This is a genomic window from Lactococcus cremoris subsp. cremoris NBRC 100676, assembly GCF_001591705.1.
In the GTDB taxonomy this organism is placed as follows: Bacteria; Bacillota; Bacilli; order Lactobacillales; family Streptococcaceae; genus Lactococcus; species Lactococcus cremoris.
The window spans coordinates 1-55417 of record NZ_BCVK01000007.1; the positions used below are offsets into that span (position 1 = coordinate 1).

The following is a 55417-nucleotide window of genomic DNA, read 5'->3' on the forward strand; positions in this document are numbered from 1 at the left end:
AATTCCTCCTTTATAATATAATAATAAATAACTTTCAAAAAAACTTTTTGAACATAATTAAGGTCTGTCAGTACTGACAGAATTGAAACCTCATCATTTATTTACTTTCGATGAGTTTAAATGAACTCCATGGTTTTAGGAAATCAAGCAGGAATAATTCATCATCAGCAATGCGCCCGACCACATTCACCCGGCCATCATTTTCCATTTCACGCAAAGCAATCTGAGTTTCACCTTTATATTGACCATAGCCTTCGTTGTCGATAATGATATCACCACGTTGGATTTTATCAGTATCATGAGCTGGGAAGTCAAGGTCTTTATAAGTGATTCTTGTCATTGTTGAGCGGAGCATATAAGCTGATTTATCACCACGATAGCTATGTGTCGCTTCAAAAAGACATTTTCGTTCATTCTCAGTAATTGTTTCACGTGGAACGACTTTGACTTCTGGCATGCTTGCATTAAATGCTTGACTCATCGCTTTAAGTTCTTCTTCGCTCGCATAAGCATTAGCAATGGTAATATCATCAATTCCACCAAGAAGCTTATAATGCTTCACTTGAGTTGCGATTTCAAGTGCTCTGTGGTCTTCAAGAGTACAAAGGCCATCTTGAGTTGGCCAAGGACCAAAAGTAGCAGCGTGTGAATTGACAAAGGCCATGGTGTTTAAGTTATAACCTTTGAATTTTTCTGTACATTTAAGATAATGGTTAAATTCCAATCCTGTATAACGATGAGGATAGAAGTTATGGCTACCTAAGAGTTTTTCTGTATCTGGAGAATAGTCCATTATCGAATCAACATAAGTCGTTCCTTGACTCATATTGATTTCAATTTTAATTCCGTAAGGATTGCGAGTCATTCGGGCTTCTTCGGCTCCTGTGAAGCCAATGTCAAGTCGAACACCGTCTGCTCCCATTTTATGGAAAAAGCTCAGGTCATCATAGCTGATATTAAGCTGTGTAAAGAGACCTGGATTGATATCCACCATCACTTCCATTCCTAATTGATTGGCATAATTTACAACTTTTTTAAAAGCTGCAAGTACTCCTTCTTTATCCCCATCAATTTCAAGCAAGGAAGTAAACACACGTTTGAATCCGTATTGATGCGCCAAATCAAGATATGTTTTATCCGCCTCAAAGTTTGAACGTTCTGGATAGATAGATACTCCTAATTTTCCCATTTATTTCTCTCCTTTTTCTAATTTTTATACTTCATTTTTGATTTCTGAAATATAGCTTAACTCTATGATAAGGCTTTCAAAAGATTTTTGCAAGCGTTATCCCTCTAAAAAAACATGTTTCTCAAATTGAAACAATAACGACAAATTCTTATTTTTAGATAGGTTTAGCGCTTTCTTTAAATTAAATCTTTAAAATAAGCAAAAGTGAGCTATACCAATTTTCTTAGTAATATTAGTGTAATAAATATATTATCTCTTCCACACTCTTCTAATTTTTTTACCGCGGTTCATTATGCCCTTTTTATTTTTGCACAAAAAAAGTTACTGACAAAGCTGTCAGTAACTTTTTAAAAGTATTCACGAAGTATGGCTTGATTTTCTTTTAAAATTTTAGTCGTAAATTGACCAATTGTCATTTTTTCTGCTTTTCCTTCGCCAATTGTCATATTATTTTCAGCAATAATATCATCAGTAATTTGGACTGAAAAATTCGGCTGACCATTTACTTTTAAAAATTCTTTTAGATTAACGATGCGAGCTTGCATATAAGGCACAAGTTTAATTTCTGCTCGCTGAGGTTCAATCATTTCTTCTTCTAGTAGTGTATCCGCAGGAGCCTGCCAAGCGATTTCTGAAAAAGAACCTGCATGACTTGAAATGAAGCGATAAAGGGCTTGTTTGGCCTCATCAGTTAATGTAATAAGCTCTCTAATCACAAATGTCATTTCTGAAAATTCATAGAGTAAATATCCAAGAGCCTTGCCATTTTCACGGTAGATTGCTACATGAGGTTGTGATTTATGGATGAAAAAATATGACCAAAGTTCCTCTGAACGAACAAGCGAGCCTTGGTTGTAAGCCTTCTGATGAATGTCTGTCAGCACTTTAAAAATCTCACTACTTTTACTGACAGTTTTTTCGTTTGACATTTCAGCTTCAAATTCAAACTTTTCACGGCTAATTTCTCCCTTTGTTCTTTGACCTTTTGGAAAATTCTGAGCAGGGATTTTATAATGCTTTTGATTGAAAGCATAGTGGTAACCAAATTTTTCGTAAAAGCCATACGAAAATGGTGCCAAATATGAAAAAATTGTCCCCTCTTCATAATCTTCTCGCAGGCTCTCGGTCATCAACTGGCGAATAGCTCCATTTCCTCGATACTCAGGATAGCTTGCAACATAACCAATACCAGAAATTTTCACATTTTTATCTCCCCAATAGCCCCTGAAATGTGAATCAATCAGCATTGAAGTTAATTTCTCATTTTCATAATGACCATATGCTTTTGAAAATTCCAGAAGTTTATCAAAAGCTCTTGCACGTTCTAATGTTTTTGGCTTATGAAAGGCATATGTTGCTAAATTTAAATATTCTTTTTTATCCTTTGTATTCGTATTCATAAATTCATTTTAACACAAAACTGTAGAAATAAGAAAACATTTTTGTTAGCGTTTACTTTCTAAAATTATTCTCGAAAAATAAAAATAACAGCCTACAAAAGGCTGCTATTTCAAATGGTAATTTCGATTTCATTTTCTTCGGGGTCTAAGATTACGGCTTCATAATACCCATCTCCCGTGGTTCTTGGCCCAGATTTGACTTCAAAACCATCTGCCAAAAATCGCTGACAGAGTTCATCCACTTTTTCTTTGGAACCAACAGAAATAGCTAAATGAGCATAACCTGTCCAAACAGATTTGTCAGCACTTTTCAAGTTCTCTTTAGTCCCAATTTCAAGTCGCGCTCCATCAGAAAAAGTTAAAAAGTAAGATTGAAAAGTCGTTTTAGGATTATGATATTTTTGACCCGCCTGTCCTTCAAAATAATGCTCATAAAAGTGACGCATTCCTCCCAAATCTTGAACCATTAGGCCAACATGTTCAATTTTCATCACATTTCTCTCTTCTTTGATTAGTGCGCTCTACCTCCGTTGTAGGCACGATTAACATTATCCAATATGGCAACCATTTGACGTTTCTTGAAACGACCAAGAAAAAAACCAACGGCTTTGTCATTGACCATTTGAATAAAACCATTTGAGCTTTGATTTTCTTCAATAATGACCTGAGTGCTGCGGTCATCAATTTTATGCAATTCCCAGCGTGTGCTAAAGGTATTACGATTTGTTTTAGTCGTGAAAGCATAAATGCTTGGTTCTGTCAGCTCGGTAATTTTAATGGTTCCTCTTTGATTTTTACCAAAGCTTTTATTATATTCATAGCCATTAAGACTTCTGACTTTAGGCCGTTTTCCTGTATTTTTTTCGATATCAAATAAACACGAATCAACTATTTTTTCAAAGATAAATTCTCTTGGGGCATCAACTATTTTATCAATTCTCATCTTTTTCTCCCTTATCAAGTTTTTTTAACTAAGTTTATTCTAGCAAGATTAAAGATTCTTTGCAAGCACTTTCATGTTTTCAATAGCAAAACAAATTTCTATTTAAAAAATGGTAAGCCAATAAAAAGAAAGAACAAAATGATAAAGGCGCCAATTGCAAATACTCGATATTGTTTTGGAATGGAGGGTACAAAAGCCTTTGGAGGAAGAATGGCTGACAACAAAATTCCTCCAATTGCTCCCCCGATATGCGCCCAAATACTTACATTTCCTAAAGAAAAGAGGTTCATCACTAAGTTGGCAACAATTAATACTGTAAACATTCTACCGATTTGTTGTAAAAATGGATGTTTTGTAAAATAGGCTAATCCAACAACTGCCGCGAACAGTCCAAATAGAGAAGTCGAAGCACCTGCAGAAACCACTTGAGGCGTCAATAGAAATACCATCGCATTTCCAAAAATACCTGACAAAAGGTAAATCAGCGTAAAACGTAGCCAACCAAAAACATTTTCAATTTGTCGCCCAATGAAAAAGAGCGTTGCCACATTTAATAATACATGCGCCCAACCAATATGGATAAAGTTCGCCGTAAGTAAACGCCACATTTGGCTTGGGTCAAAGACCATTACTTGACCGAGTATGGCTCCGCTTTTAAAAAGATTAAATGCTGAGGTCGCTGATGTTCCATAAGTGAAAAATTGCCATAACCATACTAAAAGAGTGATTATTGATAAAACATAAGTGGCTTTGTAACGTGTAAAATCTCGTTTAATTTCATTAAAATTCATTATTTTTTCTCCCTATAAAAAGTTTTTTTACTGCAATATCATGTGCTTCAGCAGCGAAATCCATTTTTTGAAAATCATAAAGAACTGAAGCAGTCATGCCTTCAAAATTAGCTAGATAACGGTCATAATAGCCGCCACCAAATCCAATTCGATGACCTTCATCATTCCAAATTAAACCGGGAACTAAGATAAAATCTGGTTCAATTGCTAAATCTGATTTTGGCTCGAGTAAGCCAAATTTTGAGCGAACAAGATTTTCCTTGTCATATTTAGCAAAGATCATTTGACGCTGAGGTAGACATTTGGGAATCAAAATTTCTTTGTCGTCAGATTGGTCAAAAAGTTCTGTCAAATTAAATTCAATTGGCATTGACATATAAAGCGCTATTTTTTTTGCAGATTTCCAATCTGAGGAAGCGGTTAACTGCTCTAAAACTTCCTTGTTCTGACGCCCTTTCTCGTAGTCTGAAAATTTTTTTAACATTTGTAATATTTTTTTGCGATTTTCTACTTTACTTTCCATATTAACTATGATAACATGAAAGTGTAAGTTTTTGTTTTACGATTAGTTCTGTGCTTTTGGGTTCATTCCTATTCAAGAAATTAGATTTACAAATTTATAAAATAAGGAAGTACCAAAAATGGCACAAGGAACTGTTAAATGGTTTAACGCAACTAAAGGCTTCGGCTTTATCACTACTGAAGAAGGAAACGACGTTTTCGCACACTTCTCAGCTATCCAAACTGATGGATTCAAAACACTTGACGAAGGTCAAAAAGTTACTTTTGACGTTGAAGAAGGCCCTCGTGGACCTCAAGCTGTTAACATCCAAAAATAATTAAAGCTTTGAGAGTCACTGACAAATTTGTCAGTGACTTTTTTTTGCGCCATTTTTTTTTACTGACAAACTTTTTATATGAAAGCCTTAACAAAAAAATGCTTTTTTTAAAGAAATAGCCTTGTAAAAACAAGTAAAATGGGCTAAAATAAAGGAATCAATTTAGTTTATTTAGGGAAAAAATGAAAGATCTAACAAAAGGAAATATCTTAACAGGACTCATTGCGTTCACTTTACCTTTACTCATGGGTAACTTTTTTCAAGTCCTCTATAACACGGCAGATACACTCATTGTCGGACAGACATTAGGAAAAGATGCGCTAGCTTCTGTTGGGGCGACTGGCTCCATCAACTTTTTAATTGTCGGTTTTGCTCAAGGAATGACAGCGGGCCTAACCATTTTAACGGCTCAGCGTTTTGGGGCGAAAGATAAATTGGCCATCAAAAAATCATATGTGACCGGTCTTTATTTTACCGTTGCCGTTTCTATCATACTTAGCATTTTATCACTTATATTTGTTGGACCTCTTTTGCAAGCTATGCAAACGCCAAGCCAAATTTTTGAGGGTGCCAAAACTTTCCTAAGCATCATGTTGGGTGGGATGATTGCCACTAATCTCTATGCTTACCTCTCTAATGCTCTTCGGGCTTTAGGCGATTCAAAAACACCTTTATATGCCTTAATTGCTGCCTCAATTTTAAATATTGCTTTTGAATATTTTGCGATATTAGTTTTGAAATTAGGAATCGCAGGAGCAAGTGGAGCGACAATCTTAGCCCAAATGATTTCTGTTTTATTCCTTTTTTGGCACATTAGAAGAAAAGTTCCTGAATTTCAAATCAGTAAAAATTTATGGCGGTTGGACCGGGCAGAAATTGCTCACCATGCTAGACTCGGAATTCCAATGGGATTTCAATCAAGCATCATTGCAATTGGCTCTATCACGCTACAAGTTGCCTTAAATAAAATGGGAACCAGTGCGGTGGCTACACAAGCAATTGTTTCAAAAATTGACCAATTTGCTATGCTTCCGATGATTTCAATCGGGCTTGCCATGGCTACTTTCGGCGCACAAAACTATGGAGCCAAACAATACAAACGAATTAATCAGGGCTTGATGCGCGCCCTTGCCATTGCGGTTGGTTGGTCCATTGTCTTTGCAATTATCTTGAATCTGGCGCATTTCTATTTCACAACGGCCTTTATCTCAAGTAGCCAAACGGCTGTTATCGAGATGTCCAGTCATTATTATCTGGTCAATGGTAGTTTTTATTGGCTCTTAGCAATTTTATTTGTCACACGCTCAACCATTCAAGGTCTTGGAAATGCGAAAATCCCAACACTTTGTGGCTTTGCTGAGCTATTTATGCGGGCCGGTGTCGCAATTATCGGGGTACTTTTGCTGAACTATACGGTAATCATTTCAAGTAATCCTGCCGCTTGGCTTGGCTCGACATCCATTTTAATTCCAACCACCATTCGTATGATTAAACGTTTTAGACAAAACCAAGATTTAGCATAAAACCGTCTCTAAGACGGTTTTTTATTTTACTGACAGTTTTTTAGCAAATAAGCCATCAGTAATTTTTACTGATAGAATTTTGGCAAAATAAACTGATCAGCATTTTCAAATTCTTTAGCTACTTTTAGTAATTCAATTTCAGAATTTTTAGGTCCCCAGAGTTGAATCCCCAATGGAAGATTTGTTTCTTTATTGACATAAATCGGTAGTGAAAGAGCTGGTTGTCCCGTCAAATTACTGATGAAATTATAGGGTGTAAAGGCCAATGAACGCTCAAAAGCCGCCTCAATAATTGCTATTTGTTGTTCAAAATCATATTGACTGATTTCTGACATTTTGGTCAATATTTCCTCTGTCATTAATTCTTCACCAATTTTAGGCGCTGTTTTTGCCGTAGTTGGGGTCAAAAATAAATCATAATCAGCATAAATCTTGTCAGCAAAGGTTTCGGCTGCCTGATCCCATTGAGCCAAAGCATTAATATAAGTAGTGACGGGCGCTTTTCGTCCAGCTTCTAAAAGGGCATAAGTCAAAAGTTCAACATCTTGACTTGTCAATTGGCGACCCGCTGATTTTTCCCAAGGTTCAAGCATAGCCACCGTTTCCGCTGCATTCATCTGATAATAAGATTGAATTAAAGGACGGGCATTCAATGGAAAATCAATTTCCACAAGTTCATGTCCCTGTCCTTTTAAGAATTCAACAGCTTTTTTGACCGCTTTTAGAGCATCATCAGAAAGTTCAATTCCAGAAATCGGACTTTGCAAAGAATAAGCAATTTTTAATTTTACTGACAAATTTTTACTGACAAAACTGTCAGTAGATTCACAGACTTCTAAAAGTTCTTTTTCATCTAACAAGCGAGCCTGATAAGGCGCTGCCTCTTGCAAAGTTTGCATTTCCAAAATAAATCTTGCCGTATCTCGCACCGATACTGTTAATGCCCCTGAAATAGATGCACCTTGCCAACCTCGATAAGAGCCCGGCCCTTGTGGCATTCGTCCACGCGTCATCTTTAGACCAATCAAACCTGAAAATGAGACTGGAATCCGAATTGACCCTCCGCCATCAGAAGCTCCAGCAATCGCAAACATCCCAGAAGCCACGGCTGAAGCCGCACCACCAGATGACCCACCCGAATAATAATCAGAATTCCAAACATTTCGTGTATCACCGTAGAGTTTTGAATCCGAAATATTTTTAAAACCAAACTCTGGCGAATTCGTCTGCCCATAAGGCGTCAATCCTGCCCTTATCAGCGCTTTAACATAATTATCATCCTCAGATGCCACATTCTCTGAAAAGAGCTGAGAGCTAGCTGTATCAGGCAATCCTTTATGCGTTTGCCCCAACATTTTCAACGCAAATGGCAGTCCTGCAAAAAAACCTTGACCTGTCAAAGCTAAATCTTCTTTTGCGACCGCTAAATCCTCTGCCACAATCGCATTGTAGAGTGGATTGAGCTGGTCAATTTTTTGCTTTGTCATTTCTAATAATTCTTTGGCAGAAAGATTTCTTGATTTCAATTGCTCCGCCCAATAAGTTGCATCTTTAATTTCAAGCATGATTCTCCTTTAAAAGTTGAGTTTTATATCTTTGCTGACAAACTCATTCTGCCAACATTTTACCATACTTATCAAGCATAATAAAAAATATCCGTTCCAAATTAGGACGGATATTTATATTTATTAAAAATTATCTAATTCTTGATACAAAAGTTTTTGAGCGACTGTTGGATTAGCTTGCCCTTTAGTTGCTTTCATCAATTGACCAACCAAAGCTTTGGCTGCATTTTGTTTCCCACCGCGATAATCGGCCACAGATTGTTCATTCTTAGCAAAGACCTCATGAATGATTGGCAAAAGAAGGTCAGGATCAGAAATTTGGACCAAACCAGCTTTCTTGACAAATTCTTCTGCAGAACCACCATTTTTCGCTAATTCAATAAAGACTTTTTTAGCAATTTTTGAAGAAATTGTTCCATCTGAAATCAAACGAATCATCTCTGTCAGATTTTCTGGGGTCAATCCAATCTCATGAAGTTCTTTTTTCTCGCTATTCAAATATTGAGCGACCTCGCCTTGCAACCAGTTTGAAACCAATTTAGGGTCAGTATCAAATTTAATCGCTTGATCAAAGAAATCTGAAACTTCTTTAGTTGCGGTCAATTGACGCGCATCATAGTCAGATAAGCCCAAATCATTAATATAATGTGCACGTCTTGCAGTTGCTGTCATTGGAAGGCTCTCGCGCATTTGTTCAATCCATTCGTCAGAAATCTCAAAACGAGGAACATCTGGCTCTGGGAAGTAACGATAATCAGACGCCCCTTCTTTGACACGCATCAAAATTGTTTCACCGGTTTTGTCATTAAAACGACGCGTTTCTTGACGGATTTCGCCACCCGCACGCAAAATTTTAGCTTGACGTGCCACTTCAAAGTCCAAAGCTTTTTTGACATTGCTAAAAGAGTTCATATTTTTAACTTCTGTCTTCACACCGAAAGCTTCTTGCCCATAAGGACGAAGCGAAACATTGGCGTCACAACGCATTGAACCTTCTTCCATCTTCACATCAGAAATTCCTGTGTAAAGAATAGCTTCTTTGAGCGCTGTCAAATAAGCATAAGCTTCTTCTGGAGTGCGCATATCAGCTTCTGAAACAATCTCAATCAATGGCACACCTTGACGATTCAAGTCAACATAAGAGTAACCATCTGTTCCGTGAGTATTTTTCCCAGCATCTTCTTCCAAGTGAGCACGCTCAATACGAATCGTTGCTTTATGACCATCTTCAAGTTCAATCTCGATTGAACCATTGTAACCAATTGGCTCATCAAATTGTGAAATTTGGTAAGCTTTGGGATTATCAGGATAGAAATAATTTTTGCGGTCAAAGTGCATTGATTTGTGAATATCCATATTCAAAGCAAGAGCCGCTTTAATCCCGCTATCAATCACACCTTTATTCATGACTGGTAAAACACCAGGAAGTGACCAGTCAATCACATTTGTATTGCTATTAGGGTCGCCACCAAATTTTGTAGAGGCGGGACTGAAAATTTTTGAGTTTGTACTTAACTCAACGTGGACTTCAAGCCCAATTACTGTTTCAAAGTTCATTATTTTCTCCGATACTTTCCATTTTTATTTTCCAAAAATAATCGGTTGTTTTTTGTGGAAATCAGTCGTTGCTTCAAAAGCAGCCGCTACTTGATAAATCGTTTCTTCATCGTAACGTTTACCAATCAATTGCATTCCCACAGGTAGTCCATCGGCAAAACCAGCAGGAATCGAAATTCCTGGAAGACCAGCTAAGTTGACTGGAATAGTCAATAAATCTGCCAAATACATTGAGATTGGGTCATCAACACGTGCTCCTAAATCCCAAGCTGCTGTTGGAGTTGTTGGTCCTAAAATCAAATCATATTTTTCAAAAACTTTAGCAAAATCATTGATGATTAAAGTACGAACTTGTCCTGCTTTTTTGAAATGTTTATCATAAGAACCGGCTGACAGACTGAAAGTTCCCAACATAATTCGACGTTGAACCTCAGGTCCGAATCCTTCAGAACGTGATTTCACATACAAATCTTCAAGGTTTTTGATGTCTTGTGCGCGATAACCATAACGAATTCCATCGAAACGTTGGAGGTTCGAGCTAGCTTCAGAAGAGGCGATAATATAATAAACTGCGACACCATATTTACTATGAGGAAGACTGACTTCTTCAACGATGGCACCTAGTTTTTCTAAATGTTTAGCTGCTGCCAAAATTTGTTCTTTGACTTTTTCATCAATTCCTTCACCAAAATATTCTTTAGGTAAAGCAATTTTCATTCCTTTAATGTCTTGACCAATTTTACTTGTAAAGTCAGGAACCGCAACATTTGATGACGTACTATCATTTTTATCAAAGCCAGAAATGACATTTAAAAGTTGAGCATTTTCTTCAACTGTTGGTGTCAATGGACCGATTTGGTCTAATGATGAAGCAAAAGCAATCAAGCCAAAACGGCTGACACGACCATAAGTTGGTTTTAAACCAACAATTCCATTGAAAGCAGCTGGCTGACGGATTGAGCCACCAGTATCTGAACCGAGTGATAAACGAACCTCACCAGAAGCAACTGAAGCTGCGGAACCTGATGAAGAGCCACCAGGTACTTTTGTTTGGTCCCAGGCGTTTTTGGTTGGCTTAATCGAAGAATTTTCACCAGACCCACCCATGGCGAATTCATCCATGTTGAGTTTACCAATTGTAATTAACCCAGATTGGCTCAATTTATTAGCAACTGTTGCATTATAAGGAGGAATCCAACCACCAAGAATCTTAGAAGCTGCTGTTGTTTCGATACCTTCTGTAACAATATTATCTTTGACACCAATCGAAATTCCATCAGTCACAACATCTGGATTAATTCCACGAGCATCAATTGCTGCGGCTTCTTTCAAAGCTTTTTCTTCTGTGACTTTCAAAAAAGCGTCAATTTGTGGTTCACGTGCTTGAATGTCAGAAAGCGTCGCCTTTGTCAATTCAAGAGCCGAAATTTCTTTATTTACAAGAAGCTCATGTAGTTCTTTGATTGATTTATTATTGTATGACATTAGGCATCTCCTCCATCAGAAAGCATTGCTGGAACTTTGATAAAGCCGTCTTCTTTTTCAGGAACAGCCGCCATGAGTTTTTCACGATCAAGTCCTTTTTCCGCCACATCTTCACGCATAAAGTTGAGGTTATCTGCCACATTCATAGTAAATGGTACACCATCAGTATCGACTTCATCCAACATTTCAACCATATCAATGATTTTTCCGAAAGTGTCGGTGAATGATTTTACTTCATTTTCCGAGAATTCAAGCTTTGACAAAAGTGCCACGTGCTTGACTTGCTCCTCTGTAATTTGACTCATATTTTCAATCTCCATTTTTTAGAGTGTATTCTTGTTAATTATAACAAAATATCAGCATTTTCGCAGTCTGTCAGCAATTTTAAAAGGCTTCTTAACATATTTTTTAATGATTGCTCTTAGCTTAAAATAAAACTTACTGACAGAAGCAATTAAAACACGAGAACCTCCCATCAGCGATAGGAGGTTCTTGTGAAGTCGAAAGCTAAACGCAATCTAGCTGTCCATTTATCTACCTGCAAAAACAAATGATAAAAGAACAAGCGTTAAGCTCTGACTTTTAGAAATTACGTCCAGCAAGTTTATCAAACAAACCAGTATTAAGAACTTTAAGATAAGTTCCTTTCATACCAAGTGAACGTGATTCAATAATACCAGCAGATTCCAGTTTACGTAAAGCATTAACAATCACTGAACGTGTAATACCAATCTTGTCAGCAATGACAGAGGCAATAACATGCCCTTCTTCACCATCAAGTTCTTCAATAATTGCTTTGACAGCTTTCATTTCTGAGTAAGAAAGTGTATTAACAGCCATTGTTGCCATAGTGTCTTTACGGATATTTTCTTCCATTTGTTCAAGTTTAAGGTTTGAGAGTTGTACACCGATTACTGTTGTTGCAAGCTCAACCAAAACAAGATCGTCATCTGTAAATTCACCATCTTCGCGCCACATAATAAATGTTCCAAGACGCATTCCAGAACCATAGATAGGCGCTAAAGTTGTTACACCTTTTGGAAAATCGCTAAGACTTTCTTCTGGGAAAATTGCTAAAGGACGATCAACAGGAACGTTTGCCATTGTATCGTAAATACGTACTGCTGCACGAACGTATTCGTCAGGCAATTTACGATCGTAGAAAAATTGGTCAACGCGATCATTGTTTGTATTGTAAGGCAATGAGTAACCAAGCAACTCGCCCTTCGTATTAATCACGCAGGCGTTGCAATCAATGACGTTTGCCAAGCGTTCAGTCATACTGTTGTATGGCAACTCTTGTTGCAAATCGGTCACTCCATCTTGCAAAATCGCGGTGATTTTACGTGTTTTTTCAAGTAATGTAGCCACTTTGTTCTCCTATTTTTTTATATTCTTGTTTTTATACAAAATTTTTCATAATCAGTATAACATAAAAAAGCATGAAAAACAATAAAAATTGTCAGAAAATTACTCTCAACAAAAAAAGATGTACGAATTATTCATACATCTTTTTCTATTTATTATTTACGATACTGCCATAAAAAGCGTTCCATTTTTTCCTGTATTTCCGCCAGTTCATCTACACGAGGCAGATAGACAATCCGAAAATGATCAGGATCTTTCCAATTGAATCCTCGACCATGAACAAGAAGTATCTTTTCCTGTTTTAAAAAGTCTAAAACAAATTGTTCATCATTATCAATTTTATACATTTCTCTGTCAATTTTAGGGAAAATATAGAAAGCAGCTTGTGGCTTCACGGCAGACAATCCTGGAATATCATTAATGGCTTTATAAATGAATTCTCTTTGTTCATAAACTCGTCCCCCTGGCAAAAGCAGCTTATCAACAGATTGAGTCCCACCAAGTGAGGTTTGCACAACAGACTGAGCTAAAACATTTGAACAAAGTCTCATTGAAGCGAGCATGTTCAAGCCTTCGATATAGCCTTTGACATGCGATTTCTCACCTGACAGAACCATCCAGCCCACACGAAATCCAGCAATACGATGTGACTTAGAAAGTCCATTCATTGTGACCACAAAAAGGTCAGGTGCTAAGCTGGCAATCGGAACATGAACAGCGCCGTCCATGACCAAACGGTCATAAATCTCATCCGAAAAGATAATTAAATTATTTTCTCTAGCCACTTGGACAATTTCAAGTAATAAATCTTTAGAATACAGCGCACCCGTTGGATTATTAGGATTAATTAAAACAATGGCTTTAGTATTACTAGTAATTTTTGAGCGAATATCATCAATATCCGGAAACCATCCAGCTTGTTCATCGCAGAGATAGTGAACCGCTGTTCCCCCAGCTAAGCTGACAGAAGCCGTCCAGAGCGGATAATCAGGCATAGGGATCAAAACCTCATCACCCGTATCCAAAAGGCCTTGCATAGCCATAACGATTAATTCAGAAACACCGTTACCAGTGAAAATGTCATTGATATCCAGATTAGGGAAGCCTTTAAGTTGACAGTATTGCATAATCGCCTTACGAGCCGAGAAAATACCTTTAGAATCTGAATAACCTTCGCTATCCACAGCATGCTGAATCAAATCGCTAATCACTTCGTCTGGGGCAAGAAAACCAAATTCCGCTGGATTTCCTGTATTCAACCGAAGAATTTTTTCACCATTGGCTCGCATACGCTGTGCTTCATCAAGCACTGGACCACGAATATCATAGCTGACATTATCAAGTTTATGCGATTTTTCAAACTTTCTCATAATTGACCTCCGTAAGTGTTATGAAGTTTAGCATTCAAAACTCAGCAGCAGACTTAGTAATTTAGCCTGCTCACGTAATTATAGCACCTTTACTCTTTGGTTTTTCTTTCCTTGTGCTTAACAATTTTTTTATTTCTTTTGATAGACTTGGAAATACTTACCAGAATAATTGCTTACTTTATAATCTTTATCCAAAACTTTTTTCAAACTAGCAGGAACTTCTTGAGCAGCTTGCAAAACAACATACTTATCTGTTAATTTTCCAACTTTCAAATCATAGTTTTGTGTAAATTTAACTGGATAATTTGCTGGTACATTGTCCAAAGTCGAAATTGTTTTTGTTAAATTATTAATATTTTTACCGTCTGAAACCACATAAACTCGGTCAGAACTTTTAGCATTAGCTTGAATGTATTGTGCAACATTTTGCTCTTCTGAAGCAATTGTCCGATTCATAAAATGGTAGCTAATTGGAGTGAAAATAACGAAAAGAATTGCTAGAATAGGGGCAAATAAGCGATTTTGTAAATACTTCAGAAGGATTTGATCACTATCTTTAAGACTCAGCCCAGCAAAGACCACTGTAAATGGTAGAACTGCTAAAAGATTAGAACTATCAAAAGTTTGCGCAAAAACAACTATTGTTGTTACGCCAACAATCCCAATGAGTAGCATCACATACCAAATTCTGGCTGATCCACCTTTTTTTAATTGCACAAGTCCTTGGACAAATCCTGCAACAATCCCAAAGATAAGAGTTAGTACTAGTGCCTTCGCTAAGGTGACTAATAAATCTCCGCTCGGTCCAAAATGAGTAAATGGAATTAAAACAGATTGTTCAATAGAAGTATAGACGGTTTGTGCTTCAAGAGAGTAGTAGGCCACCGAGTAACCAACTAACAAAACTCCCAAAATTGAAGCAAGCATTTGATAAAAACCATGCCCAATTCTGCGAATGCTAATATTATAAATCACCAAGGCCAAAGCTGACAAACTGAAGAAAATAGACATCACTGGAGAAATGACCAGAGCAAAAGCCGCGGCCATTCCAAATCGGATAAATCCTCTATCCGTTGAGGAATCTTGGAAATATTGACTCAAAAATTGAGCGCCCCAAAGAGCAAAAGGAAGAGCAAAGAGTGTTGGACTATCGCCTCCTCTAGCTAAACCAGCAATAATAACCAATATAAGTACCGATACAGTCAATGATGCCGTGTGATTTCTAGTTTGTTGACTTATCAAACGATAAGTTAAAATTCCGCTGATTAATAAGGCGATAATTTCAAAAAGCCAAAGAAGCCAAGTGCTTCCACCGGTATTACCTAACCAGTTGATGAGATAAAAAATTGAGCCACCAGTTCCATAAAAATCATTGTAAGGAACTAAACCATGATGCATTGCAAACCCAGAATAGAGATTTTGTGACTGACTAGCTGTCGCAACAGGTTTCCACAAAGGAAAAGCATAAAAACTTAGTGCCAAAAGAATTGATAATCCTGTCAGTAATCCATAGGTTGCTAAGGGGATTCTGAGCGTTTTTCCATGTGTCAATTTTTGTCTTGAAGTTCGTTCGGCTGTTTGATCTTCTGTTTCTTCTAAATGTTTAATCGCTTGATTTGCTGCCGCTTCCACGACATCAGAATCTTTTTTTGCCCGACGAGAGCTTCTACGCTCATGACGCGATGAGCACGATCCATATTCATTTGACATGACGTCCTCCGATGTTTCCTTAGCGGAAATCTTTTTTTATAAACAAAATGCTTGTTTTAAATACACAGTAGTAAAAGAATTATATCAAATTTTTTAAAAACACTCAATAAAATTAAAAATGATTATAAAATTATAATCAAAAAAATTACTGACGAAACTGTCAGTAATTCTATAATTATCATCATTTAAAAAGCTGCTTAATTTTTCATTTTACCAAGTACCCAAAGGACTAGGGCGACTATGACAATGAAAAACCAAAAATGTGGATTAAACAAAAGTAAGATTCCTAAAACCATCAAACGAATGACCAACAAGATGAGTAAAATCGGGAAAATATAGCGTAAAAAGACCCTTAAGGCTATGACCCCCAAAAATACCAACAATATTGACAAAAGCGCTCCAAGTACGATTATTCCTGACAAAATTCCTAAAAACATATTCACTCCTTTTAGTAGTAACGACTACGGCTGGCTCTTACAAGCCATACTATGAAAGCAATCACAAGTAATGTACCCCAGAAATGAGGGCTAAACAAAAGCATTAAACCACCGAACAAAAATTTTAAAATCATTAAGATAATCAATGCTGGTAAAACAAATTTAAAGAAACCCTTTATCAAAAGTAACATGACTAAAATTAACATGACTAATAAAAACATTCTTTTTCCTCCAGTAATTAACAACCTCTTATTATATTTGTGAAGCTGTCTTTCTATTCTCATTATAGCAAGAAAAAAAGCCTTAATTCTCAGTCTTTTGACTGATTTTTCAGGCTTTCTGTTATTGAATTAAGAATTAATTTTACTGACAGAACTGTCAGTAATTATTTAAGGTTTGACTGTATTGACTGCAGTCCCGTCAGCATAATTAATTTTAGCATTAGGAGCGACATTATCAAGAACAACAACAGTTGCTCCACCATTCCCAGACTTTTCACGTCCCCCGCCAAGTTTAATCGGCAAGCTTTGACCGTTTTTATCTATTCCAACGTAAGCCAATCGAATTTGGCGTGGCAAGAGCTCATTTCCTTTGTAAAGTGGAGTGACTTGATAATCCAAATAATAGTTAGGATGATTAGCAAGCCAGCTGTCTAACCGATTTTCATAATAAAGCATGCTGGCAGTATTTCCATCATTCGTTCCCGTGAAATTTCCACCGTTAAACCAAGCAGTTTCCGGAACTAAATTTCTTGCTTCATCATTTAAACCAGAAAATTGATAACCAACCAAATGTCCACGCGCCATCAACCACATTTTACCAATCGAACCATTGGGTTTCTTGTAATAGAAATTATAATTATGCCAGCCAACAGGATTATAAGTTAAAGGTTCCCGTTTTACTTTAGGTTCTTGCGAATCTTTAAGTTGAATGTGCGCATCAACTGCACGCCTTAAAGCATCAGTATTTGCCATGACCATTTGTTTTTGGTTTTTAAAAGGCAAAGGAGCTTGCTTAACTGATGTTGCCAAGGCTTTTGTGGAAACTTGACTACTACTAGTAGATGAATCATTTCCTTGCCCTAAATGTAAACGTCCAGAACCAAAATATCCCACAGCTAGTGCAATAATAACTGCAACCACGCTTGTTATTGTTTTTAATTGTTTCTTATTCATAGCTTAATTATAGCAAAAAAATTAAAAAGATTTTGTAATTCTAAAAAAGTTTGAACCTCCCTATAAAAAGGCTAAAATAAGGCACCAATTCCTTCAATATTGTATAATAGACTCAAAGACAAGAGGAGGAAATCTGATGTACGAATTTGAAAATCCAGAACAAGAGGTCCTGTTTGATTACCTCAAAAAAGCTAAAACGATTGCCGTTGTAGGAATTAGTGATAAAACAGACCGCTCATCTTATTTAATCGCTCAAGGATTACAAAAAAATGGGTACCGTGTCATTCCAGTTAATCCCAGACTTGCAGGAACTGAATTGTTAGGTGAAAAAGTATTTTCTACTATCAAAGATATTCCTTTTCACATTGATATTGTCGATATTTTTCGTCGAAGTGAATTTTTGGCAGATGTGGCCCGCGATTTTATTGAGACAGACGCCGACGTATTTTGGGCTCAATTGGGCCTTCAATCTCAAGAAGCTGAACAAATTCTCCGAACTGCTGGAAAAAGCAAAATCGTGATGAATCGCTGTATTAAAATCGAATATGCTTATTCAGGATTAGGAAGAAAATAAAATAAAAAAATGTGGTCTTGTATCATTAAGTTTCCCTGTCAACATTTTATTTGATTTTTTTGATACAATAATAAAGTTGAATTACGCAAACACAAAACTCTCGTCTAAAAAGCGGGAGTTTTATCTGTTTTTTAGGCGGATGTTTACGCATTCATAAGTTTTTCTCAAAGAAAGGAACTTTATGAAAGAAAAACTTTGGACAACAACTTTCGTTGTTAATATGTTACTTAATTTTATTTTTTATCTTGTTTTTTATCTCCCTACCGTTGTCATCGGGACAATGGCCATGGATCGTTATCATGCCTCTGCTAGTATTGCTGGTATTTTATCTGGTATTTTTATTGTCGGCGGATTTATCGCAAGGCTTTGGGCTGGAAATAATATGAAGCGCCTTGGTGCTAAAAAGCTTCTATATATCGGAACCTTAATTTATTTCTTACTAACCTTTGTCTACTTTATCGTTCATAGTGTTGCTCTCTTGCTCATTCTCCGTCTAGTACACGGTGTTGGTTTTGGTATCGCTGCAACAGCTTCTGGTACTCTAGCAGGAGCTATCGTGCCTTCTTCTCGTCGTGGTGAAGGAATTGGGTATTATGCCCTGTCTGTGACACTCTCGTCAGCAGTCGGGCCATTTTTATCAATGTTCCTTTATCGAACTTCTGGCTTTTACTCTTTGATCTGGCTTTCCGCTTTATTATTATTCCTTGCACTGATTGGTATTTTCTTCTTACGCGTAAACGAAAAACCTACTGACAGTTCTGCAATTACAGAAAATCATAAAAAATTTGCTTGGTCAAATTATTTTGAAAAAGAAGCTTTACCCATTTCCCTAATTGCTTTTCTCATCGGAATTTCGTATTCAAGTATTCTGTCATTTATGGATGCCTACGCTCTTAATATCCATCTCTCAGAAGCTGCTTCATTCTTCTTTTTAGTCTATGCGATTACTGTTCTTTTATCACGTCCAATCACTGGTCGTATCTTTGATGGATTTGGGGATAACTTTGTCATGTATCCCACCTATCTCTTTTTCGCTTTAGGACTTTTATTAATTGGATTAGCTCAATCAGGTTGGATGCTCCTTATCGCCGCAATCTTCATTGGTTTAGGCTATGGTTCTTTCTCTCCTTTTGGACAAGCGATTGCCATTCGTAACTCTGAAGCACACCGTCTAGGAGTAACTACTTCTACCTTCTTTGGTTTTATGGATATGGGTGTTGGTTTTGGACCCTTTATTTTAGGAATGTTTATGCCCTTATTAGGTTATCGTAATCTCTATTTTGCATCAGCAATTCTTGCGCTTCTAATTGCTGTCATTTATCATTTTGTCCACGGACGTCACGTTAAAACTGAAAATTAATTTACTGACAGGCTGTCAGTAAATAAAAAAGCTGTCAATTTACTGACAGCTTTTTTATTTACGAATATTTTCATAATAAGCAATTGAAGCCATATTGAGGTAAGGAGTTGTCCAAAATCCTGCTAATCCCCCAGAAATACCATAAAGGACATACCACCAAAAGAAACTAAATTTGAAAATGAAATAATCTCCACGTAGTCCCTTCATCATGGTCGCTGATTCGCTCAATACATTCATCACACCACTATAACGATCTTCTTCTAGCTGATCAAACAAAACGTAAGTTGACTGTGACCAACCAAGTGCCAAATAAATGCCAAATGCCCAACCAATGATTGGAATAAACATTAAAATAACAAAAATGATTCCTTTAACAATATTCAATAGAATTATTTTTCCAGCCGATCCATCATAAAATGGTCCAAAAACATTTTTGAATTGCGGATTATTACGCTCACCACGGAAAATTTTAATATAGTTAAAGATTGCTCCCACTGTCACCACTGAAACAAACAAAGCGACCACAATCATCAAAATTACAATAAGCAATGTCGCAAAACTAACTGCCATCCAGACACTACTCGATACATTATCAAAAGAACCATTGTAGTCCATTGATTGTTTCATACCATTTCCGCCACCTAGTATTCCCATGATTATTGGAATAATAAAAAGTAACATTTTCGAGCCGAAATTATCACGTAAGGCTCCCTTGGCTTGATTTTTCAATTCCCATCTTGACATAAAACACCTCCCAATCATTTATCCTACATTTACTCCATTGTACCAATAAATACGCAAAATCTCTAAGACTTTCGACTGATTTTTTAAAATCGTCTATAAAATCCATTTAATTTTTGTTATACTTATAAGTGCTTGCTTTTTAAGCCACAAGAAAGCTCAACTCGAAAATTAAAAAAAACAAGTAAATTAAAGGAATTTTATGACAGAACACGCAATAAAATACAGATTAATAAAAAAAGAAAAACACACTGGAGCAAGATTGGGAGAAATCATTACCCCTCACGGTACCTTCCCAACTCCAATGTTCATGCCAGTCGGTACCCAAGCCACTGTAAAAACAATGAACCCAGAAGAACTCAAAACTCTCGGCTCTGGAATCATTCTCTCAAATACCTACCACCTTTGGCTACGCCCTGGTGACGAACTTGTTGCTGAAGCTGGTGGTCTTCACAAATTCATGAATTGGGACCAACCCATCCTAACAGATAGTGGTGGTTTCCAAGTTTATAGTCTTGTTCAAAATAAGAAAAATATTACAGAAGAAGGCGTTAAATTTAAAAGCCATTTAGATGGACGTGAACTTTTCCTCAATCCAGAAAAAGCAATTAGTATCCAAAACAATCTTGGTTCAGATATCATGATGTCCTTTGATGAATGCCCACCTTTTTACCAACCTTACGATTACGTTAAAGCCTCTGTTGAACGAACTTCACGATGGGCTGAACGTGGGCTCAATGCTCACCGCCGTCCAAATGACCAAGGACTGTTTGGAATTGTTCAGGGAGCTGGCTTTGAAGATTTACGTCGTCAATCAGCTAGCGATTTAACTTCTATGGATTTCGCTGGTTATTCGATCGGTGGCCTTGCCGTTGGTGAATCACATAAAGAAATGAACGCTGTTCTTGACTTTACAACACCAATGCTTCCTGAAGATAAACCACGCTATCTAATGGGTGTTGGTGCTCCAGATAGCTTGATTGATGGAGTTATACGCGGGGTGGACATGTTTGACTGTGTTCTTCCTACACGAATCGCTCGTAACGGAACACTAATGACACATTTTGGTCGAGTAAATATTCGAAATGCTAAATATGAGCATGATTTCACTCCACTTGACCCAATGTGTGATTGCTACACTTGTACCAACTACACACGCGCCTATCTACGTCATTTAATTAAAGCCGATGAAACCTTTGGTTTACGCCTTTGCTCATACCATAATCTTCATTTCCTAGTAAACCTCATGAAAGATGTTCGCCAAGCAATCATGGACGATAACCTTCTAGAATTCCGTGAAGATTTTTGTGAACGTTATGGCTACAATCAACCCAATGCCAAAGATTTTTAGTTCTTGAAAAAGCAATTAAAAAGTTGTATTATAATAAAAGTGGAGAACCACTTTTATTTTGTGCCGACTTAGCTCAGTCGGTAGAGCACTTCACTCGTAACGAAGGGGTCGTAGGTTCGATTCCTATAGTCGGCACTAATTCAAAATCCTTGTCTATCGATAAGGATTTTTCTTTTAAAACATTATCCCATTCCACTTTTTCCTAAAATTATCTCTTAATCTATAAAATAAAAAACTACTGAATTATTAGTTCAGTAGTTTTTTATTTGTCCTAAGCTCAATAAACAATCAATCTTCTTTTATTCTTGATAATATCCATTTTTGACAAAGAAGATACATTTCAATTTTTTGCTTATTTGTAAGAGAAACAAATGTGTTTTCAATGCTTTCCACATTTTCAAAAGGAACTTTTCCAATCAAATAATCGGGCAGAACTTTAAAATAGTTTGCTAACTCCATCAATCTTATTCCAGAAGGCACTCCACCATTTTTATAATTTGCAAGAGCATTTCTAGTATAGCCTAATTCTCTCTCAATTTGATTAAATGACTTACCAGATTCATGAGTCAAAGCTTTCAAACGTAGATAAAATATATTTTCCATTTTTCTTATCCATCAATACACTGTTACTTGTGTACTCTTTCCCTAGTATCCCTTGAATGTTTACTTCATCATAAATGCCAGCCCAAAATATTTTCATCATTGTTCTATTTTCTATGGAGCGCTTGTCAAAGTCCATGATAAAGTCCCTTTAAACTCAGAATTTACTTTCTGAAAACTTGAAGGAACTTTTAAGGCAAAGAGACTCGGCGAAGCCTTATCAATTACTACGGTATCTCCTACTTCCCCTGCAGATTTAGAATGGACGACTTGTGGATTATTAGTGAGCACTTTCCCATCGTATGAAAGATAATTCATAAACGATATGCCTCCTGACACCGGAGTATCCACACCATTATTTATAACTTCTTGAATTGGAGAACTTTGAGAAACACTGACAGTCCAAGATGTTGCTAGATTTGGCGCTCTGGTATCTGAAACTACAACAGAATTATCTAACATTCCTTGGTAAGATTTATCAACAGGCACTACAGGATTTTTCCCAAAATCAATTTGTGATGGTACTGAACTAAAGCCAATACTTCCACTGTATATCAGATTTACTTGATAAACATTATTTTTGGAAAATGCTACTCCCCCAGCTCCTGTGACAGCACTTGATAATCCTGAGTTAACATAACTTACGAGATTAGGGTCCAAAAAGTCTTTAACTGACCATCCAGCAGCATTATTAGTTATCCAATCATTTAGCCACTTTTGTGCTTTATCAATCGATGGTCCATCAATAGGAGCACCCGTCAACAATGTAGCTATTGTGTAAGGTTGAGGTGCTGTTGGAGCACCAGAACCTGAATTTTGATCAACATTAACTTTCAATGTAACATCTTGTTCTAATGCTTTCAAAGTTATAACAAAGTTATTTGGACCAACAATAAATTTAGGATTAGCCGCTTGTGCTGCTTGAAGAGCAGTCATTCCCGGAGTAGTACTATCCGTATAGGTTTTACCGTCAGGAGCAACGACTTTGTCAATTCCATAGCCAGTCGGAATATCTGGACTTAATTTGATTGTTTCTCCAACAAGACCAGAAATTGCAGTAGTCGCAGGTAAAGTAGCTTGAAGTTTGCCTACAACTCCATTTTGTCCCGGAACATTTGAAGCCCAATTATAACTTATCGTCCCATTTTGTGTTACAGCCGAGATCGTTACTTTAAAATTATTTGATCCAGGAACAAAGTGATTGTTAGCTTGCAAAGCTTCCGCAATCGAAGAGTAAGTTACATTATTTGGACCTACAACGCTTGAGACCACATAACCAGCAGAAATGTTTGGCATTACAAAATTCAAATCAGAACCAGTTAATCCAGATAATTGAATATCATTTGGTAACGTTGGAGCTCCTGCTGGAACATTTGACTTATAAGCAAAATTTACTGTTCCCGTTTGGTTAACAGCTGATAACATGATTTGATACTGATTTTTTGAAACTGTTGCATCAAAAGTTGGATTGCCTGCTAAAAATGATTTAATCGTTGAATCTGTTGTACTCCCTGTTGAGCTTCCACCAGCTGAATTAGTGATTTTAGAAATATAGTATCCAGCAGGTACTTGAGCCGCTAAATTCTTTTGAAAATTAGGAGAAGCAGCCACGATAGTCTGATCAGTAACCCCAGAGACTGAATATAAAGGCGGTACTGTCGGAGTTCTTTGAGCCGCCGGATCATAATTAAATGTAAAGCCTGCACTTTGTGCTAGAGGTGTGTAAGAAACATTAATCTGATTAGGATTTGCTGTTCCCACTGGGAAATTCTGTACAGTAACCGCCGGAGTGAATGATTTAAAGTTATATCCCGTTGGTGCTACTGGTACAAAATAATCGTAGTTATCTGACGTCTGTACTGTATTTCCTTGAGCTACAACTCCAATTTTATCACCTACGTTTGCCGTGATAGTAGAGTTCTTCCAAGCGGTACCTTTTGGTGCTAATTGGCTCCCAGTTAAACTATTGAGATAGTTAACATTGACTGGCTGAACTCCTTTTCCTGCCGTAACTTCATTAACTGTCACAGACATCTGTGAGTAGTTCCCACCAGTTGCGGCCATAAAACCAATTGACATGCTCTTTTGAACTGTAATATCCGCTGAGCTAACGTAGTTAGTCCCCCCATTTCTAGATAGATAACTAATTGTTCCAGTTACTGTTCCATCTGAATTTAAGACAGGATTACTCCATTCCATGATAAAAAGATTTGTAGAATTATTATTTGCTGTATAATCAGAGCTGGCACTAAGTATTTTTGCTCCCGGACCATTACCTTGAGCAATTACCGTTGCAGTATTGTAGTCACTTCCGACAATAATTGATGTCTTTTTATAAGAATAATTATTTCCTATAAAGTAAGTGCCCGAACCTAGATTACCTACTCCTAAGTTCCCACCAGTTGCTCCTCCCGAGAGCTGAGATGAAGACAGGTTAGTAAGTAAAATACCATTTGCATCTCCCAGAATTTTCCCAGAACCAAAAAGGCCTTTTGAGTTAGCAAGGGTTGTCCCAACAATTCTGATTGACTGAGTCATGTCAACAGCGCCATTAAAAGGAAGCCAAGAACCTGTATTTGCTTGATTGGTTCCGAAGTCATAAGTTGACGAAGAACTCCAACCCGCACCACTGGTATTCTTTCCGACTGGAGTATAATTGTTAGCTGTCTGAAAATCTTTTAAGCCCCAAGTGTGATTCCCTGTATCAACGGCCCCGCCAGGGGCTAAAGTTGTGGATGCATTGGTTGCTGATACTATCAACTGACCTTGAAGGGCTAAACTTGGCAACAAGGTACTTACCAAAAGCAAAGCACTTGCGCCAATTTTTGTAGATTTTTTAAGTAAGTTTTTTATTTTTCCCATTGTTGTTTTCACTTTCGTTAACTGTACCGTTAAAATTATACTGTACCTTTAAAATTATAAAAAAGTTGTTTCTTCATATAAGAAGAGACAACTTTTTTATTCCTAATTAAGGCGCAGTTGTCAAATCCCATTGGAGAGTTGCTGTGTAGTTACCTGCCACGGCTGATCCTGAAGGAACGCTGAGAGAGATTGGACCTCCTGCTTCGTTACCTTGATAATCTGCAGCTTTACCATAGCTTGTCAAATATTGTCCAACTGTTCCATCTGTTGACATTACTTCTTGAGCAGTCCCAGGAGTCAATGTGTAACTAGCAGTACTTTTTGGAACATATGAACCTGAAGCATCAGCATTCACTCCAGCTCCAGAAGAAAAGCTCAAGGCTGCGCCTGTAAGACCTTTTGAACCATTTGTAAATTGAGCCAATTGAGTTACTGTTAATGTAGTTCCATTCCCAGTACCCAAACCACGAAGATCGTGCATTTGTACAAATGCTCCAACCGGTTTAGAAAATGCTTTTGAGTCTGCACTTGCATAGTAAGTAGCTTGTGAGGCTGAAATTTCATGCGTACCAAAATCCAAATCAGATGCATAGTCAATTGCAAGAGCCCCCGCAGTACCTCCAGGTCCAGGTTCTCCTGGAACTTCTGGGTTTGTAACATCAGGTGGTGTTGTTGTATTTGCTGTGAACCCAATTGTTCCTGTTGAAGTCCATTGTTCAGCCTTAACTGAATCAGCTGATGCTGTTGAAATTGCTGTGGCTCCTACTACGAGAAGGGCAAGTGTTGCTGCAGAAAGCGAAAGTGCTTTTTTCATATTAATTTCTCCTATGATTTTTTGAAATATATAATTAAATTATTTTAATTATCATGTTAAATTGTATCGGACTGATTTATTTCTTTTAATATAAATCAATCCAATAATAAGGTTAATCAATCCCACTCCTATCCACTCTATGGCTAATGAACTTTTCGCCCCTGTTTTAGGGAGCTCTTTATTCTTAGAATCGATTTGTGGATTTTTTGGGGAATTGATATCTGGCTTCTCTTTGGAAGGGAAGCTACCAGTAAAGCCAACTGTTGCCTGAGTCATGTTTGCCGCTCTTTCTTGAGCAAAGACAGAAAAGGGATAGGCAATCACTATCAAGAATCCCATAGAGATCAAAAAAGTTTTTATTACTTTATTCAAAGTTTTCTTTTCCTTTATTGGTGACTATCTTTGTTTCGTTTGCGGCTAAAGATGAGGAAGATTAATAACAGAATTATAAGGATAAGCGCAATTCCAATGATCATCAGCCAATTGATTGGTTCTTTATAATGAACCGTTGGGTCACTCTGATTAAGTTTTTGGGCTTTTTCTTCTGCAATTTCAAACTCTTTTTCAAATTCCCATTTATACTCATACTTTACAGCTTTACCATCAACTGTACTTTCGTAAGTTCCGTTCGTATTTTTCACACCATAAACTGTCATTGTTAGATGATACTTTCCAGGTTCCAAGGCTTTAGAAGTTTGATCTTTCATATTTCCTTGAATAGATACTGGAATCGCAAAGTTAAAGTTAGAATTTGGAGCCATTTTCATATCAGAATTTTCAAAGCTATATTTTATTTCTGGATTATTTACGTTTTTTACTGTCGCCTTCGCATTCATATCTTGAAGGTAGGTTGGTGACATGTTTTGTAAATTTGCTGTAAATACATTTCTAGAATTTACTTGTGTAGCTTTGGCATCGTTCATTTTAAGTTGAGGAGAAACTTTCTGAGTATCTTGTTGGATAACAAGTGCAATCACATAACGATATTCATTTGTTATCGATACACCTTTTGATGTACTTTCTTGATTTTTCGATTTCTTTTCTTTGAAAGCAAATCCTCCAGCCAAGACTCCACTGTTTGCTCCTTGAGGCATTTTAATTTTCGCAGTCACAGTCACCTGTGAATGAGCGGAAATTGTTATTTCTTTTTTAGGAATTTCAACATAATCTTCAATATTATATTGAAGAGAACTATCCTTGGTTTTTCCAGCTGAATCATAAATAGCAAGGCCATTATCATTCGTAGTCGAACGTGAGAAGGACATATCTACTGTTATAGACTTTGAAGTCGTATTATTCAGATTAAATGTCAGATTTTGTTCTGCTTCTGGATTCATCAATAAGTTAAAATAACCTAAACTCTTGTCAATTTGATTCTCTGGTGTTACTGGATTTACATTAAAATTAGAGGATGAAGCATATATATTTTTACTACAGTAGCATAAGCTAAAGACAAGTACTAAGACGAGGCCTATTTTCCCTAAAATATTATATACTGAGTTCTTTTTTTCAATCATTTTGTTTCCATTCTTGACAAATTTTATTTAGTTGCTCCTTTTGTTCCGAAGTGATAGATTGAAAAGAATCATTCACTAAATCTAGGATTTTGTTGTCTTCTAAACCAAAGAAAAATTTTCACCTATCAGAAAAATTTTCTTAATTGGAAAATGTCTCTTACTGATTACTTAATTTTTTAAACTTTCTTTGGCTCTTAGTTACATTTTCTTTTGCTTTAAAATCTTTTTTTTTCTTAAAAGCACCTCCTAAATTTCCAAATTTAATCATATCTTCAAAATATAAAATGATTCTTTTTTTCATAGTTAACTCCGCCATCCCATACTTTTAATGAGCTTAACAAAGCATCGTTTTCTCATTTTTTTACCGCTAGTATCCGAAAAATTAGTGTTTTTCGGATATATGTTTTTAGTGTACATAACTAAAAAAATAGAAGAATTTTGTACTTCTTCATCTAAGTTTTTGACCTTCTAGTAGTCAAATTTAAGGGATAAAATTATAAACTCTTAAAAATAATTTAACTATTTTTTAGAAAGCAATTAGTAATAAAAAAATTACCTCGCTAAATTTACATTTTCTCAGTTGATCGGAATAAGCGAACGTAGTTTCTTGTTTTCAAAAAGATAACTAAAACCAACAATACAGAAACATCTAGGCACCGTTAGAACAGGAAAAAGTGAAAAACAAATGTATTTTGTTTGATAATATTAATTTTATTAGTTGAAATGTAATTTCAGAGTAAATTTCCAGTCTGCTAAATTTGATTTTAAAGAGAGTTGTGTTATAATATTACTATAATTATATTTTTGTAATATTTTGCTCAGAAAATTTCACTCATATATCCGAAAAACACTAATTTTTCGGATATACGTTGTTATAAAATTCAACTTATTTGTAAAACAAAACATCACCAAGCTTCATATTGGTGATGTTTTGTTTTACAATCTTTTGTTTTATATTTTTTTGATAACGTTAAGGTTAAAAAATAGATTGTGCTCTTTTTCACTTTAACCGCCTGTTTGTTAGCGTGCTCATTTCAAATTATGTATTACTATTCTATGGTAATCTAAATATTCTTTGATATCTTTGATTCTTGCCAGTTTGCACCGAGCCTTTTATTTCTTATAAAAATTAAAAACCGCAATTACTCATTTCTAAAAAATGACTTTTGTTTTTAATTTGTTACTTTTAGTGCTTAGAAAGCTTTTTTATCTTCTATTAATTTATATTTTTAGTCTCTTCGTTGGCATTTTTTTGCTCATAACTGAGAAAGTATTGGCCATGAATTTGATTTATAAAATTTTCTAATCATTATTCGATTTTTTCTAAAAAAAAAAATAAAAGCATGAGTATAAATCATGCTTTTATTTGTCTTCTTTTCTTATTTGTTTTTCAGTTTTTGTCGTTTAAAAGTTACATAAATTCCAAAAATAAATATCGCCAGCCCACTAATAGGGAGGAATCTATTTTCTTGTTCTCCCGTTTTTGGTAATTCTGATTTTTGGCGAGGTATTATAAGTTTTCTATTAACAAATTTGCCAACTTTAACCATTTCTGGTTTATTTTCTGATTCATTAACAATTTCAAATGTTTTAGTCTCTTGGCTTAATTGATAACCAGTAGGAGCTTTTTCTTCTACAAAAGCATACTTACCTGGTTTTAAATTATTTGCCTTGATTATTCCATCTGAGTTAGATTTTAGTCCTTTTAAAACAACTTCATTTTTACTTGTATCAACAACTTTAAAGACTGCACCTGAAAGTTTTTCTCCAGATTCGCTCACCTTGACTAATTCGGCGGATCCTTGATAGTTAATAAAATTATCTGAAGCCATGACCACTTTTGGTTTATTCTTTTCTTCATCTGAGATCGTAAAGTCAGCTTTCGCTGTGTTTAGAATATAACCTGCGGGAGCCTGAGTCTCAATGAATGAGTAATTTGCCGGTACTAAATCATCAATCTTGACTTTACCATCTTTATCAGAGGTCAAGCCTTCTTTTATCATTTCTCCAGATTCATTGACAACTTTGAAGACTGCACCTGATAAAGGTTGGCCTTCACTGTCATGTTTGATTAATTCGGCGGATCCTTGGTAGTTAACAAAGTTATCAGAGGCAGTCACTACTTTTGGTTGACCTTCTTCTTTGTCAGAAATAGTGAAATCAACCTTTTCAGTATTCAAGATATAGCCAGTTGGGGCTTGCGTTTCGATGAATGAGTAGTCACCTGGCGCCAAACCATCAATTGCTACTTTACCAACTTTATCGGATGTCAGTCCTTCTTTAATCACTTTTCCAGATTCATTGACAACTTTGAAGATTGCGCCCGATAGAGGTTGACCCTTGCTATCGTGCTTGATTAATTCGGCGGATCCTTGGTAGTTAACAAAGTTATCAGAAGCCATGACAAGCTGTGGTTTTTCTTCTGATTCAGCAGAAATTGTGAAGTGAACAGGGTCTGTGTTTAATACATAACCTGTTGGAGCTTGAACTTCGATGAATGAGTAGTCACCTGGCGCTAGGCCGTTAGCAATTACTTTACCGTCTTTATCGGATGTTAAATTCGTTTGAATTGTTTTGCCTGATTTATCAACAACCTTGAAGATTGCACCTGATAATGGTTGACCTTTACTATCATGTTTGATTAATTCAGCTGAGCCTTGATAGTTAATAAAGTTGTCAGAAGCCATCACAATTTGCGGTTGGCCTTCTGCTTGATCAGCAACCGTGAAGTGAACTGGGTCTGTATTTAATACATAACCTGTTGGAGCTTGAACTTCGATAAATGAGTAGTCACCTGGCGCTAAGCCGTCAACTATTACTTTACCATCTTTATCAGATGTTAAATTCGTTTGAATTGTCTTGCCTGATTTATCAACTACCTTGAAGATTGCACCTGATAATGGTTGACCTTTACTGTCATGTTTGATTAATTCAGCTGAGCCTTGATAATTCACTTTTTCCAAGTTAACATCTGAAATTATTCCCTCTTCATTTGCTTTGAGTTCAAATTCAATTGGAGTTGGGTCTAAGATATAACCTGCTGGAGCTTTCGTTTCTACAAGTAAGTACTTGCCAGATACTAATTTTTCAATGGTAACATTTCCTGAACTATCAGAAGTAAGTTGTCCATAACCCGCAACAGTTTGACCTGAGTCATCTAAGAGTTTAAATTCTGCTCCTTGAAGTGGATTTTTTACTTCTTCTCCATTTTCAATGGTCATTCCTACTTTTTTAAGTACTACTTTTGTTGGTTCGTTCTCGACTTCTTGGATAGGAAAGTTAGCTGTTTCACCATCTTCAGCGACAGTTACTTTTTTACCTTTAACCAATTCTTCATCAAGTGTGTATCCTGCTGGAGCTTTTGTTTCAATAAGAAGATAATCACCGACACGTAAGTGTCCCAGTTTCAAATCACCATTTTGGTCGGTATCTCCTTCACGGATTAATTTATCTTTTTTACCTTCATCATTAATTGACCAAAGTTGGAGATGCGCATTTGCTAGTTTTTCTTTATCAGGACCAACTTTTTCAAAAGTAACTGACCCTTCTGAACCCTCTGCTGTCCCGTCATGATTGATTACAGGCACATCTACTTCAACATCTTTCTCAATCGTTGTTTCGTTGTCTCCACTGATATGAGCTTGATTACTTACGGTATCATTAGTTTTATCAGTAGTAATTAATGCCCGATATTCCACCATGTAGGCTGTGTTAATTTCAGCTAAGAAATCAACCGTAATTACTTGCGCTCCGGTGATGTTATCTGTAGTAATATCAACAGTATAGTCAACTCCTTGTTTGAGCACAGTGTTTTTATCTTCGGTTATATTTCCTGATTTATCAATTGTCGTTCCGTAAACAACGACATCTTCTGGAACAACATATTGATTTGAAGAAGGATTATCAACAACTTCAACGTCTTTCAAAGTTGATTGTGAAGCATTGACGGTAAGAGTCCAATCCACATAATCAGAATCTGAACTTGATTGTTCACCAGATTTTGAAACAAATTCACCCTCATGAGCCGCCGTGACGCTGGCAGTTAAATCATGAGAAATGTCATTATTAGTAAATGTAGCTGTATTTTTATATTCTTTTTGGTTGATGAGTTCACCAGCCAAACTGGTTTCAAAGATTAACACATAAGCTTTGGTACTCTTGTCAGGAAGGTTAACCTTAATATCATTTTTACCTTCGGTCACTTTAATTCCTGATGTTGAAGTAACATCAGCACCTAAAGTATAAGTCCCATCACTATTAATCGTGGCTTCATAAACTTTAGCACTTCCAGAAACATATTTTTGATCCGCTGAAATTGGGTCTACTATTGAAGCATCATTTAATTCTTGTTGATCAAAATTAGTAGCAACTGTCCATGTAATCTTTTTAGTCGTTGCATTATAGTCACCAGATTTTTGTCCATTGTATTGGAATGGTGGAAGAGGTTCAACATCTTTATGATCAGTATTTGTATGATCTCCACCTTTTTGATCATTCCAAGTCATAGAAGCATCATTTTTAAATTTGATGTCTCCTTCATGACCACTTCCATTATCAATCGCACTAGTATCAAATTTTGTCTTGTATTTAATCTGATATTTATGGTCAGTTCCTTCTTTTAAAGGAGAATTAAAGGAAACTTGGAATCCTGTTGCAGTTTTTACTAGTGTATATTCTGTCGGTAATAGAACACGATTTCCCTCATTTTTATCAATAATTTGGAAACTATCTTCTATAAATGTAAGGCCTTGAGACATTGTGTCTTCTAGCGACCAATTTTCCATCAAATAGCCTGCACTATTGATATCTATTTTCCAAGGAATTTCATCTTTGCTGTAGTCAATATCACCATCAACATTTTTTACTAATCCTTCTTGAGTTGCATTTCCTGTTGACCCATCTTTGTCCCCAGTATCTGTCTCTACTGAGTTCTCAATTGGCACATTTTCATCTACAATATCTTTAACCTTTGTTTGATATTCTGCTTTTACTGCATAATCGATATCTTTAAGAAATACAATTTTAAATTTTTGCGGGTCATTGGGGTCTGGAACGAGCTTATAATCTTCGCCCTCTTTTAATTCAGCCCCTTTTATTTCATTTCCATTTTTATCAAAAGTAATTTTATAGAGCTTAACACTGCCGTCCACGAGTTCAATAGCATCGCTCATTGTATCTTCAATATATGAGCCAGCTTTATGCTTTTGCTCATTATAATTATACTCAACATTCCAATTGTAAACTTGATCATCACCAGTTGAGTAAGGGCCATTTTTTGTAATCGGTCCTTTATATTCAGCATCAACTGAGGCACTTGCATCAGTATCTGTTTTCCCATCATTTAATGTAGCAGTATTTGTAAAGTTTACATTTCCGCCTTTTTCTGGAATAGTATCGTCATCAATAGATGTTGTATAAACAACATTAAAGGCTTGATCAGTCTTCGCATACTTACCGATGAATGTAATTTTTCCATTTGCATCTACCGTATAATCGGTTCCTTCAACTAAAGGATGAGCTTTATCTACTGATAGGATTTCTCCATTTGGCCCAACTGTTTCTGGATAAATGACTACTGACTTATAAGTAGTTCCAGCTGGCATTGGGTCAGTAAGAGTTGCATTCTCCATCGTATTTAATGGACGATTAATATTAATTTCCCAAATTACTTCACTAGGATTTGGGGTCTTGTCAAAGTGTCCTGATTTGTCTATCCCTTGATTATAGTCTGGGCGAACGTGAACCTCAGAAGGAGGGAAATTTTCCTCAGTTGGTGTATCAATTACAACTTCCCCAGGAACTGTTTCTTTATCAAAGTGGGCATCATAATGGAAAGTCCCATGAATATCATGTTTTGTTTCGACCTTTTCATTAAATACAAAGTGAACTGTACCATCAGCATCAATAGTATAAGTTCCGTAATCCCCCATATTTCCCATAGCTTCTTCAATTGTCACTCCATCTGGTAACTTGAAGTCAAAGTAATCTCCAGCCTTTAAGGGCATAATATCTTCTGGGATACTCCATGTGTAATCAATTTTAACAGCGGCGTCAATAGGGACATTATTCTGGTCAGGATACGGATTTCCGTCTTTATCAACATAAACAACCGTTGCACCATTGATGATAGAAGCCGGAGAAACACCCGCAGCATCTAGAAGATCATGAATATTTCGACCGGAGTCAGCTTGAGTTGTTGTTTCTTGTTTTGTTTGTTCTTTTTTGCTTTCAGAAGTTGACTGACTCTTGCTCTCAGAAGAGTTTGTTGAAAGCTCTGAATTACTTGTACTTTTAGATTCTGAAGTACTCGTTGAATTTTCTGTTGAGTCCGTCGTTGAATCAGTTGTTGGAAGATCAACACTTACCTTTTGATTATTAAGCGTTGCTGTTAACTGATTGAGGTCTTTTAATTTTTCTTTTAGTACAGAAAAGTTAATGTTCAATTCATTGTTGCTATTCGCAGCTACAACTACCGTTAATTTGTTTTCATTAGCAGTAAAATCTGTTGTTGATTTTGTTTTATTATCTTCACTAGGTGTATTAATAGAACTGTTCAAATCGATAATTACTGTCTCATTTTGTTCAATTGGTTTTTCAACTTTAAGTGTTAAGTTAAATGACGTTAGATCAGTTTTTGTTTCTGATTCGTCTATTTTAAGTTGGCTTAAACTAATAGCAGTATTTACGCTGCCATCAGTCAATGCTTCCGCAATCACTCCTACTGGTGTAACAATATATTGCAAAAGCAATACTAGTCCTAGAATTATAGAAGCGACTTTTTTTCTACTTTCCATAATGTCCTCCTTGTTGAGTTTTTAATCAGAATTCACACCATAGAAAGTCTTTTTTCTAGCGTCCAATTGTGCCACCCTGATACTAGGACATTATAACACAATATACTACAAATGTGTAATGGATTTCGTACATTATGTATTTAAATGTTACGCATTTTTTATATTTTTTTCTGAAAAGAACACTCGCAAAAAGGCTGAAAATCCCGATATTACGGTATTTTTTGAGCATTATTGGATTAATATGGCCTTTAAAAAATTAAATAAAAAAACTGATTTGAGATTTAAATCAGTTTTCCAATATTGCAAAATGTAATATATCGTATGTTTTAAACGACAGATGAAACAATTTATATAATAGGCTTTATCTATTAATCATTCAGCCATATATCAACTTATCTTTGCTTAGTTAAGGTCTATTTTAAAACAAAAAAAGCCTGATAGTATCAGACTTTCATCATTTTTCAACTGATAAGAGGAGGTCATCGATGCTCTTTGTAATTACCTCATCAAAATAATCTATTCTTTTTTGATTTCGAGAAATAAGCTGAGCTCCTTGAATCCCTGCAAAAAATTCGCTGGCTTTTTGAGAACTCTTATATTCGGTAAATTGTTTTTCTAGCCACGAGATATTTTTCTGAAAAAAGTCACCGACTTTGTTATTGATACTATCATTCAGATTATAAGTATCCATTGCTAAATCTGAGCATAGACAGATTCTTCCCTCTATCAAATTCATTCTATATAAAGAAGTATAATATTCTAATTTTGCTTTAAGAGTGGATGCTGTGCTTTGCTCTAAAGCTTCAAAAAAGTTCGTTGAATACTTTTCTAGGACTGCTTCAATTAAATCGGTTTTACTTGGAAAATAATAATGAATACTTGCCTTTTTGATATCAATAACTTTGGCAATATCTGCAAAACTAAACCCATTTATCCCTCTCGTTTGAATCAATTCTAAACCTAAGTTCACAATTTTTTCTTTTGTGTTTATCAAGATTTCCACCTACTCACTTATTGATAACTTTAAGTATAGCAAATTCTATCTTTATTTAATAGTCAGTATTTCTTCTGTTGCCAAACGATTATTGGTAAAAGTATTAATCTTATCTTCTGAGCGATAACCAAGTGCTATTATTAGCTCTTCTTCTTTTATATCTAGATTTTCTCTAATTTCATCAGGATATTTAATATTTTCATAAGCCACCATTGAATCTACTCCCCGATTCGTTGCTGACAGCATTAAAGTTTGAGCGAAGGCTCCAGTATCATAAACTGACCAAACTGGCGTTGTTTTGGGAATTGTGAGATAAGCCATTGCTGGTGCATTCCACAAGTTTACATTTGCGGTCAAAAAATCTTTCATTGTGGCATCTGAATTGACTTTATCCAACCAAGTACTCATATTTGTAAAAGGAAGTTTACCCCAATCTTGGATATCTTTTACAGGAAGGTCGGCACTCCCTTTTAAAGCTTTTTCTAATTTTTAAAATGGGATTTTTGGATATTTTTCATCGTTTCCCCTGTAGCAATATAAACTCTCCACGGCTGTGAATTAGCCCAAGAGGGAGCTTGCTGTGCATCTGATACAATATTTCTTAATATTTCCTTTGAAACTTGTTCATTTTTAAAATCTCGAATTGAAATACGTTTTTTAAGTGTAGTGGAAAATTCCATTGTTATGTTACCTCTTTTATTTTGATAATTATCATTCTACCTTTCGGTAGGTAAAATATCAATTAAAATAACTTTCTCTCCACAGAATGAAATACAATTTTACTAATAGACTTCATAAAATAGGTTATAATTAATAGATAGAAGTGAGGGCTGACATGAATTATGATGATTTTATGAAAAGTAAACATATCGCTGAACGCTGGGGAGAATTTCAGGAGAAATTTAAAAACATGGATAAGTCGAGTGAATTAAAGGCCTATCATGAACTTCTGACAGAGTTTTATGAATATATTCAGTATTTAGAAACTCATTTTTTTGCCGCTGATAAAACTTCTGTGGACAAAAATTTACTGACAGATTGGTCAGTAAATTCTCAAGCCTCTACAGCTTCTGCGCAAATTCCAATGACACTTTCTCCTAGTCAAGAACATCTGACAGGCGAGGAAGACCCTTGGTTTGGATTTAATGATGAATAATAATTATTTACTGACAGCTTTTGGTCAGTAAATTTTTTATTTTTAATTCCATTATGAAAACCTTTGCAAAAGTGCTAAAATAGTGCTAGAAATGATTGTCAGTAAAAGGAGAATAGCTTATGCCTCTAAATATCTTGGATTATGACCCCTATTTGGAACCTTTCAAAGATGACTTGTCTTTACGCCTCTTTGAATTTGCTAGAACTAAGAAACGGCTTTTGGGCGTTGATGGTTCTTTAGTTGATTTTGCGAACGGCTATAAGTATTTTGGCTTCCAACAAGAAAGTAAACACTGGACTTTCCGCGAATGGGCACCAAATGCTAAAAAAGCTTGGCTTGTTGGTGACTTTAACAATTGGGAAAACAACTATGAACTAAAACAGGCTTATGGCGGGACTTGGGAAATTTCAGTTCCTGGATTATTACCTGTAGGTTCTAAAGTAAAAATAAAGTTGCTTTTGCCAACTGGAGAAGTTGTTTATCGTGTTCCTTCTTACATTATGTATGCTCTTCCTAATGAAAATCATGGTTTAGACGGGGTTATTACTCAGCCTAAGTACGAATGGAAAAATAAAAGCCCTAAACTAAGCGAAGCACCTTTGATTTATGAGGCACATATTGGGATTTCAACCGAAGAATACAAAATTAATTCTTACAAAGAATTCACGCGCGATGTTTTACCCAGAATTAAAAAAGATGGTTACAATACCATTCAGCTGATGGCAATTATGGAACACCCGCTCTATGCTAGTTTTGGTTATCAAGTTTCCAATTTTTTTGCCATCTCTAGTCGCTTTGGTCAGCCAGAAGATTTAATGGAATTGATTGATAAGGCACATGGTTTGGGTTTGCAAGTGCTTTTAGACGTGGTTCATTCACATGCTGTAAAAAATATTGAGGATGGGCTCAACTATTTTGATGGAACAGAAAATCAGTATTTTCATGAAGGCGAACAGGGAAATCATCCAGCTTGGAAGACGAAACTTTTTAATTATGGCAAAGATGAAGTCCTTCATTTTTTACTATCAAATCTAAAATTTTGGCTAGACATTTATCATTTCGATGGCTTTCGTTTTGATGGAGTAACTTCAATGCTTTATCATGACCATGGTTTAGGAACTGTTTTTACAGATTATAGTAAGTATTTTTCACTTAATACGGATGTTGAAGCCGTGACATATTTGATGCTGGCTAATGAACTAACTCATCTCTTTAATCCATCAGCAACAACAATCGCTGAAGACATGTCTGCCATGCCTGGGATGGCACTACCTATCTCGGCTGGCGGAATTGGTTTTGATTATCGTTTGTCAATGGGAATTCCTGATTTTTGGATTAAACAATTGAAAGAAAAAACAGATAATAGTTTAGATTTGCTAAGTTTATGGTGGGAATTGACGACCAGACGACCTGGAGAAAAAAATATCGGTTATTCAGAAAGTCATGATCAAGCTTTAGTTGGAGATAAAACACTGATGATGTGGCTAGCTAATGAAGAAATCTATTGGAACATGGACATCAATAGTCAATCTCTGATTATTGACCGTACCATTGCCCTCCATAAGTTAATTCGATTGATTACTTTCAGTCTAGCAGGTGAAGGTTATTTAAATTTCATGGGAAACGAATTTGGTCATCCTGAATGGCTCGATTTCCCTCGAGAAGAAAATCATGATGATTTTCAACATGCTAGAAGACAATGGTCACTTGCTGATAACGAAAATTTACGTTTCAAATATTTACTGGCATTTGACCAAGCCATGCTCAATTTAGAACATGATTTCAAATTTTTAGAAAGTACAGATCCTGTTCAACAGCTTTGGATTAAGGATTCGGATAAATTACTGGCATACAAAAAAAGACAATTAGTTTTTGTCTTTAATTTCCACCCTAGTTATGAGCAAAAACTTCAGCTCCAATTTTCTAAAAAACCAGAACTTATCTTTGACAGTGATGATCAAAAATTCGGGGGATTTGGTCCCCGAAGTAGTTTTGGTTGGTCAAAAGGAACTTTAAATTTGATTCTTGAACCTAGAACAGCGATGGTGTTTAAAATTAAATAGTAAAAAAACCTGTCAAATGACAGGTTTTTTTACTGACAGAAATCCGAAAAGTCTGTCAGTAATTTTTAAAATTCATTTAAATTTGGTTCCACCAAAGTCCAGAGATTTTCAAATTGCGTTTGAAATTGATCGTCCCACTGAGGGGCAATTTTTGGGTGGTGAAAATAAACGAAAGCTTGGATATAAGCGCCAGCCTCCTCATAAGATTCTAGTTTAGCCGCCGTTTTTAAACTCTCTACCATTTCTAAAATATGTTGGCGTCCTAATTCTAAGTTCTCACCAATATAAGTCGTATATAGAGCAAACATTTCTGGTGTATTTCTGTGGGCTTCATACTTGGCAATAGCTACTGACCAAAGCCAATCATGGACAATATCTTTTTGATGCTCATAAGAACTTGTATCAAAAGGAAAAATTTTGACAAGCGTCTGACCATTAAGCCAACGAAGTGATAGAATGGTCAAAAGTTCATCTTTACTTTTAAAATGTTTATAAATCGCTGGCTGACTAATATTCAATTCTTTGGCAATTTTTGAAATGGTCAACTTTTCAATTCCATTTTTTAGGATAAATTCTTCTGTCTTCTTTAATATTTTTTCACGTGTGTTCATAAATTAATTGTAACACAAGTTATAATTCTTTACAAATATAACTTTCTGGTTTATAATTCGTTTTGTTGGTTATAAAAATAAAAAATAATAACCTTTTATCAATAGTTAAGGAGAAATCATGACATTTACAGGACATACCATTTTAATCACAGGCGGTACAAGCGGGATTGGTCTAGGTTTTGCAAAAAAATTTGCTGAATTAGGAAATAAAGTTATCATCACTGCACGCAATGAAGATAGACTCAATCAAATTTTAAGCGAAAATCCAACTTTTTCAGGATTTGTCAGTGATGTTGCTGACGAAAATTCTCTGTCCCAATTGGTCAATTTCATCAATGAAAATTCCCCTAAGCTTGACCTTCTCATGAATTGTGCCGGAATTATGCGTGCCATCAATTTGTTTGAACAAGCTGACAATTCTCTAGGAGCACTGACAGAAGAAATTAATATTAACTTACTAGGAACTATTGCTGTCACACAAGCCTTTTTGGAAGTTCTTGTAGCAAATAATGGGATGGTCATTAACGTTTCATCTGGCTTATCAAATCTGGCTGACGGTGCGCATCCTATTTACAATTTAACCAAAGCTAGTGTTCATTTTTACTCTGATGCCCTTCGAGAACAAGCCAAATATTTTGATAAATCTTTAAAGGTTGTAGAATTAGTTCCACCATTAGTTGCCGAAACAAATCTTGAAAGCCATACAAATACTGACGCACCTAATAACATGGCCCTTTCGGATTTGATTAATGAAACTTTAGCCGGACTTGAAAATGGCTTAGAGCGAATTGATGCTGGTTTTTCCAAACAGCTTCACCAAATGGGAAAAGTTAATAGTGACGAAAACACCAAACTTCTCTCTAATCAAATGCTCAGTAACTATTTTCCAAAAAACAAAGAATAAGGGAGAAAAATGTCACTTAATCCACTCCAAATGCACAACACCAAAAAAAGCTCCGTCAAAACTTTGAGCTCACAGGACTCAGCAAATCTGAAATTGCTAATGATTTAAAAATTAGCGAAGTCAAACTTGAAAAAATTTTTAAACTTAAACAAAGAACACTAGAAGACACTTGGATTTTAAGAAATTACTTGCTAGAAAAAGTTAAAAATGCTGGTCAAGAACCTGTTCCCTTTAATGCTTTAGCGGAAGATTGGCACCGCCACTGGTTTTTAAATGCTGATTTAATTGACCATCAACAAATGTCTAAGGGCGACAGCTAGAAATTAAAGGAGGAAATACAATGAAAACACTCATCACAGGCGCAAATAAAGGAATTGGTTTTGCTCTCGCGCAAAATCTCGGTCATCGTGGCTATGAAGTTTTAGTCGGAGCTCGTAATGAGACTCGTGGACAAGAAGCCGTTGAAAAATTGAAGGCCGAAGGAATCAATGCGGAATTTGTCAAAGTTGATTTAGATGACTTAAATCAATTAACTAGCCTGTCAGCACTGACAGACATTGACTTACTCATTAATAATGCTGGAATTTCTGGTAATATTCATTCAGATAAAGGACATCTTGATATGGAAAAATCAGCTTTTGATTATTCTAGTTCTGACTTAGAAGAAACAATCAAGACCAACTTTTTGGGAACACATGCAGTGATTACAGAACTCCTTCCACATTCACTGACCGAAAATGCTAAAATTATTAACATCACCGTACCCGTTTCTCAGGAATATTGGATGCCGCTGGCCTATGTCACTTCAAAAGCCGCTCAGAATGCCATGACTTTTGCTTTTGGTCATCAATTTAAAAAAGACAAATCACAAAAACAAATTTTTGCTATCATGCCTGGGGCTGTTGCAACAGATTTAAATGGCGCAAAAGTTGGTGACAGTCCTTTTGTCAAATCTCCAGAAGAAACAGCTCAAATGATTAGTAAATTCATTTTTGACGAAAAAAATCACAATGCTCAAATTATTAATTTTGACGGAACAATTTATGATAACTATGAACCAGGCTTACGTAACAAAGTGATTAAAGACGTCGCTAAAAATGGCTTGAAGCGTAAATTTAAAAAATAAATATAAAAATTACTGACAGATTGGTCAGTAATTTTTTAACTTACAATCTATTCGTAAAAAATTCTTAATATTTATGATAAAATAATTTTATGGAAAAAGAACGTTTTTTAGCCTTTACCGATGCTATCAACGCTATCATTTCAATAATTATGGTTTTAGAATTTAAAACCCCTGATAAAAGCGGCTGGCCAGCCCTGACAGAATTAACGGTTCCGCTTTTGGCCTATGCCTTGAGCTTTTTTATGATTATGACCGTCTGGTACAATCATCATCAACTTTATCGCGACATTAAAAATATTACTCCTCGAATTTTCTTATTGAATACGCTATGTCTATTCATTATGTCATTTTTCCCATTTACTACCGGTTGGGTCGGAAAACATGCGACTGAATTTCTCCCTGAATTCTTCTATCTCGTCATTGTTTTTCTCTGGACAGCAGTATTTCATCTCATGGATTACGAACTCCTCAAAGAAAATCCAGATAAAGAATACAAAGAACTTACCCATAGTATTTCTCGTAGAAATATTTTCATTATTTTAGGAATTTCCCTTCCAATTGTTTGGTTCTGGCCTCCTATTGGCTTAGTTTGTGTCGCCATGCTTGGTGCCGTTGCTCTAGCAAGCTTTTTAAAAAAATAAAAGCCGTCAATTAATGACAGCTTTTTATTTTAATCTTCTTGTTCATCCATGAAACTATTGAAGACTTCTTCAATCATATCCCATTCATCTTCAGCATCTTCAGGGATTGGTTGTAAATCACCTTCAGTACCGTCAGCATTCTCAGTAAATGAGTAAGCTAAAACGTCAATAAGACCTTGTTCATCTTCTTCAAATTCAGTCGGTTGTAAAACAACATAGTTTTTACCAAATTCTTCTTGTCCATCAATGGTAATCAAAATTTGGAATAAACTTTCATTTCCGTTTTCATCAACTAAAGTAATATAGTCAGGTTCATGATTGTGGTCATGTTCGTGATCATGTGTATGAGTCATTCTATTTCCTTTTCTTCATCCTTAATTATAGGAAGTTTTTGCTACTTATAACAAAACAAGCAGACTTATTATCACTGACAGGCTCGTCAGTAATCAAAAATTATAATTTTAATGCGTGCGCATCCAGATAATTTTGTAAAATCAAAACAGCAGCTAACTTATCAATCGATTTTTTTCGGTCTTTGCGGCGTACTCCACCGTCAATTAAAACTTTTTCAGCCTGAGCTGTAGTCAGACGTTCATCTTGATAGGCTACTTCTAAGCTAAATTCATTGGCCAACTTTGTTCCATAATCACGCGAAGCTTCAGCACGAATGCCTTCATCTCCGTTCATATGTTTTGGAAGACCAAGAACCACCTTTTCAGGTTTGTATTCTTTAATCAAGACAGCTAGACGATCAAAACCGAGCTCACCAGCTTCACTATCAATCTTAATGGTTTCAACAGGCTGAGCGGTCATCCCAAGTAAATCACTGACAGACACACCCACCGTTTTTGTACCAACATCAAGACCTAAAATTCGTGCAAACACTATAAATTTACACCATTATCTTTCAAATAATTCTTGATTAATTCCTCAACAATATCATCTCGGTCAAAACGGCGAATTTTATTACGCGCATCATCATGACGAGGGATATAAGCAGGGTCTCCCGACAAAACATAACCCACGATTTGATTGATAGGATTGTAACCCTTAGCCTCAAGTACATTGTAAACATCAACGAGTGTTTCGCCAATTTCTTTCTTGTCCGAATCACCAAATTCAAAACGGACTGTTTCATCTGTAAAACTCATAAGACACCTCCTTTAAATTTATCTGTAAAAAGCCAGATCAAACTAAAAACTAATAATTTCACTTCTGTCAGTTACTTAACTTTCTCATCTTTAGAGAACTTTAAATTTTCTAATACTGACAGAAATATCTCATTAAAAATTTCTTAGATACATGTTAATTATACGTTATTTTTTGCCTGAATTCAACCGTTTTCTCTAGTAAAGTAAACAAAAGTCTTTAGAAAAGACTTTTAAATAAAATATGAATTCTAATTTGAAAAATCACCAAATAATGTACATTACAGTCCTATCTACTCAAGGCACCAAGAAATTTAGCAAATAAGGCAAATAATTATTGATCAAGTTTATCGAACTGTGAAGAATAATACTCTCCCCAATTGCTTTACGTCGATGATAAGCCAAAGTAACAACCAAACTCATCGGCAAATAAAAAAAGAAGGAATAAGTAAAACCAGTATGTATCCATGCAAACACAACGACACTTACAAAGCAAGCCAACCATTTTTTATCGAAAAGTCGATAAAGATATTCACGAAAAATAAGTTCCTCACAAATCGGCCCAATTACAAATAAATCTAAAGAGTGTGTCCAAAACGGAGTCCGTGCAAGAGAGTTTGCCACATCCACACCATGTTCTGGGAATGCCACCAAAGCAGACGTCATTTGAAAATATAATTTATGCGCTAACACAATAAAAACAATCCCACCAATAATAAAAAATAAAATAAATAATAGATTTTTCCAACGAAAAATATCAAAAAACTTTCTAAAAGCTCCATTTTTGTAAGCAATAATCATTATTAGAGAAAAAGTTAAAATATCCACCGCTCCATAATGATTAAAAGTAAAATCATAAAAACCAGTCGGAAAAATACCCAAACTAGGTTCCCAACCATTGTAAAGCACTACCGTTACTAGTAAAACTAGAAGCGTTTTTAATTTAGTCTGTAAAGATTTTTTTATACGTTCAATCATAAAAGTCCCCAAAAAAGGATTGCTAAATTACATTAACAATCCTTTAGCTTAAAATACACTAGAATTAACAAAAGCGATTAAGTTAACGGTCATAAATATCGCCGATAATATCTCCACTTCCGATTAAGACTGATGAAAGATAATTTTGAGAATAATTAATTAATCCTCCACCCCCACTAATCTCCATCAATTCAGCATCAGTCAACGTTTCAAACACTTCAAAAATCTTTTGTCCTTCCATAAGAACACACTTTCTAGTCCAATTTGGACTTTTTTGAGCATTTTCAGTCGATGTGCACTTCTACTAAAATCACCCATTAATTTTTCAAATATCCGTAACTAATTACAAGTATATTTTATTCTTTTCTGAATATTCGGTCAATAGTCTTTTAGTATTCTTTTTGTGTACTTTAGTTTTTACTTTCTCTCTTTCAATAGAGCATCTATTGAACACTCAAATAAGTTTGACATCTCTTGAAGCAGCATCAAATTTGGCTGTCTCCGACCATGTTCCCAGTTGCAAACTGCCTGTTTACTAGTAAACAATAATTTCCCTAGTTCTTCTTGTGTCCACCCTGCTTCTAGCCTTTCTTGTCGGAGATTATCAGAAAATCCACCTCCCGAAACTCCTAGTAGTTCATCATCTGTTAAATCTTCAAAATTCAATAACTTAAACGAATGATTAGAGTCTTTGTTTATTCTTATTTCTTTAAAATACTTTAAAAATTTCATCAAAACCTCTTCAACATAGTTAAATAAAAAAACTAGCTATTAATTGCTAGTTTTTTATTCTTATTAGATTTAAGGCAAAACATTTCCAGCCGCCATATATAAATCATACCATTCTTCACGTTCCAAAACGATATCTGCTGCAGCTGCAATTTCTTTAATTCGACTCAAAGTCATTGTTCCAATAATCGTTTGAATATTTGCTGGATGGCGATTAATCCAAGCAATAGCAATTCCCGTTGGAGTAGAATTATATTTTTCAGCATAATATTCCAATTTTTTATTCAAATCAGGGAATTTTTCATTCCCAACAAAAACTCCTTCAAAGAAGCCATATTGGAAAGGTGACCAAGCCTGAATAGTCATCTTATTAATACGAGAATATTCTAAAATTCCATTATCATGGACAAAGGAAGCATCATCACTCATATTGACATGAATACCAGCATCAATCATACCTGTATGTTTCAAACCAAACTGTAATTGATTGAATAACAAAGGTTCTTTCACGGCTGTTTTTAAAAGTTCAACCTGACCTGGATTTTGATTAGAGACTCCAAAATAACGTACTTTTCCAGCTTTTTCAAGCTCATAAAAAGCTTCTGCTACCTCTTCAGGTTCAACCAAAGTATCTGGACGATGCAAGAGCAAAGTATCCAAGTAGTCCGTCTTTAAGCGACTCAGACTTCCTTCAACCGATTCAAGGATATGTTCTTTTGAAAAGTCAAACATTTTTCCTGGAACAATACCACATTTTGACTGTAATATAATGTCTTCTCGTTTGACTGATGATTTGTTTAAGGCATCAGCAAAAATCGATTCACAAGCTCCACCACCATAGATATCCGCATGGTCAAAGAAATTAATTCCTTCTTCAACTGAAGTTTCAATTACAGCAACGGGGTCTTTTCCTTCTTCATTAATTCTCATACATCCTAGAATAATTTGAGAAGCTTCAAGTTCACCAATCTTAAATGTTTTCACGATAAAAATCTCCTTATCAGATATGAAATTTTACCTTATACTTCAATTACTAAAGGAAAACTCCATTAATTAATCAATAAAGCTATTATACCACAATAAATGAAACCGTTTAACAAAATTTTATTTTTTTAAATAAAAAAAAACCAGCAGATGCTGGTTTCTATTTCATTTACAAATTAAACTGTAAGTGAAGCACGTCCTTTACGACGACGAGCTGCAAGGACACGACGTCCGTTTTTAGTTGCCATGCGGCTACGGAATCCGTGAGTAGTCTTACGAGATTTTTTGTGTGGTTGGTAAGTACGTTTCATTATATAAGTCCCTGGGCTACTTCACTTTTGGTTGAAAGTAGCTCCACCTTTTCGGTGTTCCTTTCATCTTAGTTTACTGCTATTAAAAGCATACCTTACAATTCTACACTATGAAAGGTCTTTTGTCAAGGCTAAATCTCTTTAGAGACAACAATATAGCGATTATATTCTTGCCCTTCTGAATGACTTGACACACCATTTTCTTGACCAATAATCGTGTGAACAATTTTACGCTCGTTAGATTGTAAATCATTGATATAAACAGTTTCACCCCCACGCGCACGCTCTGCTGCCCGGTGAGCCAAGCTTACAATGTAAGCTTTCCGTTTTTCATGATAATCTCCAACGTTTACAGCGACATTCATTCGTGTATTTAAAATGCTGTTTGCATAGGCTTTTGCTAAAATCTGTAAACTTTGCAAAATTTTCCCATGCTTACCAATAAGTAGAGCATCATGGTTAGAAGTCAAGTTAAAGACCGTCAAATTCCCATCACGAGAAACTGAAACACGAGTTGCAATTCCCATTTCTTGGGTAATCGTGGTCAAGTAGCTTGAAATTTTTGAAGCAATTTTTTCTTCTTCATTTGAAACTTCTTTTTTAGCTTCAACTTCTTCTTTAACAGCTGCAACAACATCAGAAAAATCTGTTGTTCCTTGGCGATTTTGAACAACTGTTTTTTTGGCCACTTCAATAATCGCATTACGCTCTTCTTCAGTGATTTCGCCGTTTTGTTCTCTCTCAGCCGCACGAACCGCTTTAACAACTTGACTTAGCTCAAGCGTTGCTTCCATTGCGGATTGTGATTTAGGAACGCCAAGATTAATTGTATCATCTACACCACGTTCAGCCAAATGATCAGCTTTACGCACCGTTTCCTCATGGATTGGCTCGATATTAACCCGAGCCCGTTTCTTTCCAAATCCCAAGAAACCTTTTTTATCTTTTTGTTCAATATGAATATGAACATTCTCGCGCTTAACGCCTAATCGATTTAAACCACGATCAATTGCATCTTCGACCGTTTCACCAGTAAAAATAGCCATAATCAAACTACTCCTGTCATATGATAAAGCCTATTGACAATTTCTAGCACAACTTCCAATTAAAATAAAAACTGCCAATGGTATTTTTTATTTTTTTCTTGCCTTCTTCAATGCTTTTTCACGAGCTTTAACTTTATCTTTTTCGACCTGTACCTTAGCTTCTCGCGCTGCAATAATCTTGTATGGATTAGCTAACAACATCGTTTGAAAGACTTGGAAAGCATTAGATATTACCCAGTAAAGTGCAATTCCGGACGCAAAGTTTACACCCATAATCAAGATGAAAATCGGCATAATATAAGTCATTGAAGTCGTCATTGCATTTCTTTCAGGAGCAGACTTCATCATTAAATATGAGCTCAAGAAAGTAAAGATTGCTGCCAATATAGGTAAAATAAAAGTTGGATCTTTTGCTCCAATTTCAAACCAGAGGAAAGTTCCGTGTTTCAAAAAGTCTACACGAGACAAGGCTTGATAAAGTGCCCAAAGCACTGGCATCTGAACAACCAAAGGTAAACATCCCATATAAGGGTTAACTTTGTTTTCAGCATAAAGTTTTTGAATCTCTTCATTCATCAAACGACGAGATTCCATATCTTTGCTTGGATATTTAGCCTGAATTTTTTTAATTTCTGGCTGAATTTCTTGCATACGTTGGCTAGATTTGATTTGGATATTCATCAACGGGAGCAATGCCGCCCAAATAATAATTGTGAATAAAATAATACCAACTCCGGTCAAACCACCAAATGACAAGAAACGAATAACCTGCGCAAAGCCATATACGATTTGATCCCAAAGATTGCTTGAGCTACCTGTTACTGCCGTGGTTCCACAGGCTGTAAGTAACAAAAGGGCAGCTCCCGCCATTGCGATCAAACTAAATTTCTTTTTCAATCGTTTTCTCCATCCACATAGATTTTTGACAACTTCAACACGTGTCTCAGATTTTTCTTTACTTCTTCAAAACTAAGTGTCTCAACACCCGAACGAGCGATGATTACAAAATCTTCATCTACCAAATAAGGTTTAAATTCAGCTACTGCATGTCGCAAAAGACGTTTAATTCGATTACGCAAAACCGCATGCCCAAGTTTCTTACTTACTGATAGCCCTACACGAAAATGAGGCTGATTTGTATTTAATTTATATACTACAAATCTTTTATTGGCAAAGCTATGTTTCGCTGAAAAAATTTGGTCAAAATCCTTTGAGCGTTTAACGCGATATGTTTTTTTTATAGCCAAGCCACTCTCTCCCATTTTAGAAATTATCGTACTAATTTTATCATAAAGTTGCTAAAAAGTCACTATTTCAAATGAAAACGTTCTTTTATTCAAAATATTCCATAACTCCTTTTTGTTTGTTATTCTAACTTTGTTTGATAGGAATATTTTATTCTCTTAAATACTATGTTTATCATTAAGCGTACTAAGCAGATGATCTACCATATAAGTAAACGACTCTTCTTTAGAAATTGAGCCTGACTGACGAAAATAACCTAATTGCGTCAAAGTAATAAAGCCGTGCAAAGTTGACCTAAACATTCGACTAATATGAAAATTCTCTTCTTCTGATAAATTAAAATTTTCTAAACTACGACGAACCAAGCGAATATTTTCCTTTGCTAAATATTCAAGTTCACCATTATTTGTCTGATGTATCACATTAATTAATTCATAAACTGCTTCATATTTTTCGGCAAATTTTTTATAGCTTTCAGCATAAGCTCTAAGGGCGGCTAAAGGCGTCAAGCCTACCATTGCATGAGTCAATTCATGATTTAGTTCTTTTTGTAAGTAAACTGCAGTCGCTACTCGGACTTCTTCCATATTTTTAAAATGATTGTAGAGTGACGGAGCTTTAATTCCAAAATATTCTGCTAAACGAGGGAAACTCACATTAGAGAGTCCAATTTCACTAGCTAACTTGATTGTCGCTTGAACAATTTTATCGCGGGTTAATGCAATCCTTGCCATAATAGGATTCCTTTCAGTACCTTCTGATTAGAAAGTTTTCTTGAAGTTTGAGATTTTTTTCATCTCAAAGCATCTTATTTCAGTATAAAACTATTCACTCTCTTTTTCAAGTGATGATTCGTCATTGACAAACTACGAACAATAGTTTTATAATATTATTATGAATACATCAAGAAAGAAGTACATTTATTCATGAAAGAATCATGGCAACGAAATTTAATCGTCCTTTGGTTTGGGACATTTATGACGGGAATTGGCTCAAGCCTTATTTCCCCTTTTATATCACTCTATATCGGAACACTAGGTCACTATTCAAAAACAGAATTAAACATTTGGTCTGGGCTGGTTTTCTCATCTACTTTTATTGTTTTAGCCATCGTTTCTCCCCTATGGGGAAGATTAGCTGACCAAAAAGGTCGAAAGTTGATGCTCTTAAGAGCCTCTCTCGGAATGGCCATTTCAATTTCTCTAATGGCTTTCGTCACGGCTGCTTGGCAACTCCTTATTTTGAGAATGTTGCTTGGTGCTTTTTCTGGCTTTGTATCCAATTCAATGGCTTTGATGGCAAGCTCGGCACCCAAAGAAAAATCAGGTTCAGTTTTATCATTACTCACAACAGGTTCTGTAGCTGGAACATTAATCGGACCTATAGTTGGTGGGGTCCTCGTTAATATAACTGGATATCGTCGTGTCTTTAGCGTTACAGGTATCATCATGTTCCTTGTTTTTTTCCTTGCACTTTTTTTGGTCAAAGAAACTTTTAAACCAGTTGAAAAGAAAAACATGCTCTCCTACAAACAAGTATGGGAAGTTGTCACACACCCTGCAATAATATGGGGAATGTTTTTCGCAACATTGATTACCCAAATGACCAATCAATCCATTAATCCTGTTCTTTCACTCTATGTACAGGAACTCATGCATGGTCAAGGGAATATCACTTTCATGGCTGGGCTTGTCGCCGCCGCTCCAGGAATAGTAACCTTAGTTGCTGCCCCGTTTTTAGGGAGACTTGGTGATAAAGTCGGTCAAAGAAAAATTCTTGGCTTTGGACTTTTCTTCTCACTTATTGTCTTTTCAATTACCGCACTGACAACTAATGTTTGGTTTCTGATTGTTATAAGACTCTTTGTCGGAATTTCTGATGCTGCGATTTTACCATCTGTTCAAGCTATTCTGGCCAAAGAATCTCCTCAAGCTGTCACCGGCCGTATTTTCTCTTACAATCAATCCGCTCAATCAATCGGTGCCTTTGCTGGTCCTCTATTAGGCTCAGCTATTGCTGGTTTTATCGACTATCGTTATGTATTTGTAGGTTCAGCAATCCTTGTCATCTTCAATCTGATCAACTACTTTACACACAATAATTCAGTTACACTAAAAAAGTAATTGTATAAAAAGAGCTTCATTTTTGAAGCTCTTTTTTTGCTTGTTCAATTTGCTTCTTAATCGATTCAAAACCAGTTCCACCTAAAGAATTCCTTCTTGAAACAGCCGTTCTAGATTGCAAAATTTCATAAACGTCTTCTTCTATTAATTGAGACAAAGCTTGATAGTCTTTTAAGCTCACCTCTTGAAGATAAATTCCTTTTTTTATGCATGTTAAAACTAATTGACCTACTAATTCGTGTGCCTCCCTAAAAGGAAGACCTTTTGCCGCAAGATAATCAGCCAGCTCGGTTGCATTTGAAAAATCTTGCTCTGTCGCCTTTTCCATGTTTACACGGTTTACAGTCATGGTTGACAACATTCCATCCATAACACTCAATGATGTTAATATGGTATCAGCACTGTCAAACATTCCCTCTTTGTCTTCTTGTAAGTCTTTGTTGTAAGTTAAAGGAAGTCCCTTCATGACAGTCAATAAAGACATAAGATTTCCATAAACTCTTCCGCTCTTTCCTCGAATCAATTCAGCCATATCTGGATTCTTTTTTTGTGGCATGATGGAGGACCCCGTAGAATAATTATCTGATAAACTAACAAAATTGAATTCATGACTAGACCAAAGCAAAAGTTCTTCACATAATCTTGATAAATGCATCATCAACAAACTAGAGTTTGACAAGAATTCCAAAATAAAATCACGATCACTGACAGCATCCATGGAATTAGCATAGGCTTTCTCAAATTGAAGCAAATTTGTGGTTAACTCCCTGTCAATTGGAAAAGTAGTTCCAGCCAAAGCTGCTGCTCCTAAAGGATTCATATCAGTATGTTTTACATTAAATTCAAAGCGTTCAAAATCTCGAGTAAACATTTGATAATAGGCCATTAAATGTTGGGCAAAAGAAATCGGTTGGGCATGTTGCAAATGAGTATAACCCGGAAAAAGAGTGTCAACATGGTTTACAGAAAGATTTACAATAGTTTCACGAAGCGTTCTTAAAGCTTTTAAAAGATCAGATAAAACACTTTTGAGATAGAGGTGCATATCGGTTGCTACTTGATCATTTCTAGACCGAGCGGTATGAAGTTTTCCTGCAAGTGGACCAATTTCATCATGAAGATAAGTTTCCATATTCATATGAATGTCTTCATTTTCAATTTTGAACTCAATTTGACCCTTCATAAGTTTTTCTTCTACTTTTATCAGCCCATTAGCAATTGTTGTAGCTTCCTCAGCAGTGATAATCCCTGTTTCACCTAACATTTTCACATGAGCTAAAGAGCCCTTTAAATCAAAAGGAGCAAGTCTTTGTTCAAATTTAATTGATGCACCAAATTCTTCAGTTTGTTTATCTAATGAGGCTTCAAAACGTCCTCCCCAAAGTTTTTCTACCATTCTCTCACTTTCCAAATTTTTTCATCTTTTATTTGAGATTTACTTGAGCATTAACCTGAGTAGGCAAGCCCCAAAGTTTAATAAATCCAACTGCCGCTGCCTGGTCAAACTCATCAGCTGCAGTGTAGGTTGCCAATTTTTCACTATAAAGAGAATTGGTTGACTTACGTCCTATTGGAGTCGCTAAACCTTTGTATAATTTAATTCTCACGATGCCATTAACTACTTTTTGTGTTTCATCAAGGTAAGCTATTAAAGCTTTAGTCGCAGGATTAAACCATAAGCCATTGTAAATCAAATTTGCTAATTCATTTTCAAGAACGGGCTTGAAATGTGCTAATTCTCGAACAAAAGTTAAATCTTCCAAATCCTTGTGGGCTTTTAATAAGGTAATAGCAGCTGGACATTCATAAAATTCACGTGATTTAATCCCAACCAAGCGGTTTTCAATATGATCAATCCGACCCACACCGTGTTTGCCTGCAATAATATTCACTTCTTTAATAATTTCATGCAATTCCATGATTTTTCCATTCAAAGCAATTGGCAAACCTTCTTTAAACTCAACTTCAATAAACTCAGGTTCATTCGGAGCATCCTCAACAGAATTAGTCATGAAGAAAGCATCTTCAGGGCAGGTATTCCAAGGATTTTCAAGAACTCCTGCTTCAATGGCACGTCCCCATAAATTCATATCAATAGAATAAGGATTATCCAAATCAGCAGGAATCGGAACACCATTTTGATTAGCATACTCGATTTCTTCCTCACGAGCCCAATGCCACTCACGGACTGGAGCAATCACTTCAAGTTCTGGCGCAAGTGAATGGATTGCTACTTCAAAACGAACTTGATCATTTCCTTTACCTGTACAGCCATGAGCAATTGCGGTTGCCCCTTTTTCTTTAGCCACCTCTACTAATTTTTTAGCAATTAAAGGGCGGCTTAATGCTGATACTAAAGGATATTTATTTTCATACATCAAATTTCCTTTGAGGGCAGCACCAACGAAGATTTCAGCGAATTCGGCCTTACAGTTTAGAACAACAGACTCTACCGCACCAACTTGGAGTGCTTTATCATGAATAAAATTCAAGTCCTTCCCTTCACCAACATCCATGCAAGCGGCAATGATATCAAAACCTTTATCAGTCAGCCATTTTACAGCGACACTCGTATCCAATCCACCTGAATATGCCAAGACAATTTTTTTGTTTCCCATCATTTTTCTTCTTTCAAATTAATATAAATGCAATTGTACAGCATATTTATTCATTTGTCAACATTTTTGTATAAATATGCGTTTTTTTATTTTAGTTATTCTTATTTCATATTATTTCTGGAAGGTAATTAACTATGGTATAATGAAATTAGATAAGGGAGCGGAGCCATGGCAGAGTGATAATGCAGCGGACTCGAAATCCGTCGAACCTTGTAAAGCGGCGCAGGGGTTCAAATCCCCTTGACTCCTTATAAGTAGAGTTCTTTATTCTCAACTCTATTATATAAGAAAAATGATAGTATTAAATACGCTTACTCCTTTTCCTCCTGTATGTATAAGATTACATCAGGAGGTTTTTTTATTCAAAATTATCAGGTTCCATATTCTCATTAATCAAATATGAATAGCACACATATCGAATATTAAGGAAAAAATTTAACTGTAGGAAAATAAAAATATCCAAATCAAATGAAAATTAGTCTTCTCTATCCATTGCTTAATTAAGTAAATTTACAAGAAATTGTTCATAAAATACCACGTTTCAAAATCAGAGATGACAATTATAATAATTTCATAATCTACTTCCCAATATCTATAACCTTGATAGATGAATAACACAGAAAGCTCTTGTTTTTTAAACTAAATCTTCCAAATCAACATACTTAGGAATCTTAACAGGCTCAAAAAAAATGATAGGAATAACCTATCATCATAAAACAATCTAAATTTAGATTTGAAAAATACATAAACTATTAAATAGGAAATAATCACTAGGAAAGGATTAGTCCTCACAAAACAACCACTTAGTAAGTCACCTATCAATATTGAGCGCAAACAACAGATAAATGTCTGCTTTTATGTTTTTTAGAACAGGCACTTTATGAATTCTTTATAAGGTAGGTAATTTTAGCATAAATAAAAATTGACTAATTTAGAAACATATAAATTTCTAAAAATTATCTTTTTCAAAATATTCAACCATTGCATAGACTCCTACAAAAAATAGTAAAAAGAAAGTCATGAATTGATAGCGTGTTTTCACCTCCCAAATGATGGTATGAAAAAGGCTTATTCCAAATATTATCAATAATGATAATAAAATAGAATTTCTAGGAATTGGTTTCTTACGTAATAATTCTAAAACTAAAAAAAATAAAAACAGACTTATTAAAGCTTTCGAAAATACTTGAGAAACTAAAAAGATAAGTTTAGAATATTTTAAAAATAATTTTGGAGCAAAAATATAATTCTTTTGATAATCTGTCAAAGTTTGAAAAGTTCCTTCATGCCACAAAATACCATATTTGTTGATGAAGTGTAACCCCAAAGTCAGTGGTCTATAATTTAATAATCTATTTTTAATTCCTGCGATATCAGCATTTTGAGCCGAAGAAAAACCTTCGTGATTCAGAGTATAACTGCGATCAGCTTTGTTATATTGACCAATTTTTTCTTGATTCAATCTCATATAAATCCAGTGCACCACAGGGAATTGCTTAGGATTATTAGCATTATAATGATAAGTTGCATCAAAAATTTTACTCGTACTAGTAGCAAGTATAATTCCTAAGAAACAAAAAATAAAAAGCTTACTGACTAATTTAAAAATATTATTTTGTTTTTTATATGTGAAAAGTCCAATTATAAATAGAGCTACCAGAGCAATGATGATATTGGGTCGCATTAGATAGCCATAAGCAAAAACAAAGGTGAGTAATATCAATTTCCACCAATTTAGATGATTGTATTCAAAAAGAAAGATTAAGAGTGATAAAGCGAGTATACTAGCTCCATCAGTATAACCAACTTGTATAATAAAACTATAAAATACAGGAAGAACTATCGCTAACAAGCCTGCAAGTGCAGCACTTTGTGGTTTTTTGTGCCAGAGGGTTAGCAACGTTAATACAAGACTTCCTATAAGTAAGCTAATATTATATGCAAAAAAAATAGGATAAAAACCAGTGTGTAAAAACTGCCCAATTTTCATCATCCAACTGTATAAAATAGTTAGGGGAACAAGATTTTTATATTGTAAAATCCAGTTACTCCATTCAAAATTATTTTGACTAATTTTTCTAGCCATATCAATACATATTTGGACATCACCAAATAGATGAACTCTAAAGAAAACGACATTCAGTATGGCAAGGATAGTCACGGCTAAAACAGAACCTATAACAATGTTTCTTAATTGTCGTTTGGAAGATTTTCTCAGTAAGCCATTGATAAATCGTAATATAAAATATAGAAGGACCATGGTTATTATAACAACAAACGGGTTAACGTTACCTGATTCAGTAGAGAATATGAAAATCATCATTAACAAAGCAAGGGAAGTTAAACCAATTAAACAATAACGGGTAAATTTTTCGAGTTTAATCAAATCTTATCTCTTTTCTTGGTTTTGATTAAATACAAGATGAAATACATTTCCACTGGGGAAATTATCAGATAGAAAAAACCACGCTCCACAAGCTTCAGCATACTCGTTGATAAGAGAAAGTCCAATAGTTGTTCTTGTTTCTAGAGTATCATCGGAAAGATTGAGCTTGGAGATAGCCTTCTTCTCCTCGTAAATAAAATTTACCCCTTCATTGGAAACAGAGATATCAATAGAATCTCCTTGTCTTAATAAAGCTATTTTTAATACACTTTTTGGATCTTCGGTTTTACTTGCGTTCTCTAAAAAGATTCGGATAATTTTTTTTAAAATTACTTCATCAATATGAAGAGTAGCATTTAGTTCTTTATCAAAACTAATTTTTTGTGGTA

General features: G+C 35.5%; 55 protein-coding genes, 2 tRNA genes and 1 pseudogene. 14 read left to right on the plus strand and 44 right to left on the minus strand.

The annotated features are described in order from the left end of the window. Positions 1–97: 97 nt before the first annotated feature. The 6 genes from LLA01S_RS01870 to LLA01S_RS01895 all read right to left on the minus strand — a co-directional run bounded on the left by LLA01S_RS01870 (position 98) and on the right by LLA01S_RS01895 (position 4846). The gene (locus tag LLA01S_RS01870; RefSeq protein WP_011675231.1) at positions 98–1189 is read right to left on the minus strand and encodes a DUF871 domain-containing protein; all 1092 of its coding nucleotides are present in this window, start codon (positions 1187–1189) and stop codon (positions 98–100) included. 347 nt (positions 1190–1536) lie between these two features. After that, positions 1537–2589: a GNAT family N-acetyltransferase gene (locus LLA01S_RS01875; RefSeq protein WP_021166024.1), complete on the minus strand. Its 1053-nt coding sequence runs from the start codon at positions 2587–2589 to the stop codon at positions 1537–1539. Positions 2590–2699: 110 nt separating this feature from the next. After that, the gene (locus LLA01S_RS01880; protein WP_061777753.1) at positions 2700–3080 is read right to left on the minus strand and encodes a VOC family protein; all 381 of its coding nucleotides are present in this window, start codon (positions 3078–3080) and stop codon (positions 2700–2702) included. Between the two features lie 20 nt (positions 3081–3100). Further along, a complete protein-coding gene (locus LLA01S_RS01885) occupies positions 3101–3532 on the minus strand; it encodes a DUF3284 domain-containing protein (RefSeq protein WP_011675228.1) in 432 nt (143 codons plus the stop codon). 98 nt (positions 3533–3630) lie between these two features. After that, positions 3631–4323 carry a rhomboid family protein gene (locus LLA01S_RS01890; RefSeq protein WP_061777754.1) on the minus strand — a complete coding sequence of 231 codons (693 nt, stop codon included), beginning with the start codon at positions 4321–4323 and terminating at the stop codon, positions 3631–3633. Next, positions 4313–4846, minus strand: coding sequence for a 5-formyltetrahydrofolate cyclo-ligase (locus LLA01S_RS01895; RefSeq protein ID WP_021036584.1), 534 nt, complete (start codon positions 4844–4846; stop codon positions 4313–4315). Before LLA01S_RS01895 ends, LLA01S_RS01890 begins: the two co-directional genes overlap by 11 nt. Positions 4847–4964: 118 nt before the next feature. Between LLA01S_RS01895 and LLA01S_RS01900 the strand changes: the two genes are divergently transcribed. Together LLA01S_RS01900 and LLA01S_RS01905 are read left to right on the plus strand one after the other, a co-directional pair. Beyond that, positions 4965–5162, plus strand: coding sequence for a cold-shock protein (locus tag LLA01S_RS01900; RefSeq protein WP_011675226.1), 198 nt, complete (start codon positions 4965–4967; stop codon positions 5160–5162). A gap of 182 nt (positions 5163–5344) precedes the next feature. Continuing rightward, positions 5345–6685 (plus strand): MATE family efflux transporter, encoded by a 1341-nt coding sequence (locus LLA01S_RS01905; RefSeq protein WP_061777755.1) that lies wholly within the window; start codon positions 5345–5347, stop codon positions 6683–6685. Between the two features lie 65 nt (positions 6686–6750). On the opposite strand, the gene LLA01S_RS01910 is transcribed toward LLA01S_RS01905, so the two are convergent. The 10 genes from LLA01S_RS01910 to LLA01S_RS01955 form a co-directional block, all read right to left on the minus strand. Further along, on the minus strand, positions 6751–8250 hold the full coding sequence (locus LLA01S_RS01910; protein ID WP_061777756.1) for an amidase family protein: 1500 nt from the start codon (positions 8248–8250) through the stop codon (positions 6751–6753). Positions 8251–8373: 123 nt separating this feature from the next. Beyond that, positions 8374–9807 carry an Asp-tRNA(Asn)/Glu-tRNA(Gln) amidotransferase subunit GatB gene (gene gatB / locus LLA01S_RS01915; RefSeq protein WP_011675223.1) on the minus strand — a complete coding sequence of 478 codons (1434 nt, stop codon included), beginning with the start codon at positions 9805–9807 and terminating at the stop codon, positions 8374–8376. Between the two features lie 24 nt (positions 9808–9831). Next, positions 9832–11292, minus strand: a complete 1461-nt coding sequence (gene gatA / locus LLA01S_RS01920) for an Asp-tRNA(Asn)/Glu-tRNA(Gln) amidotransferase subunit GatA (protein ID WP_014571887.1) — start codon at positions 11290–11292, stop codon at positions 9832–9834. Then, complete coding sequence (gene gatC, locus LLA01S_RS01925; protein ID WP_011675221.1) at positions 11292–11597, minus strand: Asp-tRNA(Asn)/Glu-tRNA(Gln) amidotransferase subunit GatC; 306 nt, start codon at positions 11595–11597, stop codon at positions 11292–11294. Before gatC ends, gatA begins: the two co-directional genes overlap by 1 nt. A gap of 277 nt (positions 11598–11874) precedes the next feature. Continuing rightward, positions 11875–12663: a GTP-sensing pleiotropic transcriptional regulator CodY gene (codY, locus tag LLA01S_RS01930; protein WP_061777757.1), complete on the minus strand. Its 789-nt coding sequence runs from the start codon at positions 12661–12663 to the stop codon at positions 11875–11877. A gap of 152 nt (positions 12664–12815) precedes the next feature. After that, positions 12816–14030, minus strand: coding sequence for a pyridoxal phosphate-dependent aminotransferase (locus tag LLA01S_RS01935; RefSeq protein WP_011675219.1), 1215 nt, complete (start codon positions 14028–14030; stop codon positions 12816–12818). Between the two features lie 129 nt (positions 14031–14159). Next, a complete protein-coding gene (locus tag LLA01S_RS01940) occupies positions 14160–15740 on the minus strand; it encodes a hypothetical protein (protein WP_061777758.1) in 1581 nt (526 codons plus the stop codon). Positions 15741–15937: 197 nt separating this feature from the next. Further along, entirely contained in the window at positions 15938–16177 is a 240-nt protein-coding gene (locus LLA01S_RS01945; protein WP_061777759.1) for a hypothetical protein, read from the minus strand. An 11-nt stretch (positions 16178–16188) separates the two neighbouring features. Next, positions 16189–16398, minus strand: coding sequence for a hypothetical protein (locus LLA01S_RS01950; protein ID WP_014571884.1), 210 nt, complete (start codon positions 16396–16398; stop codon positions 16189–16191). A gap of 168 nt (positions 16399–16566) precedes the next feature. Further along, positions 16567–17352 (minus strand): DNA/RNA non-specific endonuclease, encoded by a 786-nt coding sequence (locus LLA01S_RS01955; RefSeq protein ID WP_061777760.1) that lies wholly within the window; start codon positions 17350–17352, stop codon positions 16567–16569. 133 nt (positions 17353–17485) lie between these two features. Between LLA01S_RS01955 and LLA01S_RS01960 the strand changes: the two genes are divergently transcribed. Together LLA01S_RS01960 and LLA01S_RS01965 are read left to right on the plus strand one after the other, a co-directional pair. Continuing rightward, positions 17486–17926, plus strand: a complete 441-nt coding sequence (locus LLA01S_RS01960; RefSeq protein ID WP_031286675.1) for a CoA-binding protein — start codon at positions 17486–17488, stop codon at positions 17924–17926. 181 nt (positions 17927–18107) lie between these two features. Beyond that, positions 18108–19286, plus strand: a complete 1179-nt coding sequence (locus tag LLA01S_RS01965; RefSeq protein WP_011675213.1) for an MFS transporter — start codon at positions 18108–18110, stop codon at positions 19284–19286. A 54-nt stretch (positions 19287–19340) separates the two neighbouring features. Here LLA01S_RS01965 and LLA01S_RS01970 read toward each other — a convergent pair whose 3' ends face one another. Beyond that, positions 19341–20030: a DUF975 family protein gene (locus LLA01S_RS01970; protein WP_021166017.1), complete on the minus strand. Its 690-nt coding sequence runs from the start codon at positions 20028–20030 to the stop codon at positions 19341–19343. A gap of 199 nt (positions 20031–20229) precedes the next feature. Between LLA01S_RS01970 and tgt the strand changes: the two genes are divergently transcribed. After that, the gene (tgt, locus tag LLA01S_RS01975) at positions 20230–21378 is read left to right on the plus strand and encodes a tRNA guanosine(34) transglycosylase Tgt (protein WP_061777761.1); all 1149 of its coding nucleotides are present in this window, start codon (positions 20230–20232) and stop codon (positions 21376–21378) included. 62 nt (positions 21379–21440) lie between these two features. Continuing rightward, a tRNA-Thr gene (locus tag LLA01S_RS01980) sits at positions 21441–21513 on the plus strand. Positions 21514–21666: 153 nt separating this feature from the next. Here LLA01S_RS01980 and LLA01S_RS01985 read toward each other — a convergent pair. The 10 genes from LLA01S_RS01985 to LLA01S_RS12840 all read right to left on the minus strand — a co-directional run bounded on the left by LLA01S_RS01985 (position 21667) and on the right by LLA01S_RS12840 (position 35639). Beyond that, positions 21667–21981, minus strand: coding sequence for a helix-turn-helix domain-containing protein (locus tag LLA01S_RS01985; RefSeq protein ID WP_011675210.1), 315 nt, complete (start codon positions 21979–21981; stop codon positions 21667–21669). Positions 21982–22092: 111 nt separating this feature from the next. Then, positions 22093–24840 (minus strand): autotransporter outer membrane beta-barrel domain-containing protein, encoded by a 2748-nt coding sequence (locus tag LLA01S_RS01990; RefSeq protein WP_061777762.1) that lies wholly within the window; start codon positions 24838–24840, stop codon positions 22093–22095. 106 nt (positions 24841–24946) lie between these two features. Then, entirely contained in the window at positions 24947–25654 is a 708-nt protein-coding gene (locus tag LLA01S_RS01995) for a WxL domain-containing protein (protein WP_015081890.1), read from the minus strand. A 51-nt stretch (positions 25655–25705) separates the two neighbouring features. Further along, complete coding sequence (locus LLA01S_RS02000) at positions 25706–26026, minus strand: LPXTG cell wall anchor domain-containing protein (protein WP_061777763.1); 321 nt, start codon at positions 26024–26026, stop codon at positions 25706–25708. Between the two features lie 14 nt (positions 26027–26040). Continuing rightward, positions 26041–27171 carry a WxLIP family cell surface protein gene (locus LLA01S_RS02005; RefSeq protein WP_011675204.1) on the minus strand — a complete coding sequence of 377 codons (1131 nt, stop codon included), beginning with the start codon at positions 27169–27171 and terminating at the stop codon, positions 26041–26043. A gap of 157 nt (positions 27172–27328) precedes the next feature. Further along, positions 27329–27472 (minus strand): hypothetical protein, encoded by a 144-nt coding sequence (locus LLA01S_RS12340; protein ID WP_011675203.1) that lies wholly within the window; start codon positions 27470–27472, stop codon positions 27329–27331. A 1078-nt stretch (positions 27473–28550) separates the two neighbouring features. Next, positions 28551–33965 (minus strand): SpaA isopeptide-forming pilin-related protein, encoded by a 5415-nt coding sequence (locus LLA01S_RS02010; RefSeq protein ID WP_061777764.1) that lies wholly within the window; start codon positions 33963–33965, stop codon positions 28551–28553. 454 nt (positions 33966–34419) lie between these two features. After that, positions 34420–34968: a TetR/AcrR family transcriptional regulator gene (locus LLA01S_RS02020; protein ID WP_231097923.1), complete on the minus strand. Its 549-nt coding sequence runs from the start codon at positions 34966–34968 to the stop codon at positions 34420–34422. 42 nt (positions 34969–35010) lie between these two features. Then, positions 35011–35355 carry a nitroreductase family protein gene (locus LLA01S_RS12835; RefSeq protein ID WP_250638143.1) on the minus strand — a complete coding sequence of 115 codons (345 nt, stop codon included), beginning with the start codon at positions 35353–35355 and terminating at the stop codon, positions 35011–35013. 86 nt (positions 35356–35441) lie between these two features. Then, a complete protein-coding gene (locus LLA01S_RS12840; RefSeq protein WP_250638074.1) occupies positions 35442–35639 on the minus strand; it encodes a nitroreductase family protein in 198 nt (65 codons plus the stop codon). Positions 35640–35812: 173 nt separating this feature from the next. Between LLA01S_RS12840 and LLA01S_RS02030 the strand changes: the two genes are divergently transcribed. Both LLA01S_RS02030 and LLA01S_RS02035 read left to right on the plus strand, forming a co-directional pair. Then, positions 35813–36115 carry a hypothetical protein gene (locus LLA01S_RS02030; protein ID WP_228763971.1) on the plus strand — a complete coding sequence of 101 codons (303 nt, stop codon included), beginning with the start codon at positions 35813–35815 and terminating at the stop codon, positions 36113–36115. 119 nt (positions 36116–36234) lie between these two features. After that, positions 36235–38178 carry an alpha-amylase family glycosyl hydrolase gene (locus LLA01S_RS02035; RefSeq protein WP_061777766.1) on the plus strand — a complete coding sequence of 648 codons (1944 nt, stop codon included), beginning with the start codon at positions 36235–36237 and terminating at the stop codon, positions 38176–38178. A 65-nt stretch (positions 38179–38243) separates the two neighbouring features. Here LLA01S_RS02035 and LLA01S_RS02040 read toward each other — a convergent pair whose 3' ends face one another. Beyond that, on the minus strand, positions 38244–38789 hold the full coding sequence (locus LLA01S_RS02040; RefSeq protein WP_011675198.1) for a TetR/AcrR family transcriptional regulator: 546 nt from the start codon (positions 38787–38789) through the stop codon (positions 38244–38246). A 118-nt stretch (positions 38790–38907) separates the two neighbouring features. Here LLA01S_RS02040 and LLA01S_RS02045 point away from each other — a divergent pair, with 118 nt between their 5' ends. The 4 genes and pseudogenes from LLA01S_RS02045 to LLA01S_RS02060 all read left to right on the plus strand — a co-directional run bounded on the left by LLA01S_RS02045 (position 38908) and on the right by LLA01S_RS02060 (position 41460). Next, entirely contained in the window at positions 38908–39693 is a 786-nt protein-coding gene (locus tag LLA01S_RS02045) for an SDR family oxidoreductase (protein WP_011675197.1), read from the plus strand. Between the two features lie 9 nt (positions 39694–39702). Beyond that, a pseudogene (locus tag LLA01S_RS02050) lies at positions 39703–40013 on the plus strand (DUF2316 family protein). Positions 40014–40033: 20 nt separating this feature from the next. Beyond that, positions 40034–40819, plus strand: a complete 786-nt coding sequence (locus LLA01S_RS02055) for an SDR family NAD(P)-dependent oxidoreductase (protein ID WP_021213054.1) — start codon at positions 40034–40036, stop codon at positions 40817–40819. 89 nt (positions 40820–40908) lie between these two features. Further along, positions 40909–41460, plus strand: a complete 552-nt coding sequence (locus LLA01S_RS02060) for a TMEM175 family protein (RefSeq protein ID WP_061777767.1) — start codon at positions 40909–40911, stop codon at positions 41458–41460. Positions 41461–41489: 29 nt separating this feature from the next. Here LLA01S_RS02060 and LLA01S_RS02065 read toward each other — a convergent pair whose 3' ends face one another. The 12 genes from LLA01S_RS02065 to LLA01S_RS02115 form a co-directional block, all read right to left on the minus strand. Beyond that, positions 41490–41813, minus strand: coding sequence for a DUF1292 domain-containing protein (locus LLA01S_RS02065; protein WP_003131822.1), 324 nt, complete (start codon positions 41811–41813; stop codon positions 41490–41492). Positions 41814–41913: 100 nt separating this feature from the next. Then, positions 41914–42345 (minus strand): Holliday junction resolvase RuvX, encoded by a 432-nt coding sequence (ruvX, locus tag LLA01S_RS02070; RefSeq protein WP_011675192.1) that lies wholly within the window; start codon positions 42343–42345, stop codon positions 41914–41916. After that, positions 42345–42611 (minus strand): IreB family regulatory phosphoprotein, encoded by a 267-nt coding sequence (locus tag LLA01S_RS02075; protein WP_003131820.1) that lies wholly within the window; start codon positions 42609–42611, stop codon positions 42345–42347. Before LLA01S_RS02075 ends, ruvX begins: the two co-directional genes overlap by 1 nt. Before the next feature lie 294 nt (positions 42612–42905). Continuing rightward, positions 42906–43586: a CPBP family intramembrane glutamic endopeptidase gene (locus LLA01S_RS02080; RefSeq protein ID WP_011675191.1), complete on the minus strand. Its 681-nt coding sequence runs from the start codon at positions 43584–43586 to the stop codon at positions 42906–42908. 82 nt (positions 43587–43668) lie between these two features. Further along, positions 43669–43827, minus strand: coding sequence for a class IIb bacteriocin, lactobin A/cerein 7B family (locus LLA01S_RS12085; RefSeq protein ID WP_011675190.1), 159 nt, complete (start codon positions 43825–43827; stop codon positions 43669–43671). Positions 43828–44003: 176 nt separating this feature from the next. After that, positions 44004–44318: a helix-turn-helix domain-containing protein gene (locus tag LLA01S_RS02085; protein ID WP_011675189.1), complete on the minus strand. Its 315-nt coding sequence runs from the start codon at positions 44316–44318 to the stop codon at positions 44004–44006. Positions 44319–44387: 69 nt separating this feature from the next. Beyond that, positions 44388–45299, minus strand: coding sequence for an aldo/keto reductase (locus LLA01S_RS02090; RefSeq protein ID WP_011675188.1), 912 nt, complete (start codon positions 45297–45299; stop codon positions 44388–44390). 176 nt (positions 45300–45475) lie between these two features. Beyond that, positions 45476–45610 carry a 50S ribosomal protein L34 gene (gene rpmH, locus LLA01S_RS02095; RefSeq protein ID WP_003131818.1) on the minus strand — a complete coding sequence of 45 codons (135 nt, stop codon included), beginning with the start codon at positions 45608–45610 and terminating at the stop codon, positions 45476–45478. 131 nt (positions 45611–45741) lie between these two features. Then, complete coding sequence (gene jag, locus LLA01S_RS02100; protein WP_061777768.1) at positions 45742–46656, minus strand: RNA-binding cell elongation regulator Jag/EloR; 915 nt, start codon at positions 46654–46656, stop codon at positions 45742–45744. Positions 46657–46743: 87 nt separating this feature from the next. Beyond that, positions 46744–47553 (minus strand): YidC/Oxa1 family membrane protein insertase, encoded by an 810-nt coding sequence (locus LLA01S_RS02105; RefSeq protein WP_061777769.1) that lies wholly within the window; start codon positions 47551–47553, stop codon positions 46744–46746. After that, positions 47550–47903 carry a ribonuclease P protein component gene (gene rnpA, locus LLA01S_RS02110; protein ID WP_011675185.1) on the minus strand — a complete coding sequence of 118 codons (354 nt, stop codon included), beginning with the start codon at positions 47901–47903 and terminating at the stop codon, positions 47550–47552. Before rnpA ends, LLA01S_RS02105 begins: the two co-directional genes overlap by 4 nt. A gap of 156 nt (positions 47904–48059) precedes the next feature. Continuing rightward, a complete protein-coding gene (locus LLA01S_RS02115; protein ID WP_011675184.1) occupies positions 48060–48635 on the minus strand; it encodes a TetR/AcrR family transcriptional regulator in 576 nt (191 codons plus the stop codon). 192 nt (positions 48636–48827) lie between these two features. Here LLA01S_RS02115 and LLA01S_RS02120 point away from each other — a divergent pair, with 192 nt between their 5' ends. Next, on the plus strand, positions 48828–50024 hold the full coding sequence (locus tag LLA01S_RS02120) for a multidrug efflux MFS transporter (protein WP_061777770.1): 1197 nt from the start codon (positions 48828–48830) through the stop codon (positions 50022–50024). A gap of 16 nt (positions 50025–50040) precedes the next feature. Here LLA01S_RS02120 and argH read toward each other — a convergent pair whose 3' ends face one another. Next, positions 50041–51420, minus strand: a complete 1380-nt coding sequence (argH, locus tag LLA01S_RS02125; RefSeq protein ID WP_061777771.1) for an argininosuccinate lyase — start codon at positions 51418–51420, stop codon at positions 50041–50043. 28 nt (positions 51421–51448) lie between these two features. Beyond that, the gene (locus LLA01S_RS02130; RefSeq protein ID WP_061777772.1) at positions 51449–52642 is read right to left on the minus strand and encodes an argininosuccinate synthase; all 1194 of its coding nucleotides are present in this window, start codon (positions 52640–52642) and stop codon (positions 51449–51451) included. Positions 52643–52804: 162 nt separating this feature from the next. Here LLA01S_RS02130 and LLA01S_RS02135 point away from each other — a divergent pair. Continuing rightward, a tRNA-Ser gene (locus tag LLA01S_RS02135) sits at positions 52805–52891 on the plus strand. A gap of 700 nt (positions 52892–53591) precedes the next feature. Here LLA01S_RS02135 and LLA01S_RS02140 read toward each other — a convergent pair. Both LLA01S_RS02140 and LLA01S_RS12510 read right to left on the minus strand, forming a co-directional pair. Next, positions 53592–55028 carry a hypothetical protein gene (locus LLA01S_RS02140; RefSeq protein ID WP_061777773.1) on the minus strand — a complete coding sequence of 479 codons (1437 nt, stop codon included), beginning with the start codon at positions 55026–55028 and terminating at the stop codon, positions 53592–53594. Between the two features lie 3 nt (positions 55029–55031). After that, the coding region (locus LLA01S_RS12510; RefSeq protein WP_061777774.1) for an ATP-binding protein at positions 55032–55417 on the minus strand (386 nt) is incomplete at its 5' end.

Bases quoted from the DNA above. Each gene is read 5' to 3' on its own strand.
- LLA01S_RS01870 (WP_011675231.1), bottom strand. From the start codon at position 1,189: ATGGGAAAATTAGGAGTATCTATCTATCCAGAACGTTCAAACTTTGAG.
- LLA01S_RS01995 (WP_015081890.1), bottom strand. From the start codon at position 25,654: ATGAAAAAAGCACTTTCGCTTTCTGCAGCAACACTTGCCCTTCTCGTA.
- LLA01S_RS02130 (WP_061777772.1), bottom strand. From the start codon at position 52,642: ATGGGAAACAAAAAAATTGTCTTGGCATATTCAGGTGGATTGGATACG.
- LLA01S_RS01910 (WP_061777756.1), bottom strand. From the start codon at position 8,250: ATGCTTGAAATTAAAGATGCAACTTATTGGGCGGAGCAATTGAAATCA.
- LLA01S_RS02040 (WP_011675198.1), bottom strand. From the start codon at position 38,789: ATGAACACACGTGAAAAAATATTAAAGAAGACAGAAGAATTTATCCTA.
- LLA01S_RS01965 (WP_011675213.1), top strand. From the start codon at position 18,108: ATGAAAGAAAAACTTTGGACAACAACTTTCGTTGTTAATATGTTACTT.
- LLA01S_RS01935 (WP_011675219.1), bottom strand. From the start codon at position 14,030: ATGAGAAAGTTTGAAAAATCGCATAAACTTGATAATGTCAGCTATGAT.
- LLA01S_RS02120 (WP_061777770.1), top strand. From the start codon at position 48,828: ATGAAAGAATCATGGCAACGAAATTTAATCGTCCTTTGGTTTGGGACA.
- LLA01S_RS02115 (WP_011675184.1), bottom strand. From the start codon at position 48,635: ATGGCAAGGATTGCATTAACCCGCGATAAAATTGTTCAAGCGACAATC.
- LLA01S_RS02075 (WP_003131820.1), bottom strand. From the start codon at position 42,611: ATGAGTTTTACAGATGAAACAGTCCGTTTTGAATTTGGTGATTCGGAC.
- LLA01S_RS02035 (WP_061777766.1), top strand. From the start codon at position 36,235: ATGCCTCTAAATATCTTGGATTATGACCCCTATTTGGAACCTTTCAAA.
- LLA01S_RS02060 (WP_061777767.1), top strand. From the start codon at position 40,909: ATGGAAAAAGAACGTTTTTTAGCCTTTACCGATGCTATCAACGCTATC.
- LLA01S_RS02030 (WP_228763971.1), top strand. From the start codon at position 35,813: ATGAAAAGTAAACATATCGCTGAACGCTGGGGAGAATTTCAGGAGAAA.
- LLA01S_RS01900 (WP_011675226.1), top strand. From the start codon at position 4,965: ATGGCACAAGGAACTGTTAAATGGTTTAACGCAACTAAAGGCTTCGGC.
- LLA01S_RS02045 (WP_011675197.1), top strand. From the start codon at position 38,908: ATGACATTTACAGGACATACCATTTTAATCACAGGCGGTACAAGCGGG.
- LLA01S_RS01895 (WP_021036584.1), bottom strand. From the start codon at position 4,846: ATGGAAAGTAAAGTAGAAAATCGCAAAAAAATATTACAAATGTTAAAA.
- LLA01S_RS01885 (WP_011675228.1), bottom strand. From the start codon at position 3,532: ATGAGAATTGATAAAATAGTTGATGCCCCAAGAGAATTTATCTTTGAA.
- LLA01S_RS02010 (WP_061777764.1), bottom strand. From the start codon at position 33,965: ATGGAAAGTAGAAAAAAAGTCGCTTCTATAATTCTAGGACTAGTATTG.
- LLA01S_RS01905 (WP_061777755.1), top strand. From the start codon at position 5,345: ATGAAAGATCTAACAAAAGGAAATATCTTAACAGGACTCATTGCGTTC.
- LLA01S_RS01990 (WP_061777762.1), bottom strand. From the start codon at position 24,840: ATGGGAAAAATAAAAAACTTACTTAAAAAATCTACAAAAATTGGCGCA.
- LLA01S_RS12085 (WP_011675190.1), bottom strand. From the start codon at position 43,827: ATGGAAGGACAAAAGATTTTTGAAGTGTTTGAAACGTTGACTGATGCT.
- LLA01S_RS12840 (WP_250638074.1), bottom strand. From the start codon at position 35,639: ATGGAATTTTCCACTACACTTAAAAAACGTATTTCAATTCGAGATTTT.
- gatA (WP_014571887.1), bottom strand. From the start codon at position 11,292: ATGTCATACAATAATAAATCAATCAAAGAACTACATGAGCTTCTTGTA.
- jag (WP_061777768.1), bottom strand. From the start codon at position 46,656: ATGGCTATTTTTACTGGTGAAACGGTCGAAGATGCAATTGATCGTGGT.
- LLA01S_RS02065 (WP_003131822.1), bottom strand. From the start codon at position 41,813: ATGACTCATACACATGATCACGAACATGACCACAATCATGAACCTGAC.
- LLA01S_RS02005 (WP_011675204.1), bottom strand. From the start codon at position 27,171: ATGATTGAAAAAAAGAACTCAGTATATAATATTTTAGGGAAAATAGGC.
- LLA01S_RS01985 (WP_011675210.1), bottom strand. From the start codon at position 21,981: ATGGAAAATATATTTTATCTACGTTTGAAAGCTTTGACTCATGAATCT.
- gatB (WP_011675223.1), bottom strand. From the start codon at position 9,807: ATGAACTTTGAAACAGTAATTGGGCTTGAAGTCCACGTTGAGTTAAGT.
- LLA01S_RS12340 (WP_011675203.1), bottom strand. From the start codon at position 27,472: ATGAAAAAAAGAATCATTTTATATTTTGAAGATATGATTAAATTTGGA.
- tgt (WP_061777761.1), top strand. From the start codon at position 20,230: ATGACAGAACACGCAATAAAATACAGATTAATAAAAAAAGAAAAACAC.
- LLA01S_RS01875 (WP_021166024.1), bottom strand. From the start codon at position 2,589: ATGAATACGAATACAAAGGATAAAAAAGAATATTTAAATTTAGCAACA.
- LLA01S_RS01890 (WP_061777754.1), bottom strand. From the start codon at position 4,323: ATGAATTTTAATGAAATTAAACGAGATTTTACACGTTACAAAGCCACT.
- LLA01S_RS01880 (WP_061777753.1), bottom strand. From the start codon at position 3,080: ATGAAAATTGAACATGTTGGCCTAATGGTTCAAGATTTGGGAGGAATG.
- LLA01S_RS01940 (WP_061777758.1), bottom strand. From the start codon at position 15,740: ATGTCAAATGAATATGGATCGTGCTCATCGCGTCATGAGCGTAGAAGC.
- LLA01S_RS02055 (WP_021213054.1), top strand. From the start codon at position 40,034: ATGAAAACACTCATCACAGGCGCAAATAAAGGAATTGGTTTTGCTCTC.
- LLA01S_RS02080 (WP_011675191.1), bottom strand. From the start codon at position 43,586: ATGATTGAACGTATAAAAAAATCTTTACAGACTAAATTAAAAACGCTT.
- LLA01S_RS01945 (WP_061777759.1), bottom strand. From the start codon at position 16,177: ATGTTTTTAGGAATTTTGTCAGGAATAATCGTACTTGGAGCGCTTTTG.
- LLA01S_RS01955 (WP_061777760.1), bottom strand. From the start codon at position 17,352: ATGAATAAGAAACAATTAAAAACAATAACAAGCGTGGTTGCAGTTATT.
- LLA01S_RS01950 (WP_014571884.1), bottom strand. From the start codon at position 16,398: ATGTTTTTATTAGTCATGTTAATTTTAGTCATGTTACTTTTGATAAAG.
- rpmH (WP_003131818.1), bottom strand. From the start codon at position 45,610: ATGAAACGTACTTACCAACCACACAAAAAATCTCGTAAGACTACTCAC.
- LLA01S_RS01970 (WP_021166017.1), bottom strand. From the start codon at position 20,030: ATGTCAAGATGGGAATTGAAAAATCAAGCCAAGGGAGCCTTACGTGAT.
- argH (WP_061777771.1), bottom strand. From the start codon at position 51,420: ATGGTAGAAAAACTTTGGGGAGGACGTTTTGAAGCCTCATTAGATAAA.
- gatC (WP_011675221.1), bottom strand. From the start codon at position 11,597: ATGAGTCAAATTACAGAGGAGCAAGTCAAGCACGTGGCACTTTTGTCA.
- LLA01S_RS02085 (WP_011675189.1), bottom strand. From the start codon at position 44,318: ATGAAATTTTTAAAGTATTTTAAAGAAATAAGAATAAACAAAGACTCT.